The sequence below is a fragment of the Wolbachia endosymbiont (group B) of Dolichovespula media genome (genome assembly GCF_947179505.1).
GTDB lineage: Bacteria > Pseudomonadota > Alphaproteobacteria > Rickettsiales > Anaplasmataceae > Wolbachia.
On sequence record NZ_CAMXBR010000001.1, the window covers coordinates 115343 to 173013 of the forward strand.

Genomic DNA, 57671 nt, shown 5'->3' on the forward strand with positions numbered 1-57671 from the left:
TTTACTTTACTTAGCAGCTAATTTATCATATGTATTTCCATAGGATATCGCTATATTAGAATATGTTACAATTACTAACCTTACTTGCTGTTATCACTTCGATTGTATTTTTTGGTCATCTAGTTCCAATGGAAGTGAAAGCCTTCTTGTATTCAATAAGCCTTAGTATAAAAGAGATCTTACTATTTATAATGCCTTTTATTGTTTTTGCATTAATCTTTAGTAGTGTTAACAATCTTAAGCAGTCGGCTATAAAGTTTATATTGTTACTTATTATAACGATTTTCTTGTCGAATCTAGCTTCAAGTTTAATAGCTTATTCTGTTGGGCATTTCATCACACAAAACACTTATTCAATACAAGATATAACATATGAAGAAACAATTGTTCCTTTATGGTCATTTAGGATACCTGCATTGCTTTCTAATTTTTATGCCCTTGCTTGTGGATTTGTGTTAAGCATATTAGTGTCCACAATATTACCAAAAAAAAGCAAAGAGCTCTCGAACAAAATGTCAGATTTAACTCTCTTTATTTTGAAGACATTTTTGATGCCAATTATTCCAATGTTTGTACTTGGTCTTGCTTTAAAAATGGAACATGATCAGGTTTTACCCATAATATTTAAGGATTACTCAATAATTTTTATTATTATATCATCTGCAACCTACCTTTATGTTTTTCTCTTATATGGAGCAGCAAATTCATTTAAGATCACAAGTTGGATAGCTAGTATAGGCAATATGATACCTTCATTTATTACTTCAATGAGCACAATGTCTAGTAATATAGCTATGCCGCTTACTCTTGAAGGAAGCAAAAAAAATGTAAAGCAGCATGATATAGCATCGTCTGTTGTGCCAATAACTGCTAGCTTTCATTTAGTAGGTGATTGCTTTTTTATTATAATACTATCAATGATAATGACTTTTGGTGGTGCATTGTCTGCAACAGACTATGTGACTTTCCTTCTCTACTTTCTGTTATTTAAATTTGCTATTGTTGCAGTTCCAGCGGGAGGGATTATGGTAATGTTGCCTGTTCTTGAGGAGTATCTTAAATTCTCCCCAGAGATGCTTTCATTAATTACAGCATTGTATATAGTGTTTGACCCAGTAATAACTTCAGCAAATGTTATGGGTAACGGTGCGTTCACTATGATGTTTACAAAGCTCTATGATAAGCTTAAGTGATGTCCATTCTAGCAATTAATACTGTAGGTGCTGGTAGTTCAATAGCAGTAATTGATTACGATGGTAATTGTTTTGTAGAACGCAATTCTGCAAACAATAGTCATGCAGAATCATTTTTTCAAATACTCAATACTTTGTTTGATAAGCATAATTACAGCTACGATAAAATAGACCATTTAGCAGTGATAGTTGGACCAGGAAGTTTTACTGGAATCAGAGTTGGTATATCAACTGCACAAGGTATAAATCTTGCTACAAATAAGCCGTTATATGGGGTTAGTGCGCTGGAAGCTCAAGCATATGCAATATCGCTACTTTGTACAAATAGCAAAAAAAATATTAAAGCTATAATCGAAGATGATCAAAAGTTTTATACGCAGTTATTTGATTTCAATTTGTTACCGCTATCAAATCCTGCTGTAGTAAGTGAACTCCAGCCTGAAACGCACTGCATTACATATATGGATTGCAGTTTACCAAAGTTGGATGCTAGCCATGCAGGGCTATTAGTCCGTTATAGACTAAAAAATAAACAAAAATTAAATGGAGTTGAGGCTCTATATTTAAATGAGCCTCAGTATATGAAATCGTTGCCTATTGCGTAAACACTATTAATTTGGCCAAGTTTGTACATCTGACTTACTATTTCTTCTGCTACTTCTTTTATACTCATATTTGAATTTTCTACCTCTATAGCATTTTGTGGTACAAATAAATCTTCCTCCCTAAATTTAATACTATTTATATTAGTAACCTTCCTATTTTTTCTTTGCTTTTTTGATATAGTACGCTCTTGTAATATCAATGGATTGCACCTAAGTACTATAGGGAGGATTTTTGTGCTCATTTTTTTACTAAGTTCTACTACTGAGTTATATATTCTTATGTTGTAATCATTATTTTTAATTAATTCATCAACAAATATATAATTTTTTGAGTCAATAGGATAGGCTTCTATTGCCTGAAACATAACATGTGTAGTGTTATATATTCTATCTCGAGCTTCTTTGGAAGTTTGATTATATTCAAGTTCACCTACAATTACTGCATTTATCATACTAGATAATACTATTGCTGTAGAAAGTTTACCACTTCCTGGAAGACCAGTGATATATATGAAAAATTTTGTTAGCTGTTTTTTTATGTCAACGTTTATCATATTATTTTTAATATTAAAACCTACAATTATAATAACATAAAAACAAGGCTTTAAAACATATGAAATATTACATAAAAAGTCGTTTTTATAGTTAAAATACTATGTAATCTAGAAATGTAAACTCTAATCACCTAAGGCAAGTTATTTTAACGTAGGTTCACCTTTTAGTTTGTAATAAACTTTTTTTTACGTATAAATCTTTAGAAAATTTTAGTCAAGAGCTATGTTATTAACAAATAGTGAGTTGAAAAGAGACCTAGTTAACGCCTATCAAATTTTATCTTATCTTAAATTAGATGATCATACGTATACTCATCTCTCTGTACGTTCTGAAGATAAAAAATCATTTTATGTTTATCCTTTTGGTATACGTTTTTATGAAGTAGATGAAAGTTCATTGATGAAAGTATCGTTTGATGGGAATATAATTGAAGGCAAAGAATATCAATATAATAAAACTGGCTATGTAATCCATGGCTTCATTTATCAAGCAAGGAAAGATATTCAAGCAATTTTTCATCTACATACACCTTCTATTGTAGCAGTTTCTTCTCTCAAGGATGGATTACTCCCAATAAGTCAGTGGGCGCTGCACTTTTATAATAAGTTATCTTACCATGATTATAATTCCCTGGCACTTGATGATACAGAAGGAAAAAGATTAATAGCTGATTTGAAAGAAAATTTTGTGATGTTAATGCACAATCATGGATCTATAACATGTGGTCAGACTATACAAGAAGCAATGTTTTATACGTATCACTTAGAACAAGCTTGTAAAACTCAATGCCTGACGCTAGCAATGAATAGGGAGTTGTCAATTCCAAGTGAAGAAATTTGCTCAAAAGCCGTAAAGGATCTTCTGTCTTTCGAAAGCAATCTTGGTGAGAGAGATTGGCACGCATGGGTTAGGTTGATTAAAGGTAAGTTATAAAAGTTTCTGACTCTTCGATAGATATTAGATTTCTTGCATAACCAGCCAGTCTGAAATCCAATAATGGTTTCACACGCTGTAACTCTTCAATTCATGTAAGAAGTTTAATGTCTCCATCTCTACTTAAGTTAACACCCTTAACTAAGCAGATACAAGTAAATAACTAGTAAGTTTTTTCAATCCTGCTCCACAGCAAATTTTAATGCTATGTGAGTAGTTATAGTGCTGTTAACAATTAAAATGACAAAAATTAAGATGGTGATTAGTAGTGTATAAATATTCAAGGATAAATTTTCAAATTGAGTTAGCAATTTGAAATATACAAAAGTTGGCATTATCATTGGCAAAACAAGAATTTGCGACACTCCTGATGCTAAGTTATTTCGACCAATCATCAATGCATTTCCAGTAGCTGAAATATTAATGATTATCAGCGTATTAAATAATAAAGACACTCCAACTGCTATTGAATGTTCAATATTATTGCCTAGAATTGCAAAGCTGAACATGAAAGAAATCACTGAAATCGGTAACCCAAATAACAACCAGTGAGCGAAGATTTTATAAGCAACTATCAGCCTAGAAGAGAGTGGCTGTAAAAAGATTTGCTCTAATATTCCATCATGATAATCAGATGTAAATAAATTATTTGTAGAGATCTGCAAAACAAATGTAGCACATATCCATGTTAATGTTAATATGATTTCTTGTTTACTGTTGTTTTCAAGTGTATATGAAGATAAACTTAACATTATAATAAAAATACATACTATATAAGTAAGATTATTATCATTTATTACTAATTTTTTTACCAAACTAATCATACCAGGATTTTAAATGTTTATTATAAATTATAGTGTTTACTTTGAGGGTAGTATAATTTTTTGTGTTTACAAGTTATATAAGTTTTAATATATTTTATTGATAATGCTATGGAAAAATTAATAAAAATAAAGTTACCGGAAGATTACGTTCCTTCAGAAAATGAAGAATATATGAACGTAAAACAACTGGAATACTTTAGCTTAAAGTTACAATCAATACTCTCTGAACTGGAGAAACAAGATCTAGAAGATAGTAGTATTTATTCTGATAGTGAAAATGGAGAATTAATTAAGCGCCGAAAAGATAGAAAAGAAAAAATTAAGGAGGCGTTGGAAAAAATAAAATTAGGCATTTATGGTTACTGCGATGGAACGGGAGAAGAAATAGGAGTCGAAAGACTTAAAGCTAATCCGCTTGCTATGTATTGTATTGAAGAACAAGAGAGAATAGAAAAAGAAAAGAACGTGTATAACATTAATGATTAGAACTTGTCAGGGAATTGATAAACTCAAGCATATTTCTCTCCTTAACATAACTCTACTCATAGCCAGATATATGAAATTTTCAGTGAGTAAATCTTATTCTTTCGATAGTCTTCTATTCCTAAAGCAAAAGTCCTTTCTACAACCCACCTTCTTGGCTGTACTTTAAATCCCTCATTGGTAGTAGCTAAGGCGGTGTGTCTTTGTTGACTTAGAACCTACATGAAGGCCTTTTGACAATCTCAATATCCATACCATATTCTTCCTTTATATGATTTTTTAAATCTTCTCCTTGGTATCCCATCACATTTTTTTAACTATAGTATATTTTTTTCTTACTTTCCTGTATGATACTCTGGAATAGCTTTCTATTCTTGTCCATTCCCTTTGACTTAGGTCTGCTGGATGCTTTTTTCTCATCTTTACCCAGTACTAAAACTTTAGGTATTATAGCCTTTTACTAGTCCCTGGACAAGCTCTAGCTTCGGTAAACTCAGTAGAAGGTTCTTTTGCAAAAAATGCAGCATGTACAGCATTTTTAATAAAAAAACATGCAGCAAGTGCAAATATTGCTGTCGGTACATAGCGCAAAGGAGAAGCTATACTAAAAAGTAGCAGAAGCGACGATTAAGCAACAACAAGTCAGTATTGCTTGATCACGTAGATAACGTCTATCAACTCCACCGTATTCAGCCATCAACCCTTTAACTTTATCATTGCTACCGTATGGCAGAGTAAGCGTTTTAATCAAATTCATTACACCATTATTAGTGAAATATGGAGCACACTCTATAACTCTGGAGCCATTAACCTTCTGATTAGGATCTGCACCATACTTTAGAAGCAACTCTAAATATTTTTCGCGTTTATCGTTGTCACAATTGATTGCTTGATATAATGGACCTCGACCATTTTCATCTAACATATTAGGATTAGCACCATATTTCAAAAGTATTTCCATAGTATGATCATCATCACACAAAAACGCTTCAAACAACGGATTTTTACCATTTCTATCTACCATATTAGGGTCAGCACCATATTGTAACAATAACTCTACAATTCTGCTGTCGTTGAGAACCATATAATAGCATAACGAAGCTTCATTATTATTGAGTAGCCTTATGTTAGGGTCAGCAACATTTTCTAAAAGAAGTCTCAAAATACTATAATCTCTTGAATTTTTGGCTTGCATTAAATCAATAGATAATGGAAAGTAAATACAAATAAGTTCTTCATTGATGTAATCACCAAATCTTCCATCTTTACTGCTTTTGAATTTGGAAAAAAGCTTTTCAAGAAACTTTATATCCTGATTATATAGAGCTCTATATAAGTAAAACCTCAAATCTCCAGGTGAATTAATTTCATTTAAATTTTCGTCAGTTAGATTTTTAACCCCTTCTATATTTTCCTTAGTGAGAAATTCATATGCAGTACCTAGCTTTTTAAATTTCTCCTCATTTTGTTTCTTTACAGCTTCTGAATGTTTATCAGGATGATATTTCAAGGCTAATTTTCTATACGCTGATTTAATTTCTTGTTCACTGGGCACATCGCTTGATTCAAAACCTAATATTTTTAAAGCTTCCTTTCTACTTACAATAAATTCCCCACTGAAATATGTTAAATTAAACGTAACCCAAAATTTCAAAAAGTAAAGCTTTTATGTCAAATTGCATCTATTTCATAACTGTACAAATATTGTAGATCAGGAAACTTCAGTCCTTGATACTGGAATAACATCTCTATACTACTCCGGGCCAATCTAAATATTAAGAAATTTACCATATAAAAAAAAGGCAGAAGAAACCCTATTATCTATTTTTTAAATTTACGTTCTTTATTGTCTCATTTGACGTTCACTAAACAGAATGTAGTCTAAGTACAAACTTGTGAAAGGCTTATGTGTAATGCTTCTCCACATAATCACTAATAATTTCCTTAAATTCTTCAAAAATATTATCACCTTGTAAAGTTTTGAAATATTTGCCGTCTTTGTAGACTGCTGAAACAGGTTTTTCTCCATACCCAGGCAGGCTGATCCCCAGATTTGCATGTTTGCTCTCTCCAGGACCATTTACTATGCATCCCATAACAGCAACTTTCATATACTCTACACCAGGATTATTTTTCTTCCATACCGGCATATGAGTTTTTATGTAGCCATTTACTTCCTTAGTTAATATACGAAAACGATCGCTACTTGTGCGTCCACAACCAGGACATGAACTCACCTGAGGGTTAAAGTAGCGCAAACCTATAGACTGCAGTATTTCCTGACATACTACCACCTCATTAGTGCGTGATTCACCAGGGCGCTGAGTTAAAGAAGCCCGGATAGTGTCTCCAATACCATTTTGCAATAAATAAGTAAGCCCTGCTGTGGTATTTACTACGCCTTTGTTACCCATACCAGCTTCGGTTAAACCCAAATGCAGCGCATAATTGGAAGATTTTGCAAGTGCCGTATAAACTAAAATTAAATCCTGCACTCTACTGACTTTACATGAAATGATTATTTTCTCTGCATTAAGGCCAATCTTTTCAGCTTTTTTTGCACTACCAAGAGCAGACATTACAAGCGTCTTACGTAATATAACATCAGAAGTTTTTGGATTACTAGACAAGGAGTTTTCATCCATTAATTTTTGTGAAAGGTACTTATCAAGACTACCCCAATTTACTCCAATTCTGACAGGAAGATCATGCGTTATTGCATACTCTATAATTTTTTCAAATTTTTCATCACGTTTATCACCAAAGCCTATATTACCTGGATTTATCCTAATTTTACCCAGAATTTTAATGTTGTCTGGATAATCCTGAATCAGCCTGTAGAGCTCATATTGTCCACAGCCTACTAATATCTTACCATCAAAGCCTTCTTTATTTATTTCCTCTACTATATAAGGTATTGTTTTTGCTACTTCCTCTGAGTTCAAAGCAATTCGCACCAACTCTGAACCTGCATGCGCTAGTTCTATTACTTCTTTTGCATATTTCTGAGCACTGCTTTTTATGTTGTCAGAATCTATATGTGCACCAAGTGCCATGGATTGAACAACTATAGGATTATTTCCACCTATCTTCACTTGTCCAACTTTTACAGCATGAGTTTTATGCCTGGAAACCAGCGATGACTCATATGCATCATCACTCAATGTCAGGTCTCTATCTAGCATATTATTAATCGTGACACTATTTTACTGTGTCAACTACACTGCCAAATGAACTTGAACCATTTAAACTATGCTGTGGTGTTCTATTTAGGTCAGTAATAGAATCATGAGAGCACGTTCTTCTTGATGGACTTTCTTTTATAGTAACATTTATAGGGGAAACTTTTTTTTCTCGTGTTGAAGTAACATTTTTCCCTTTTTGTTGTTCACTTTTATGCTGCTTACTTTCATACTGAGAAACTGGCTCTTGATCTATAAATACAGCACCCTTTAAACGTGCAAGATTAATACCATGCTGATTGATCATAGCATCCTCTTCATCTTCAACTATGCAAGCTCCCACGTTGTTTGGCTCATTATCAAGGCTAGCAATTTTTTTTTCTTTTAATTTTTTGATTAGATCTTCTTTATTTATGTTAGCATTAATTTGACCTTGTAACTTTTTTTTCTTAAGGAGCGCCCTACGCTTTTCGTATAATTTATACGACTCAGCAAAATCCTCATCTACATGAAAATTTGCACCACCAGGGTTACCAGGAGGTATGTACCTTTTACTGAGCTTCACTTTAGACTTAGCTTCAGCGTTATGTATAGCAAAGAACCCAAAAATTAATATAAATAAAATCTTAGAAAAGAACTTGAACATACTATAATGAATATCGTACCTTAGAAGATAACAATTAACGAGCTTTAAGTAAATCAGAATCTCTACCAACTTTATAATACAAACATCTTTCTAAAAAATTTACTACCAAAACCTACATAATCTAAAGGAAATTTAAGGTGTTACAAATTTTACGTAACACCCTTTCAAAAAGAGCATTACACTCTTCCTTGCTGTAAGTTATTCTTCAGTTTTTCGGTATCATTCACATTATTAAACTTTCCGCTTGGCATATCTTGAGACAAGTCGTTTTTCTTCTCTTTATCAAGCTTAACTCCCTGATAGATACAGAATGCAACAAAACTAGTTACAGCTATTGCAGCAACAGCACTGACTATGGCACAAGTTAATATTGCTTGTTCTTGTCCCCCTACCATGTCTGCAAATGTTTCTACTTTTTCTTCTAAGCCTGTAAATTTTTCTTGCAAGCCGCTTAAGTGCTCTTGCATAGCTTGAAACTGCTCAGTACCAATCTTGTCTTCTAATGCACCAAAAACTTTTTCAAACTGCTCAACATCTATCTTTTGAGCTTCTTGCCACTCTTTTAATGCACTAAATACCTCTTCAAACTGTTTAGCATCAATATTTTGAGCTTCTTGCCATTTTTTTAATTCACCAAAAACTTTTTCAAACTTCTCAGCATCTATCTTTTGACTTTCTTGCAATTCTGTTATACCTAACCAATTGCGGAAAATTCCTTTTACCATTTTAACCCCCTAGCTAATTAATATATTATAATTTTACATTCCCAATGTTTAAATTATTATTAAATTAACTATCATTATACATTGATCTTAAAATAACTTTCCTTGGTTTAAGTTAGCAATTATTCTACCAATATCTCTCTCTTTCCTGAGTAACTCGGAGCACTGACAATACCTTCTTTCTCCATTCTTTCAACAATATTTGCAGCTCTGTTATAGCCTATTCTAAGTTGCCTTTGAATGTAACTAGTTGAAACCTTTTGATCTCTCTGAATGATGGCCACTGCTTGCTTGTATAGATCGTTCTCTTCATCTTCTGTTTCACCTTCTGATTCCGCGAAAGAATTTTCATCTTCTTGAGTGATTTCCTCCATGTAGTTTGGCTCACCTTGCGTTTTTAGATGATCAGCTATATTTTGCACCTCATCATCACTTACAAATGGACCGTGAACTCGAATAATCTTACCACCAGAGGCCATATAAAGCATATCACCCATACCGAGCAATTGTTCAGCCCCTTGTTCACCAAGTATTGTACGGCTATCTATCTTAGAAGTAACAGCAAAACTAATTCTCGTTGGAAAGTTTGCTTTTATCACACCTGTTATCACATCTACAGATGGGCGTTGTGTTGCCATTATGATGTGTATCCCTGCAGCACGAGCCATCTGAGCTAAACGTTGAATAGAGCATTCTATATCTTTGCCAGCAACAAGCATTAAATCTGCCATTTCATCTACAATCACCACAATATACGGAAATGTCTCCATTTTAATCGGTATTTTTTCAAACAAAGGTTTACCAGTTGTTGAGTTAAAGCCAATCTGTACAACACGTTCCAATTCTATTCCGCTATTCATCGCTTCTGTAATTTTTTGATTATAGTTTATTACATTCCGCACATTTAAATATGACATCATACGATAGCGATTTTCCATCTCTTTCACGCTCCACTTAAGAGCAATAACAGCTTTTTTTGGCTCTGTTACCACTGGTGTTATTAGATGCGGTATTGCATCATATATTGAAAGCTCAAGCATTTTTGGATCGATCATTATCATCTTGCATTCATCAGGACTTAGTCGATAAACAAGCGACAGAATCATCGTGTTAATTGCAACCGACTTACCTGACCCTGTAGTTCCGGCAACAAGCAAGTGGGGCATTTTAGTCAGATCTGCAATAACTGGTTTTCCGCTTATTTCCTTGCCAAGCGCAATTGGAAGATTTAAGTTTGCATTTTGGTATTCTGGCGATTCAAGTAAATCACGCAGCATCACAATCTCTCGCTCCTTGTTTGGCAATTCTATTCCCATGGCATTTTGTCCACGAATTATTGAAATACGTGCAGAAAGTGCACTCATTGAACGTGCAATATCATCTGCAAGACCAATCACTCTTGCAGATTTTGTACCTGCTTGTGGTTCAAGTTTGTATAAAGTCACAACCGGTCCATAACATACACTTATAATTTTTCCTTGCACGCCAAAATCACTCAGCACCTGTTCGAGCAGAGATAAATTCTTATTGCTCTCTAATGCATTCAACTGTTTTCTCTGCATAGATTCTTCCACTTTAGAAAGTAAGTGAATGCTTGGAAACTCAAACTCGCTAGAAGGTGGTTTAAAAATCTCTTCGGTAGCTTTCTTCTGTCTTTCTTTTGGTTGTTGTCTAATGGTTCTATATTTTCCCTCTATTACTAATGGTGCTATTGAATAATCAGTAGTTTTACGTAACCTGAAAAACAGAACCTTTGTAAAAAGGGAAAATATTTTTTTACATAGGAAAAGCAAAGAATAAACCGTTCTCTTCCAACCAATCAATCCTACAATACCTATTGATACTACTACTGTGAATATGTAAAACGGGCAGTGGCTAATTAAAGTATTGCCGACTATTCCACTGTGCATGTACCTAGTAGTGATACCGAGCGAAAGTTGCTCTAATGTAGCACATATTCCTAAATTGATTAATATTAAATAGAGAATTTTCAGCAGCCTTTTTGATATCAAAAAGTAAACTATGGTTGTAGCTATTGTAATACTAGCGAGTCCAAAAAATTGAACTAATATATCAGCTAAATATGAACCTACTATTCCACCTAAATTTGTTACTTCCTCATTTGTAGATGTATTTAAGGATGGATCTTTATAATTATAGCTAAAAACCGATATATATATATACATTAAGAATAACAGGTATATCGCTGATTTTAGCTGTTTTTTTAACATCTACTTAAAGTAATAAGTAATTGTATATTTTACAAAGTGAATTGCTATTATCAATATCATCACGGATAAATCTAATCCATTGAATGGTTGTATATACCTTCTGATAACCTTTAGTGGAGGATAAGTGAGTCTGTTTAAAGTTTGCATTATGCTGCTTACAATCTCATTATACATGTTAACCACATTCAATTTAACCAACAAATCGAGAACAACTGAGCATATTAGAATGAAGCTGTAAAGATCTAGTAGCAGGTTAAGTAAGTATATGATTGGATGCATATTACTAATTTATACTAAAACCTATTATGTGTAGTGATAGATATAAAATCAAGCCCCACAATAATAAATAGGTGCAAACAATAACTGATTAGTCTGTTTATCAACAGAGATGTCCACTATTTGCTGCCTTGGATTCCCTCTACTGTAAAATTCTTCAACTTCCTGCAGCACCAATGTTACATCTCGAAGCAAAATTAATGTGTCACAGCTATGTGGAACTTGCTCTCTAAAATATCCACTGGCTGAATAATACCAGATGGCAAGGTTTATCAAATCAAGCACATCATTTAGTTCTAATTGCGCAATGCCTGTTTTAGAACAAAAACCAACCACTCCAATATTAGCGTCAAAAAATATGTACCTACTATTTTCTCCCTTATATATTAGCATAGCATGCCCATCTTTACTGAGCTTTTCATCTTTATAATAATAACTGCGGCGGCAGCTAAACATTATATAATGCTCTGATTTTGTGTTATCTAATGCATGCTCAAGTTGCTCTTGAGAAATGGAAGCTTGTTTTTTTGTTTTAGGATCAAAGAAAAATTTTTGTTTATTTAGCAAGATGTTGTCAGAGAAAACAAATTTTTTACTCTTTTTAGCATCATAAAAACATAAAATAGGTAAGCACTCCGATAGAACTAGTATCAAATGTAACTGCCGTTCTTTTTCTTCCTTGCCATTAAGGTAATCTATAATATCTTGCTCGGTTATTTCGTTATTTAGTCTATTAAAAAAGCTTAAAAAGTCTTCTCTACTTTCTAGCTTCATAGAAACAATTAAGTTACTTAATGGGTTACATAATCCGTTTCTAGGATTAAAGCCTAGAATTTTTTTATACCATCCACTCAATGTTGGCATATTCCCTATGGCTGTGGAAATATGTGTGCGCCAAGAAGTGCGTAAGGAACAGTTGGTGAAAATCCAACACGGGTAAAGCTTAGCCAGCAACCTGGAACAAACCATTATGCTGCGTAAGGTAACGAGCGTAGTAAAGCTAATGGAATGGACAACATAGGGTGCAACGAAAGTGAAGGTATTGAGTCCCGTAATTCACGCGTCATGGGGGCCGACACTTTACATTTGGTGGAAGGCAACATGGGTAATAACGCTAAGGAAAGATATTACTCACCCCATCGGGATCGAAGGCCGCGTCATGTGTTGAGATGGACCTTACGTGAACTTGGGAGATCCTTTGTATTCCTGTAAGGGTACTCTGGAACAAGTCAATAAAGGCAAGGACTGGAGGAAGATGCAAAGGAAGTCGGACTAACTGATAGTACTCGGAGTGTGGGAAAGCCACATACAAGGGGAAGCGGTTAGCAATATAGTGACTGGTATAGGGATTGCTATACCAATACAACAGAGATTGGAGGAGTATGCAAGGAAAACTAAACCAGATAGCAGTAAGGGCTAAGCAAGATAAGCGAGTAAAATTTACATCGCTAGTTCATTTGATTAATGAAGAGAATCTTGCAGAGTGTTACAAGGAACTAAAACGCAACAAGGCTTGCGGTATAGATCGTGTGACAGTGGAAGCTTATGGAGAAAATCTAGAAGAGAAACTTAGAACGCTAGTGGATAGTATGAAGAGAAAGCAATACCGACCGCAACCAGTGAAAAGGGTATACATACCCAAAATTGGAAGCAAGGAAAAACGCGGTCTCGGAATACCATCAACAGAAGAAAAGTTGGTACAGGTAATGCTAAAGAAGATATTAGAAAATATTTATGAAGCAAACTTTATGGACAGCTCGTATGGATTTCGACCAGGAAGAAATTGTCATCAGGCGATAAACGCTCTAGATAAAGCAGTTATGCACAAACCAATTAACTATATTGTAGAAGTGGATATCAAGAAGTTCTTTGATAATGTTCAACATAAATGGCTAATGAATTGTCTAAGGGAACGAATAGCTGACCCAAATTTATTGTGGTTAATAAAACGATTTCTAAAGGCAGGAATAGTCGAAGTTGGATGTTACAAAGCAACCGATCAAGGCACACCACAAGGTGGTATAGTAAGCCCTGTATTAGCTAATATATACTTACACTATGTGCTGGACTTATGGTTTGAAAAGAAATTTAAGCCAAAAGCCAGAGGATATATACAGCTAATAAGGTTTTGCGACGATTTTGTAGTTGGCTGCGAGAGGGAAGAAGACGCAAAAGAATTTCTAGAATTACTGAAACAAAGACTAAGTAAATTTGGATTGGAAATAGCTGAAAATAAAACAAAAATAGTAAAGTTTGGTAAGAAAGAATGGTATCAAGCAGAAAGAGAGAAACGTAGGACGGCTAGCTTCAACTTTCTAGGATTTACACATTATTGTGGAAAAAGTCGTAATGGTAAACTTATGATGAAGCAGAAAACTTCAAAAATAAGCCTAGCTAGAAAGATTAAAGAAATCAAAGAGTGGTTGAAGATGGTACGAAGTCGTATCTGTCTCAAAGATTGGTGGCAGAAACTTAAAGCCAAACTAACAGGACACTATAGCTACTTCGGAGTTAGCGGAAATTATCGGTGTTTGATTCAATTCAATCGACTGGCAACAAAGTTAGCATTTAAGTGGATAAACCGACGTAGTCAAAAGAAAAGTATCGATTGGGAACAATTTATACACTATTTAAAAGTAAATCCATTACCAAAACCAAAGGTATATGTTTCTTTATACACAGGAGCACTAGTGTGAACGCTGTATTGTGGAGCCGTGTGCGGGAAATCCGCAAGCACGGTTCTTTTGGGGAGACTATGGTTATGAGACCAAATCGCTGATTTCAAGGTCATAAGTCTCTACCAGACCGATTTAATTTGAACATGATACCATCTTCTCTCTTAAATTTTTGTGTATACTCTTCATAAGCCAACTTTACCTGAGTATATGATATTATTTCTGTGTAGTGATATTTCCCTTTGCTGTCTTTATAAATTCCTTTTATATTACAAGCAATGCTATTCTCTATATCTTGCGTGATAACAAAGTCTTCAGTTTCAATAGTTTGGTTTAAAAATTCTGCAATATCTCTTTTTGAGAAAGTTCGATCAAAAGTTTTTCCATTATCATTTTTGAAAAAGACTCTGACCTTGTCTTCCTTAAGAAGATGAATTTTTGATATTTGCGATCCACAAATATCGTTGACGTACTCTTTTATATATGTTGACATTACTGCTACCTAATATTTTAATAATATACTAAGTATGACATAAAATATTAAAATTTTAAAGATTTTTATTAAAATTTAACAAGATATTGTAATCTTTGATTCCACGTGGATAAAAAACTTATTGATAAGTTAACGGAGAGATGTATACAATATAAGTATCTGTTCAGCAGAGTGGCAAAATAAGATAGATAAGACAATCACAGAAATAGACGTTATCATGCCAGTGCTTGATACCTTTGTGTTTGAGGCAAAATCTGCTATAATATTTAACACACTGCTTTCACAAACGAATGTTCATACAATTCTGTGTCTGAGCACTGAGATAACGCCATTACAAAGGAACCAGCATCAGCTACTTGCATAACAAGAAAGAAAGCACTGGTTTAAATATTTGCACATTAGCCATACACCTGAATGGATATCTATATGACAAGATAAGTATTCAGAACCATTTTCCTTATTTTAATTACCCATTACTTAATGAGATCACTTCTTTTAATTGATATTATAAAACTACTTATCGTAAAGTTGATCTATAGATATAATACTACCATTTGATGACTTTTCAGCACATTTCTCACTTTCATATTCTTTATCAGAATCAACGCTAAATACTAAAGTATCTCCTGAAATTTTATCATGAAACTCACTAATAGCAAAAAACGGTACAGTGACTTGTTCTTGTTTTCCACGAAAGCTCAAACTGACACTAAACTTATCCTCAAAAACTTTTAGACTATAAAATTGGTGCTGTAATATAATAAGCATTTGAGTAGGATATGATTCTTTCAAGTAGTCTGGTATGGCAACACCATTAAATCGAGTAAAAAACAGTATCTCTAAGTGAGGAGTAAAAACATTATCTAATATAGTATCTAGAGCCTTTTTGATAACTTGAAATTTAGCATGACTAAGCGACTTCTGATAATCTGTTTTATCCATATAACCCTTACATGTTTGGGGAAACTTCTGTTACCCGGCGTTCCCTAAACCGTGCTTATAGCAATGAAGTTATAGTGCCTAAATTAAGCAGCTAATGCAACATTGTCTTCAGCAGCAAAGTTATCGTTTGCATCTAAATTGTGAACTCTTAGCGGTGGTATCTAACCGAGCAAAGCTACCATCTTTACTATGCATGTCGATCCTTACTCGCCCCCGTATCAATCAAAAAATATGGTGGAGGCGCCGAGTACTGCCCTCGGGTCCAATACACCTATTACAAGGTAATTTTATTGCCATAGTACAAAAAATGCACATCTTTATTATACAGTAGTATTGAATAAATGTCAAGTTGTTGAACGTAAAATCGGTTGTAAGCTAAAAAATTAATATAAAAATTACTTCGCCTATTTATCTAATCTTAGTATAATCAAAGTAGAGGTATTTTTAGAGCTCAAAATCTATCTTCGTCTGCAGACTTTTTTATCAAATAATCAAACTCAGTAAAGAATGTAGCGTATCTTCTTCAGCGCAAATGGGTGCACACATATGCTTAATCTCTGTCGTATGTGCGTTACATTTTTTCTGTTCTTTATTAATAAATATGGGGGATTCTATGCCTAATTCTTAACAAAAAACTACTCAAATGCTTTTGTAGCTATTGAATTTCTGAATTCAAGAAAGCAAGAGACAGTGTGAGAAATGGCACAAGCCGAAAAAAAGATAAGTTGTGGAACAAAAAATGCAGACAACTGTGGAAAATTACCCACTGGAATCCAGACTTTGATTGTCAAATAAAAAATTCACATCTTAAAAGGATCATATACATCAATTTCCTTAGTTTTCACTTTCTCGTTTAATAATCTCAAGATGGGCTGTAAATCATCGTCGATTGATAAGCACAGTACTTCTCTATCAAGAAAACCGGCTAGGTGATTCCTTTTCTCAAGGATTTCTGTTTCTTCCAATAAGTCACATTTATTTAACACTACAATTTCCTCTTTTTCAATAAGATCGCTATTGTAAAGCTTCAGTTCATTATGTGTACAATTATAAGCTGAAATAATGTCATCGCGCGTTACATCAATTAAATGCAGTAAAATTTTGCACCTTTCTATGTGCCTTAAAAATTTGTGTCCGAGCCCAACTCCAAGATGAGCATCAGCGATTATTCCAGGAATATCTGCTATCACAATTTCGCTATAATCCACTTTTGCTACACCTAAATGTGGTCTTATAGTAGTAAATTCATAATCGCCTACTTTCGTATCAGAATTCGAGCAGCGGGTTAAAAATTTAGATTTACCTACATTTGGCATACCAATAATGCCAACATCAGATAGAACTTTTAGCTTCAATATTATATTTCTTTCTTCGCCGGGCTGACCATGGGTAAAATGTCTTGGTGCCCTATTAGTAGCAGATTTAAAGTTAGTATTTCCAAGCCCACCTTTTCCACCTTTCACTACTTGAAATTCCATGTCAGGTTTATCAAGATCTACTATTATTTCCTCACTTTCTTCATCGATTATTTGTGTACCAACTGGAACTTTAAGTATAATATCTTTTCCTGCTGTGCCAGATTTATCTCTACTCGTACCACTTTTTCCACTACTCGCTTTAATATGTCTTCGACAACGAAAATTAAGCAAAGTGTTGAGATTTGCATCACTGATGAAAATTATGTCTCCTCCCCTGCCCCCATTACCACCGTTTGGGCCACCAAATTCAACGAATTTTTCTCGACGAAAACTAGCACAGCCATCGCCACCATCACCTGCTTTTAAATATAATTTAACTTCATCTATGAAATCCATGCCAACCCGCGATAATATTTAGCATTTTCTCCTAATGAACTTTCTATTCTCATTAATTCATTATACTTTGCAAGCCTATCAGAACGCGACAGCGAGCCAGTCTTTATCTGCCCACAATTCGACGCAACTGATATGTGGGATATCGTTGTATCTTCTGTTTCACCTGAGCGGTGAGAAATAATAGCCCTGTAGCCATTTAATTTTGCCATTTCAATAGCAGCAAAAGTTTCCGTAAGTGTTCCTATCTGGTTTGGCTTGATTAGTACAGCATTTGCCATTTTCTCCTCTATTCCTTTACTTATTAGTTCACAATTTGTAACAAATAAATCATCTCCAACCAATTGAACTTTATTCCCAAGTTTTACAGTAAGTAATTTCCAACCTTCATAGTCGTCTTCATTCATTGCATCTTCTATAGAAATTATTGGATATTTGCCTACAAGGTCAAAATAATACTGAACCAATTCCTCTGAAGTGAGTTCTCTGTTTTCAAATTTATAAACTCCATCTTCATAAAAAGTAGATGCAGCAACATCAAGACCCAGTGCAAAGTGATTTTTCATCGAATAACCGGCAGATTCAACAGCCTGAATTATCAAATTAAGAGCTTCTTCAGTGCTTCCAATGTTTGGTGCAAAACCACCTTCATCTCCTACGTTTGTGCTATAACCTTTTTTCTTAAGAATGCTGCGCAAGTTATGAAATACCTCTGCAGATATTCTGATTGCTTCACTGAAAGTTTCAGCACCAACCGGAAGAATCATAAATTCTTGAAAATCGAGTTTATTATCTGCATGTACTCCACCATTAATGACGTTAATTAGCGGAACTGGCATCTGCTCTTCCCCTACTCCCAAATACTTATATAACGGCATTTTAAAGCTGTTTGCTGCTGCTTTTGCAACAGCAAGAGACACACCCAAAGTTGTATTTGCTCCAAGTTTAGATTTATTTTTTGTTCCATCTAGTTCAATTAAAACTTTATCAATTGCACTCTGGTTTGCTGCATCCATGCCAATGATTTTATTTGCTATCACTCCACTTACAGATTGAACAGCTTTCAGCACTCCTTTACCACAATACCTTTTTTCATCTTGATCTCTCAGCTCCAATGCTTCTAGTTTACCGGTCGAAGCCCCAGAAGGGACAGCGGCTCTACCTGTTGCTCCATCACATAGTTCTATTTCTACCTCAATTGTTGGGTAACCCCTGCTATCTAAAATTTCTCTTGCAAATACACTGCTGATCGTCTTTTTCATCATGCTAAACCTCCACTAGATTCACAATTGTGTTCACGTTCGGGAAATGTCACCCCAGCGCTGTAACATTTCAGTGTACGAACATTGTAACCTACAGATAAACAGATAATTTGAGTAACTAGATGGTGTCATTCCAGTGCTTGACACTGGAATCCAGTTTTTATTATACAGCCACTTATTTAAAGTTAAGTCTTCTGGATCCCAGTGTCTGGGCACTGGGATGACACCATTCTTAATGGAAGCTATCCCCATATCGCAATGTCTGTACAGTTGTTTGCCTAGACACTGGAATCCAGTTTTACTACACAATTTTATCATATAAATCACCAATGCTTAAGTTTATTTTACTAGCAGCAGCTTTGCAGTTTCTTTCGCTAGTTTAGCTATATTACTACCAGCACCAATAAATAATACTACATCTCCTGAACTTGTCGAATTACTAATAAAATGTGAAATGAGTAAAGCATCATTCATCATCTTCACATCATTAAACCCATTACTGATCAAGGCTTTTTGTATATCATCAATTCCACAGCCAGGAATAGGCTTATCTTCTGGAGGATGGACAGGAGTGAGAATTACATAATCAAACATCATGAAAATTCGTACGAACTCATCAAAAAAATTACGAATACGAGCAAAACGAAGCGGCTCGATAATTCCTGTTACCTTTCCTTTAGTGGTCAAACGTGCTGCTGCCAGGGTTGCTTGTATTTCATTTGGATGATGAGCATAGTCCTCAATTAACTTAACACCTTTAATATCGGCAATTAAAGAAAATCTCCTTGCTACTCCTTTAAATTCCAAAAGACCTTTTTTAATCTCTTCATCACTAATTCCAAGTTTCACTGCAACTGATATTGCAGCCAGGGCATTGCTAACTTTATGCATTCCTATTGCATTTGATAGCACTACATTCTTTATAATTCTGGTACAAGGTTGAATATCTTCTTTTTGTCTTTCGAGAGCGAGTTCTTTTAATCGAAACACCATATGTACATTATCATCATCAATTTCAATACGCTGAACTAACTTTCTAATTATATTAAATTTAGTCTCCCAATCTACCTCTGATAAATCACACTTTTCCTTCGTTATATGCCCTCTTAACATCTTCACTTCTTCCCATACTACCCCTTCTAGTATATCTGCGAGTATTGATTTGCTGTTACATTCACCAAAACGTTTTCCAGGACAACGATAGTAACTTCTTCCTCCCTTAGCATTACTCATTCCATAATAAACGGATTTGCAACACTGACATATCACTAACCCTTGTAATAAGTATTTTCTTCCACTTTGTTGCATTTTTTCTATTTGTAGCTTTTCTTTTTCCACACTGTATCTCTACGACTTATATATATTTTGCCTATAGTAAAATACGCACATAATGAGCCAAATCAAGGAAAGTGCAAACCAAGTAATTGCGTATTCAAGATGCTTTATTGGCTGTATAGTCAATTTGCCACCAAAATTATCTTGCCACAATATACATTTCTCTAGCTTAATACCTAGATCATTGGAGATTTCTTCTGTACTTAGGGTAAACCATGTATTTGAAGCAATATCATTTTTGATAAACCAATTTTTGCTACCATCACAATACAAAACGCCATCAGCAGCTACTTTTTCAATTTTTGCTTTTTCTTCTTTTTTTTCTCTGACTATTCCTTTATTTATTAACATGTAATGTCCATTGATAAGCAACATAGGAGACAGCACATGATAGCCACGTTGACCTGCGAAAACATATAGTTCTATATCACTTAAAATTCCGTCGATTTTAACGTTTCTGTAGTTAAACTTTGAAAGATTATCACTAGGCAGTAGATGAATAACTGGAAGATCCATATTTTTGATAATATTATTCTTCCAGCTCAATCTAAATAACTGCCATAACCCGAGTGAAAAAAGAAGTAAAAAAGGTATAATGAAAATAAATACTGTTTTTCTTAACACTCTATATTTGTGTTCTCAAGTAATTTTCAATACCCATAAGCTCAATAAGGTCAATCTGTTCTTTGATCCAATGTAAGTGCTCTTCCTCATTTTTCAGTAGTCCTTCTAATAACATTACACTCACGAAATCCTTTTCTTTTTCAGCAACGGAAATTGCCTCTTTGATTCCCTTGATACCTTCTTCTTCTAAGTTAGAATTATCTTCTAAGATTTTCTGCATTGTATCTTTTGTGAACTTTCCTTCATACTTTGAGATTTTATTTGTATCTTGAAAATTTGGCATGCCCTTAAGCAGTAAAATTCTTTCTGCCAGCCTATTTGCATGCTCAAGTTCTTCATTAAGCTCCTTTCTCATCTTTTCTGCAAGTTTATTGATTCCGCTATTTTTAAGAATCGCAGAATGCAAAAGATACTGGCGTACAGAAGTCAGCTCATTTGTAAGTAATTTATTTAAATGTTCTACTATTTCTTTATTCATAACCTTTCTTTAGCTAATATACCAATGTAATCTACATAACAATCAAGGCAACATCAATTCATTTTTCTCACAACAATCGTATCAAATAGCACATCATGAAATGCCTGTTTCCTCTGAGAGAAGCAAGCAACTAAATACCAACTGAAGGTAAGCATCACTATAATCACTTCTAGTGTACTTAAAGCATTTACTGATGTTTGAAAAAGTTTGATAAAGGTGATAATTGAATTATTTAGCATAGGAAGGAAAAACTGAGAGATAGTGCGATCAAATGCTAAGCTCAAACCTATTTTAGAACTATCTAAAGTGATAGTATATATATTCATTAACTGTTGACCAGGAGTTGCTTGAGCTGTTGAAGATATAAAATATGTAAAGTAGCCACAATTTATACACATGTATGACAGGTGCAAAATTAATGGAAAATCCCCTAATGACAACACAATTAGTAAGGTTGGAATTAATAAAATTGCTACATCTATTAAATATGCGCAAAAGCGCCTGTGTACACTAGCGATCTCTGTCATTACCACCTATCTTTCAAATACTTTACTATGAATTCTGTAAGTTTATTAAAATGTTGAAAATATAACAAATCTTCATAACCTCTTATTGATTGTCCGTATACAATAGGTAAGCAATTTGCATTTTGTGCACATAGAATGTCTGTGATGCTGTCACCAACAAAAAACACATTTTCTCTATTTACAGGTAGCGTACTCTCCTCCAGTGCAAACAGCAGTGGAGTTGCAGATGGTTTATCTTCTGCAGTATCACATGAGCCAACTACTCTTTCAAAGTAAGAATCTAGTTTAAAATAGGCAACTTCTTGACGTAAATTAGTATTTTTCTTATTGCTAACTATCGCTAGGTAAATATTGTGGCTTTTCAGTGTCTGCAGCATTTTCTCTACTCCTTCATTCAGAGTAATATTTTGTAACAATGCATTATCTAGGTATTTTTGATATATCTGGTTCGCTTTTTTCCACTGATCACCAAACAAATTGACCATGTAGCTCTTTCTTGATTCATGAGAATTTCTATCAACAACTTTACTGCCAGATCCCATCAAATCTAAAGTATGCTTAATGGCATTAGAAATATTATCTTGAGTATCAACTAAGGTATTATCCCAATCGAATACTACCGCTAATGGGCTATTTTTCATTTTTATATTGTTACGTATTTTAAGCTAATAAGTAAATGATATTTTGATGAAAAAAGCATAAATGAGGTGCTCCTTGTGTCTTAACCATTTTTACATAATTAACTAATATACTGATTTTAGTATAAGCTTTTATTTAGTAGGTATGACACAGCTTAAAGATACACCAGATATTGAGAAGAAATTCAAGGATGTCTTTGCTGGTGCTTTTCCAGAAGGTACGTCGCTGGAAGATAAAGTGAAGATTATCAATGAGTTCCGCCAGGAACTTAAAGCTCACAAAAGGCAAGTAACCAAAGAAAATCTCGAGAAAAGGTTAAAAGATATTTCTGCAGCAGATAATTTTTCACTAGAAGATAAAATCAAGACTATTGCAAAATTAAATCGTAGTCTTAGAGATCGAATGAACCGTGCAGCTAAAAAAGTAGCTAAAGATTTTGAAAAGATCGTCGAATTGAATCGGGAACTTAAAGATGTTTTTCCAGAAAATTCTTCATTGGAAGATAAAGTAAAAATTATTTTTGAATTGCACCGAGAGCTTAAAGCTCAAAAAGGGCGTAAAGATGAAGTGAAGATTATTAAAAAATTGATTCATAATCTTGAAGGTCGAATGGATCGTGCAGCAAAAAAAATAGCTGAAGATTTTAAAAAGATTGCTGGATTTAAACAGAAATTCGAAGGAAAAGACGTTTTTACAAGTAAAAAAGTTGCAGAGTTTGAAAGTAATAAAAAATCTCAAACTACATTAGAAGGCAAAATTTCTGATCAAAATAAACAAGAAAAGACCTCTGTACAAAAAGACAAAATTCGTGACTCAGTTAGTGAGGCAGATACTTCTGAAAAAGTTGCTTCAGAAAATAAAAACTTTGAACAAAAAAAGATTTCTTTTCAAACAGATACAGTAACTAAGTTACAACCTTCAGTAAGCAAAGATCCTATAAAAGATAAACCTAGCGACAAAAAGCCTGAAATTTCGTTAAAACAAGTCTCAGTGGATAGGAATGCTACAGAAAAAAAATCTAATAATAAAAAATCTCAGTTGAGTGAAAAGAAAAATATATCTCAACCGAAAGAAAATCAAAAAGAAGAAGGCTTTTTGGTACGTTTTCTGCAGAAAATATTCAAAAAACTTTTTGGTGAAGATAAAAAGAGTGTAGAGGATATAAAAGGAACTACTCAAAAAAGTACGCCAAATGATGAAGGGCAACAACAAAATAAGCTCCTTTCAAATCAAGACCAAAGCGCAAGTGAAAGTTTAAAGCAAATTGATAATCCATTGTTAACTCCTGTCACGAAAGTAGAAAAAACAAATACAGACCATAAAAGATAATTCGCCTTAGATTTCTTGCATAGTCTGGGGTCCAATTTGTCATCCTATGGCTTGACCATAGCTAAAAATCTAGATTCCAACGTCACACGCTAACTTAAATTATTCATAAAATTTGTTTCGGTAAACCTAATTTGGGTTAGCTATAGAAGGCAAAACAGACACAAATCAGGAAAATAAAAAAAATTATAGATTTTCTATTTTTATTATAAAAATAATTAATTTTTAAATACTTTATATTGATTTTGTCATCAAAGTTCATATAATATTAATATATTAACTTTGATGGTGGTAAAGAAATGCATGGTAGTATAAGCGACGAAGTGGTGAAAAATTTAGACAAGTTCACTTCTTATAGACAAGTAAATAAATTTAAAAAGATATTCAATAATCTTACCACTAACCATAAAATGAATATATAGAGTATGTTAAAGCAAAGCCTCAAGGCTCTAAAGCTATGTACGGCATACTAAATGCACTAGACAAGGAAGAAGCACTTTTAATCTTTAATCAGTTGCTTCAAGAGAATGAAAAGTTTGCTTTCAATACACTCGATTGTATTCATCCCAAATATACTTTATTTAAAATTCTATTTAATCAACTGAATCCCCAGCAAAAAGAAGATTATAAAGTAAATTTAGAGACAAAATCAACTGTCAAAGCTAAGCTTGTCCTAAAGAATTTTTACTTAAGCAATAAAGAGAGTTCAAGCAACTTAAGCACTGAAAACTCCAATGAACCGTTAGTACAAAACAGAGATGATTTGCCAGCAGCACATTTCTCTCTTATATCTCTTCCATCAGAGGAAACAGTTGTTGAACATCCATTTGATACTAGACTAGAACTTTCTTCTGACAAAGAGGATCAATCATGTAGCCAAACAGTAATTCCATTTCTGGGTTTTGCTGAATTCGATAATCAATTCTGCAATACTGTAACAGAAAATTCGACAGTTAGTAGTAGTTTAACGTCGAATTATAATATATCAGATAGCCTAGAAGGTGAGCAATTATCCCCAGAGTATTTAACTATTTGATAAATGGAGTAACTAGTCTGCAATCCTCAATTGTGGATGATTTGCCAGAGTTAAATTTATCTCCTATAACTCCTGAATTCGAGGAAACAGTTGTTGAACATACATTTGATAGTAGACCAGACTTTTCTTATGAAAATGAACCGTTAGTAAACAAAAGAAAAAGAGCTGAAGAGAATCAATTATATAGCCAAATAATTCGTTCAATAACTGGAAAACAGCGATCACAAGACTTGTGTTTTACAGCGTATAATAGTCTTACAGAATGTGAATTAGAAGAAATATGCACAGTGGAGCCACCAGCAAAGCGCCAATGCATATCAGTACCTTCATTTGAGGGTTTTGCTGAATTCGATAATCAATTCTGCAATATAGTACCAGAAGATTCAATAGTTAATGATAGTGCAGTGCCAGAAGAACATACTAGCCTGGAAGGTAAGCTAACTTTCCTAGACTCTCAAATAAATGGCGGAGAGCCATTAACTAGTCTGCAATCCTCAAATGTGAATCCATTGCCAGAGTTCAGTTTCTCTCTAAGCTCTGTTACACTAGATGAAATGGTTAAGAGATATGGCTTTAATCACAATGACCACGCTCTAAGTGATTTAGAAGAGGTATATGTAAAGCAACCAGCAAAGTTCCATACATATTACCACAATAACTAGGGACAAAAAAAAGGTGGTAGTTTAACCTACCATCTCCTCTGGTTTCACTATCCTTTCAAACTCCTCCTCAGTGAGCAGTTGAAGTTTTGCTGCTGCTTCTTTTAGAGTGATATTTTCTTTATAAGCAAGCTTCGCTATTTTTGCTGCATTGTCATATCCTATATGCGTATTTAATATAGTAACTAGCATTAACGACTGATTTAGTAAATCCTTTATTCTTTCTTCGTTTGCTCTAATATCAACTACGCATTTCTCTGCAAAATTTAAACTTGCATCAGCTAAAAGTCTTATAGACTGCAAAACATTGTAAATTATCACCGGCTTAAACACGTTCAATTCAAAGTGACCATTTGAGCCACCAATTGTCACGGCAACATGATTTCCCATAACTTGAGCACATACCATAGTCACCGCTTCGCATTGAGTTGGATTCACCTTACCCGGCATGATTGAAGAGCCAGGCTCATTTTCTGGTAACATTATTTCTCCAATTCCGCATCTTGGACCAGAACCAAGTAGCCTTATATCATTTGCAATTTTCATCAAGCTTACTGCTACTGTATTGAGTGCTCCACTGAGCTCAACTAAAGCATCATTTGCTGCTAGTGCTTCAAACTTATTTTTTGCTGAAATAAATGGAAAATTAGTGATTTTTGCCACTTCTTTAGCAAAATCCTCAGCAAAACCCTTTTTAGTATTGATTCCCGTGCCAACCGCGGTGCCACCTTGTGCAAGTTCATATACATTGATCAGAGTTGACTTTACTCTCTCTATTCCCTTTTTAATCTGAACTGCATAGCCAGAAAATTCCTGCCCAAGTGTTAGAGGAGTTGCATCTTGCAGATGAGTACGCCCTACTTTTATTATATCTTTAAATTCATGAACCTTATTATTTAGCGCTTTATATAATTCTTCAAGATTGGGAATAAGCAAGCGGTTTATTTGCTCTGTTACTGCTATATGCATTGCTGTTGGAAAAGTGTCATTTGATGACTGACCACAGTTTACATGATCATTTGGATGCACTGGAGACTTACTACCTAAATCACCGCCCAAAATTTCTATTGCACGATTGCTGATCACTTCATTCATATTCATGTTAGTCTGAGTTCCAGACCCGGTTTGCCAAACAACAAGTGGAAATTGATTATTAAATTTACCGTCTATTATTTCCTTTGCAGCTGAGCAGATTGCATCCCCTACTCTATTATCTATGCTACCCTGCTTCATGTTAACACGTGCTGCTGCAAGTTTTACTATTGCTAGCGCTTTAATCAGAAACTCTGGCATTTTCTCTGTACCAATTTTGAAATTTTCCAAAGAACGCTGAGTCTGCGCTCCCCAGTAATGTTCACTTGGTACTTTTACTTCTCCTAAGCTATCTGATTCTATTCTAACTTTTTTATCCATATTTCCTCATTCTAGTGTTTGACATTACCTACATATATGATTAGTTAAATCAAATTGTATTTCAGTGTCAAGTTGAGACATTTTTAGTGAAGACCTTAGAAAACTTTCAAGCCATATCTTTTGCTTCTATTATTTTTTTATTGTTATTAAGGCAATCATGCAACCTTAATCAATAAACCTACTTTCACTCTCTATAAGGCTATTCTACTTAGAGCTTGAATAGTGAAAACATCTTTAAGCGCAGAAGCTATACCTTTGTTTGCTTTCTCTTTTTTTACTTCTACAATCATATAACCCAACATTGCACCTAACGCTAGACTAACGGTCGCTGATGCTGCACAAACTGTAATCACTGCTCCCGCAGAATATGATATTGTCATACCGGCAACATAACCTATTGCACCACTCACGCCAATGCAGACGTATTTCTTCCGCAGTTCTTTTTGTATGTAACCTTTCAGATATTCTTTTACATCTAAATGCCCGTTTCTAGTAGCATAATTCAGAGCAGTGTTTTCATAGCCATCTTTCACATTAACATTTGCTTTTGCTGTTTCTATCAGGTACTTTACTACCTCTAAATAGCCACTTCCAGCAGCCCACATTAGAGCAGTTCTTCCATAGTGATCTGTTGAATTAATATCTTCTTTCTGTTTTTCTATCAGGTATCTTACTGTTTCTAATTGACCATTTTTGGCAGCTGAAAATAATCCTGCATGATTGTTAATCATTTGTGCAAATGATAATGTTTTTAGTTTAGGGGATTGTAACTCTTGAGTATTAAAGTTTAATTGTGCTGGAACAATTTCTACTTCAAGCTCTACATGTTCTCTTGTGAAACGATCAAGTAGGCTTTTTACCTGATCAATTGTTTGAATTCTTACCTTATAATACCGCAATAAAGAATTGATTATTTCCCTGTTGTTAAGAAAAAATATCACTAATTCTATTTTACCTGTTAAATCTTTAGCATAAATTGAGTATTCTATATTTAATCTATCTTGTGAAATATTTTGTATTGTCTCACTCCCTGTCCAAATTCTTACCTGGTCATCAATGCCCTTACTTACAAGAAAATTATATAATTCACTATCTTCTTCCTTCATTTTATTGAGCTCATCCTTACAGTTATACCAATAAGATGATAACTCTGGTATACAAGTAGGAAGAGGCAAGCGAGGTATTGACATATCAAGATTAGCTATTAAATGATATCTAGTTAGAAGCTTTGCTACCTCCTTATGGCCATTTACAATAGCATATGTTAGGGCAGAGAATTGACCTTTACGTTTTTTCACATTTAAATCAGCTCCATTTGCTATTAGAAGTTGTACTACCTCAAGATGACCATGGGCAGCAGCATGAATTAGAGCAGTTATGTTTCCCGGAGATTCTGCATTAACATTTGCTCCCTCTTCTATCAAGTATTGTAATATCTCTAGTTGACCATTTTCAGCAGCCCATATTAAAGCAGTTCTCCCATAATCATCATCTATTGTATTAATAATTGCTCCACCCTGTATAGCTTGCTGAACAAAATCTAGCTGTCCTTTTTTAGCAGCATCAATTAGCTGCGCATTTAGCTGTTTTTGTGATGGCATATACCCCTCCTAAAAAAATATACAATTTAAAGCTATTTTAGCCACTATTCAAGTTTTAATGGCTAAAATTGATTGAATCACTTTTTAGTGTTTTTTTATGGTTGTTTGAATCTAGCAAAGATGAGTCTATATCACAATCTAGTAATTCTCCTACTGCACTTAGTAAACCAGCTGTACAACCAGCTATTTTGATCTGGATGAGAGGAGATATAATTTATAACCACTCCCCTATCCTTTCTAGTTGTTTGTAGCTGTTAAATCTCAGGAATTTATCAAAATAAGGAGAGGCAATGAAGGGAGTAGTATCTCTTAAATAATTAGATAAGAAATCTGGTAGAATATTCTGAAATTCATGCATTTTTTGTCTATAATCTTTCAAAGCAATAACCTTTATTTTATCATAATCAAGTTTCCAATAAGCAAGCTCCGAGACTTCTTTTTTTGTTGTGTATTCCACTGCTAAAGCTTGTAAAATTAATTGCGGGAAAAATCCTGACATAACTTCCTCATTGGAAGGTGGTGAACCAAGTTTATAGTCTATAATTGCTACTTGCCCACCTGGTAGATACTCAACTCTATCACATCTTGCTGTCAGTGAAATTTCTTCTGTCATTCGAGTATCTGACCAGCTCTTATTACACAATTGTCTGGTGTGTTCATTTGCAATCAAATTTTCTGGATCCAAGTAGTCAAGCACTGGGATGACACCCTTCTTCTTAGTGGAAGTTGTACAGCATCCGCGCAGTTGTGTGTCACGCGCTGGAATATGAAATATCGGATAGGAAAAGCTCTTCTCCAACTCAACTTGATTGTTTCCAGTCCTATCAAACTCAACAAAAGATTGAATTATCCTCTGCAACCTTACCCACCACATATTTGAAAAGTGGAATCGATTAGACGAGAATATTTCTCGTGTAATACTCATCAGCGACTTTTCGTTGCGTAAATATCTTGCAAAAATATTGTGTACCATAGTGCCAAACTCCAATATCGATGGCTTAAAATTTAAGTCTTTCAACTGTCTAAGGTTCAGTATGTATTCAACATAAAATGAATAAGGGTTACGAATCAGTTTTTCTACCGCACTGCAAGACATCACTTGCATTTTTTCTTCTCTGACTTTGGCTTGAGGTTTTGGCATAGGCTGAGTACATGGAACAATGCACTCAGGTGTATTTAATATTCTTAGCCAATTGCGATAAGGATATTTTGGTTCTTGTAACAGAACCTCCAAACGGCGCAATAGAATTGATTTTCTATCACTCACTAGCCTCGTAATATAAACCTTGCCGGCACCAAATAAATTGCGCAAAGTATACAAAAAGTACCCTTGCTCTTCTTGCACAGAAGGAAGGTTAAATTTTTCTCTATTCAGTGCACTCAAAAACGGATTCTGAAAATTTGGTATATCATTAAATCCAGCAAGTATTACAACTTTATTTTGATATAAGCTAAATTTATCAAAGTTATTTTCTGGAGAAAAAAACTTCCTTTTTAAAAATAATATCAGGATTTGACTATATAACTCTAAGGAACACTCAATTGCTATACCGTCACATGCATTTAAGAAATCACGAGTAAAATTACCTATTTCACCATTTAGCTCTAGAAAATTCACATTAGAAAGCACATTAACACACTGTAAATGAGCTGCTGCTATATCAGAAATAGGATAATTTATAAGATTAAGTAAAAGATTAAATATAGTTTCTAATCTACTGATAATAATTAATATATCTTCTTTATATCTTAGCTTTTTACAAGTACTAATAGCGTTGATAATATCCTTAAGACCACTTATATCAAAGCTACGCAATACTTCTATCTCAAACTCAGATAAAATACGAGTGTACTTTTCTTGAGCGTAACCAAAAGTCACTAGCCTATGTTTAAGAAGAGAAAGCAATGCTACACCGTTCCATTTTGAGTTCAAAATCTCAATACTATAAAGCAGAAGCGTCACATAAGAATAGTTTTTCGATATGGGGCACACCATACGAACTGCAAGTAATTTATCAAAAACAAACAAAGAAACGTTTTCATAACCTTCATTCTCCATAATTAGTGACGTCACCTGTGCTTCTTCCTCTCTGGAATCACAAGTGATGACTTCAATATTGCCAATATATCCATTACTAACTTTACTTAGATCGGCAGTTGTATCAAAGACATAATCTAGTTCAGGACTGCCTGTCATCCCAGCCCTCTGATTTTTAGTGTACGAACATTGTAATTTGCAGGTAATTTGAGTAGTAGATGATGTCATTCCAGTGCTTGACACTGGAATCCAGTTTCTATTGTACAGCCACCTGGTGCACTCATTTAAAGTTAAGTTTTCTGGATCCGAGTGTCTGGGTACTGGAATGACATCAGAACACGCTTCTGGCAGAAAACTTACATCCTCTCTGCCTATACTTAAATAATCGAGCAGATCTTTCAGGCAATATTGATAATGTTTTTTATCAAGTGATTGCCAATCTTTCTCTTTAATTTTCAAATTCAGATTAGGTAAAATTATCTTTCCAAATGGCAGGTCGTATACAGCTTTAATCAACAACTTATAAATCTCCTCCTTTCCAATTCCAATAAAGATCATATGCTGATCTTTCTTCAGGGAGGCTATCATATTGTTTATGTAGTCACTCTTATGCTTTAGTATATCTACTACTCCTAAACTTTTTAAAGTATTACTCCAAGTTTTGATAAGTAAGTTTATGAAATTCTCCATTTTCTTCGAATGCTCATCAAGCTGATAACAATCCGCTATTTGGGTATATTGAAGTAATGACGGCAAACTGTAAACTAGATCGATTGGAAAACTATCATTGTGTTTTTTATTCCACTCCAATATAAATTGAATGAGTAGCAGCGTTCTCTTTGTCGGGTTAATAACTTTAACTCTATCAAGATTTAATATTAAATCTTCTTCATCAATGTTTTCTAGTGAAACTATCTCTGGCAAAATTATAGTTCTGTAATTCTTGAATGCACTCAGCAATGCTATCACATCCCTCTTGCAGGGAAGTATGATCTTTATCTCGGGAATTTTTTCTCTTTCATATTCAGAAAATATGTGCTGAACCAGAACATCAAAAAGGGACTCATTCACATTAACAGTAAAAACTCTTCCCACTAACAGTAACAATTAATACAACACTTTTATTGTATAGAAATTATTTAAAATATAAATGTGCTCGCAGTTTCTTATGCTATGATATATTAAAGTCTTTTACAATATTACATGGCAAACATCAGAATAGAAGTTTTTAATAAATGTGAACAAGTTGGCCGCAGAAGGGTAGTTAATGTTTACTTGATTTACATAAGCAAAGAATTACCATCAAAATTACATGAAGAAATTTGTGGGCTATTTTATAATAAAGTCATACAAGACTGCCGTTATTATTCCTACAATGAAAACCTTGAAAAAGTTCAATATAACTTCATAGAATCACAAGCAAAATGGGGCTTGGAGATAAGCTTTTTACCTGGCATGACCGATAACGTAGGAAACACGGCAAAACAAATTGTTAGAGAATATCTAATGAGCAAAGGCCACATTGATGAAAGTGTTTCTATCAAGGCAAGAAGTTCAAAATTGATTCTAAGTCAAGGAGGTTTTCCAACCGAAGATGACATAAAACAGGAATTCAATCCTATTACTGAATATTGCACACTTGTCTATAAAGAAAACGGCAATTGCCATTGGAAGTATTACAGTAAACCAAATACCCCACCTGGTGTCATTACAGCGCGTGACCAGGAAAAAAAAGAATGGATTCCAGTGTCAAGCACTGGGATGACACCAGGTAATAGTGGAGCAAAATCTGTCAAACTCAATGTAAGTGACCAAGAGCTTGAAAAAATCAGCAGAGATGGAATCGATGGTAATGGCACGTTAGGGCTCTCGCTGGCAGCAATGAAAGCTATAAAGGATTACTTTGAAAAACTCGGTAGAAATCCATATGATATTGAACTTGAGTCTCTGGCACAGACTTGGTCTGAACATTGTAAACACAATATTTTTTGCTCCCCTATTGATGAAATAAAAGATGGTCTATATGCTCATTATATTAAGCGTGCAACGCGTGAGATAAATTCTAACATATGCGTGTCAGTTTTCTCCGACAACGCAGGAGGAATAATTTTTGATGACGATTACTTGATTGTAGATAAAGTTGAAACTCACAATAGTCCTTCAGCTCTCGATCCGTTCGGTGGAGCAATGACTGGAGTGCTTGGAGTTAATCGAGATATAGTCGGTTTTGGCAAAGGTGCAGAACCTATAATGAATACTTATTACTTTTGCTTTGCCAAAGAATCAAAAGGCAAACTTTATAGAGATAAAGAGCGTACTGATAAAATCTTACCACCAAAATATATAATGAAAGAAGTGATTCACGGTGTTAATGTTGCTGGTAATTGCTCCGGTATTCCAACGCAACTTGGATCGGTATACTTTGACGATAGATTCTGTGGAAAGCCATTAGTTTTTGTTGGAAGCATCGGAATTATTCCACGGAATATAAATAATGCACCTTCACACATAAAAGAACCCAAAAACGGTGATAAAATCGTAATTATTGGTGGAAGAGTTGGAAGGGACGGAATTCACGGTGCAACTTTTTCTTCAGAGGCATTGTCGGGAAATAGCCCTTCAACAATTGTGCAAATTGGTGATCCTATAACACAAAAAAAATTATCCAACGCCGTCGTAAAAGCAAGAGATCTTGGTCTTTATAATGCAATAACGGATAATGGAGCAGGCGGTCTATCATCGTCCATTGGTGAAATGGGAAAAGACGGATTTGAAGTTGATTTGAGCAAGGTTCTCCTTAAAAACGATGGTATGGCTCCGTGGGAAATATGGATATCAGAATCACAAGAGAGAATGACCTTAGCAGTGCCAGAAGAAAATCTTCCTGCGTTTAAGCAAATCATGAAAACACATGATGTGGAGGTCTGTGTAATTGGAGAATTCAACAAAAGTGGCAAAGCCGTTGTTAAATGTCCCCCAGGGGCAGTAATAATGGACATCGAAACTGAATTTCTGCATGATGGTAATCCTAAAATGCATTTACAGACAAATCCATGGTCTGGAAAATCTAACCCATACGCTGTCATTCCAGAATTCTCTCCTGTTATCCCAGTGCTTGACACTGGAACCCAGCAGGCTTTTTCTGCAAATAAATCTAAAACTTTATGTAAAAATACGTGCGATGGCAGAGTTGAGCTTGAGATAGATTCCAGTGTCAAGCACTGGAATGACACCTTTGCACTAAAAGAAATGCTAAGCAGACCAAACATACGCAGCAAAGAGTTTATAGTGGTGCAATATGACCATGAGGTTCAAGGATCGTCAATACTGAAACCACTGCAAGGCAAGGGAAGAGTGTGCAGTGAAGCTGTTGTCTCGAGGCCAGTCCTTTCTTCAAACAAAGGTGTTGTAAAATCGCAGGGATTTGGCTCAAGTTATGGAGAAATTGACACTTATCACATGGCAGCATGTGCGATTGACACTGCAATACGTAACTACGTAGCTGCAGGAGGAAATATAAATCATCTAGCGTTGCTCGACAATTTTTGCTGGTGTGATGCTTATAATCCAGAAAGGCTGTGGCAACTAAAGAGAGCTGCAGAGGCTTGTTACAACTTTGCAACTGCATTTAAAACGCCATTTATATCCGGAAAAGATAGTATGTTTAACGACTTTAAGGGATATGATGAAAATGGCGAGAAAGTGATGATATCTGCACCACCTTCACTACTCATTTCAGCAATTGGAGTTATAGACAATATTGAAAATGCGGTATCGCTTGATGTGAAAATGCCAGGGGACTTGATATATGTGCTTGGTACAACCCACGATGAGCTTGGTAAATCTGAATATCAGTTATATAGTGGAATAGATAATAACAACGTGCCAAAAGTTCATGCAAAGAGCGCTAGGAAGTTGTATGAACGTTACAACCAGGCAATAAAAGATGGCATAATTGTCTCTGCAATTGCACCAAACTTAGGCGGCTTAATTATTGCTCTGGCAAAATCGCTAATTGCAGGAGACCTTGGTGCTGAAATTGATCTTTCACTAGTACCAATAGGAAAAACACAAAATACAGACATAATAAACAAGATAATAATGTTTTCTGAATCGCAAAGTAGAATATTAGTAACCATTGCCCCGCAAAATCAGCGGAAGTTTGAAGAATTGTTTAAAGGTATAGTTTTTTCATGTATTGGAAAAGTGACAAAGGAGAAAGCTCTCAATATAAAGGATATTATAAGAATAGATTTGAAAGACTTAGGTACTAGTTTAAATAACTTTTGATTACGCTAGACAAATTTTTCATTATGTGTAATGTCTGATTAAAGTAAATGCATGTTATTAAATTTAGGTAGGTGATTATGTCCATTTTATCAATACTCTTGCTTATCAGTCTTTCTTTACTTAACACTTCAAATAAATTAATGATATGTGCTACCTTATTTGTGGGAGCTACTTTAGTTGTAAACTCAATGGTTGAGTTTCATGGTAGAAGCAAAGCTACTTACAGCTTAATAGTGTGTACAGTGATATGCTGTCTTTTTAAATTGCAAAATTTTAGTTTTATGATACTGGTTCTATATACTGCAATTTTAATCTCTCTTCTCTCAAGCATAGTTGTTTTTGAAGAACTAAAGTCGAAATTGAATTTTCATATGGCAAATTTCATCACTTTAATTATAGCATCGGTCATTGATAGTACGATTATTTGTGTTGGACTACTATACAAAATTTCTGCAGGTAAATGCTTATCAATATATATTAAAGATTTAATTTTCAAGTTTTCCTATGCATCGATATTGAGTATCTGCTTGTTTATAGGAATGTATTTATTCTCCTTGGCAAGCAAGAAGTATTTTAAGGTTTCTGCATAACCCGTCTTCTGATATAGCCAAAATAGTTTAGATTTAACTATAACCGTCATTCCGCTATTTGTTAGCAGTTTGGCAGTATAATGTGAAAAGCTCTTATTCGGATAGCGGTTCTAAAATCAAAGTAATTGGAAACTGTTAACTTAAGTTATCCTTTAAGAGAGCTAGTACAATTTCTTACAGGTTTCATACATGATAAGAGTTTTATTTTTAGCTAAACCAATTGAAATAAGCTATAAAATCTGTTAAAGTCAACTTTGTGCAAGCACCCTTAGCTCAGTTGGATTAGAGCATTTGACTACGGATCAAAAGGTCGGGCGTTCAAGTCGCTCAGGGTGCACCATATTTTATAGGAAATAGAGGTCATGCTTGAAATTCATATGTGTAATACCTATCTTTAAAGGTAAAATACTGAGCTATTATATATGAACAAAAAAGACTATTATGATCTGCTAGAAGTGAGCAGAAATGCTAGTACTGACGAGATAAAAAAAGCATATAAAAAACTAGCATTAAAATATCATCCTGACAGAAATCCTGGTAATAAGGAAGCAGAGGAAAAATTTAAAGAAGTAACAGCTGCATATGAAGTTCTATCTGACTCTGAAAAAAGAGCAGGTTATGATCGTTATGGTCACGATGGTGCTTCTGGTGGATTTGATTTCAGCCAAGCTGGAGGGGATTTTAGCGATATATTTAACGATTTTTTTGGTGGAGGATTCGGCGGCAGTACAAGTAGGTCAAGAACAAAAAGAAGTACAACAGGAGTATCTGGATCAGATCTGCGCTACGATCTTAAAATTACCTTAGAAGATGCATTTAAAGGAATACAAGCACCTATACATTATGTGACAAATATAAAATGTAATACATGCCAAGGCACAGGTAGCGAAGGAGCAATCAAACCAGTTCAGTGCAACACATGCCAGGGAAGCGGTAGAATTAGAACTCAACAGGGCTTTTTTACCATTGAAAGAACGTGTACTACATGCTATGGGGAAGGAGAAATAATACAAAATAAATGTAAGAAATGCGGTGGAAGTGGGCGTAAAAGAGATGAAGTAAATATCTCCGTTTCAATTCCAAAAGGCATAGAAGAAGGAGCTAAGGTAAGGGTCAGTGGTAAAGGAGAAGCTGGAGCAAGAGGTGGAAAAAGCGGAGATTTATACGTATGTGTGAAAATAGCTACTCATCAGATCTTCACTCGCAATAGAGCAGATTTACACTGTAAAGTGCCTATAAGAATGACACTAGCAGTACTTGGTGGTGAAATCGATATTCAATCAATTGATGGAGCTAAAATAAAAGTAAAGGTCCCTGAAGGCACTCAAACTGGTACCAAACTACGTTGTAGGGAAAAGGGTATGCCATATATGAACTCACATGCTCGTGGTGATTTATACGTACAGGTAATAGTTGAGACTTTAAATCCAAAGAATTTAACCCAAAAGCAGATTGAGCTATTAAAAGCGCTTGAGGAAGAGGAACATGAAAGTGTAGAGCAGAAATCTGAAGGATTCTTTGGAAAAGTAAAAAAAAAATGAGAAATTTGCTAAATGATATAAAGAGGTAGCTGTCTACACTTAATTCTTTTTACCAATTTGAAAGCCTTCTCTTTTAGTGAAAAGATTTTTTAAAGTTATGCAAAAGTGATAAATTCCTTTATTTAAGGTCGAAGTTTTGCTATCCTCGCATTTTAATAATTTAAAATTAATGAACATAAACAAAAATGAGTTTTTATTTCTTCCTCTTGGAGGAGTAGGAAGAATTGGGATGAACGTTAGCCTATATCATTATCAAGGCAAGTGGATTATGATCGACCTTGGTATCGGTTTTGCAGATGAAACTATGCCAGGTGTTGAGCTACTCATTGCTGATGTAGATTTTATTGCTCAAAGAAAAAAAGATTTGCTTGGAATAATAATTACACATGCACATGAAGATCACTGTGGTGCAGTGCCTCATCTGTGGGAAGATTTGCAATGTCCCATATATACAACAAAGTTTACAGTTAATTTTCTCAAGGAGAAACTAAAGGAGTTTCGATTGGAAGGTGTGGTACCTGTGAAAGAGGTAGACATAAATGGCAGCATAAATTTGGGTCCTTTTACCGTTGAGTTTATAAATGTAACTCACTCAATTCCTGAGGCAAATTCAATATTAATTAGCACTGAAGCAGGTAGTGCACTTCATACTGGGGACTGGAAATTTGATCCAAAACCTGTTGTTGGATTAATTTCTAATATAGAGCGTTTAAAAGAAATTGGCGATAAAGGTGATCTACTTGCAGCAATTTGTGATTCAACAAACATACTGAGCAAACACGACCCTGAATCAGAAAGTGAAATTTATGATAATATTTACAATATAATAAAGCGGTCTAAAAAATTGATTGCTGTATCGCTATTTGCCTCAAATGTGGCGCGAATTGAGACTATCGCTAAAGCTGCACAAGCACTAAATAGAAAAGTGGTTTTACTTGGCAGATCTTTATGGAGAATAGTGAAAGTTGCTCAGGATAGTGGTTATTTAACTGATTCTCCTGAGTTTCTAGAAGCAAAGGAGGCAGTAAATTTTCCAAGGGAAAAGCTGGTGCTACTTTGCACAGGTTGTCAAGGTGAGCCACTGGCAGCAACCTCAAGGCTTGCTAATAAGAGTCATCAAGCATTTAAAATGCAGCAAGGTGATACCATAATCTTTTCATCAAAAATCATTCCTGGCAATGAAACTCGTGCACATAACATGCTCAATGCCTTTATTGAGATGGGAGTGGAAGTTATTACTGAAAAAACAGAGAATGTTCATGCTTCCGGACATCCAGTAAAAGCAGAGCTAAGGGAAATGTATTCTTTGATAAAACCTAAGATAGCTATTCCAGTTCATGGTGAGTATATTCATACGGATGCACATGTAAAGTTCGCTAAAGAGTGCGGTGTGAAAAAAGCAATAATGATTGCACCAGGTGATATTGTTAATTTGGAAAATGGAGAAAAAGTTAGTTCAATTGATGTTGACTACTTTGGTATTGATGGTACGTTGCTACGCCATCCAGAATGCAGCGTTATAAAGATGCGTGAGAGAATGAGAGATGCTGGGGTTATTGTAGTAACAGCAATTGTGAATAAGAAAAACAAATTGCTCGCTAAGCCAAAAATATTTGCACCTGGTGTTTTCGAAGCGCAAGAAGATGCAGCCATTATGCAAAAGATCATAGAGAAGGTTGAGTCAGCATTTAGTCCACAACCGATAAAAAAAATAAGAAATAAGATTGAAAGTTCAATATTTAGTATCTTAAAGGAATATTTACTAAAAAGACCTATAGTTGAAGTCCAAATAGAACAGGTATAGAAATATACCTCTTTTTATTAACCATTATTTGAGTAAGAAGTTAACAATGTATTCTTTGATGTTATTTCAGCATGCAATACTGGAATCCGTAAAAAAAAATCAGTGTCAGATCACACAACTATACAAACATTGTGATTTGAATCTACCAGAAGGGTGCCATCTCAACGCCCAGGCAAACATTGTAGTTTTAGAGCAATCTCCACCAGTAGAGTGTCATCCCAGTGCTCTGACACTGGAATCCATTTTTTCATGCAACCTTGTCAAAGACGTTTATTTTAGAATAAAACAGCTACTTTTATGCTTGCCACCTCAGTGCACTTACTTGCAGTCAAATTTCTGGATTCCAGTGTCAAGTACTGCAGAAATTGATTTACTCTACTGTCATGCAGTTTAACTTCAAAAGTAAGCTATTTGCTGAGATGACAGGAGGTAATGCAAGAAATCTAATGAAGCTATTCGTTCAACTGGTGTTATTTATTTCGTTATTTATTCCTTATTCCACAAAAGCTGTTTTATATGTTGATATAAAAAAAAGCAATATTGGTAATATTGATCTTGTTGTATCTAAATGTGCATGCAAGACAGAAGTGGAAAGTGAGCTAAGTGAAAGCATCACAAAAGTAATTGAAACAAATCTATCTAATTGTGGCTTATTTAATGTGAAACGTAACACGAAAGTTGAGTCTTGGAAAAGCGATACTGTAGTCACAGTAAGTTTAAGTGAAGTATCAAACAGAAATTTAGAGCTATCTTTTCGTTTATCTGACAGCTTTACAAACAGAGAATTACTTACTCAGTCGGTTGTTTTTCTAGTAAAAGACTGGAGGAAAATTAGTCATCTTGTTTCAGATGTGATACACGATAGATTAATTGGTGAGAAAGGGCATTTCAATACAAAAATTACATATATCGCTGAAGAAAAAGATAGCAATTACAAATCCGTCCGTAAAATTGCTGTGATGAATCAAGATGGCAGTAATATAAAGTACTTAACAAATGGTGAGGAATTTGTGTCAACACCAAGATTTTCACCAAATGGAAAGGGTATTGTTTATATCTCATACACAAATGGTAAAAGTTATATAATATTAAAAAATTTAAAAGATAACACTGAATCAATAATCAGCGCATTTGAAGGAGTTATTTCTGCACCAAGATTTTCTCCTGATGGTAAATCTCTTTTTATTTCCCACTCATTGAGTGGTGAAACAAATATATTATCTCTAGACTTAAGCAGTAAACGAACAAAAAAAATTACTAAAGGTTCAGCTATAAGTACTTCTCCCTCTTTGTCTCCAGATCAAAAGTACATGGTTTTTAGTTCTGATATAAGTGGAAGTCAGCAACTATATATCATAGATTTCACTAAAAAAAGCAAAAAACCCAAGAGAATTAGTTTTGGAAATGGAAGATATGCTACACCTGTTTGGTCGCCAAAAGGAGATCTGATAGCTTTTACAAAAATTCAGTCAGGAAAATTTTACATAGGAGTTATGAAGCCAGATGGCAAAGAAGAGCGCTTGCTTTCAGAGGGACATAAAATTGAATCTCCGGCATGGCTACCAAATGGCAGAGAAATTATCTTTACTAACGCAGAATCACCAAGCAACTCTAAATTATATTTAGTAGATTTAGTAAAGAAAAATCAAAAAATGTTTTTTACTCCAACGAATGCTTCTTTACCAGATTGGTCTTATTTTTGAAAGTAGATCTATAAAATCGGTATAAATCTTGCTTTATCTTAATCGTTTATAACCTTCGGTACTACGAAATACCCATGCTCCGATTTTGTATTGGATAATATTTCTTCTTTAATGTTTTGAGAATTTATAATACCATCGCGTACATGGACATCCTTATCTATAGTTCCATAACGCATAGGAGAAACACCTTCAGTATTAACTTTCAACAAAGTATCATGTATCCAATCCAGCATTGTCAGTTCTTTTGAGTAGTATTGAATCTCATCATCGGATAACTTAATCCTCACAAGCTGTGCAGTTTTAAGCATTTCTTCCTTAGTAATTATTATTTTTCTCTTATTTGCAAATTCTATTAACGAAGTGATAACATCTTCTGTTGATCTAGCTGGCACTTTTACCTCCTTGCATAAAGCAAATTAAAATATTTGCAATTGAAACAACCTCTATCTTATCATTTTTTTCAAATTTGTGAAATACGGTGTCCGTAATTACTAATTTATCCAGAGAAGAGGAAGAGATTTTCTCAACTGCATTTCCTGAAAGTATTCCATGTGTAATGCACGAAACTACAGACTTTGCTCCTCGGTTTTTTAAAGCAAGAGCTGCATTACATAATGTTCCGCCAGAGTCAACTATATCATCAACAATGACGCAATTTTTGTTTGCAACTTCTCCGATTACATTCATTACCTCAGATGTACCTGCTTTTTCTCTATATTTATCTACTACAACAATATCATTATCCAACTTGTGTTTTTCCTCTAAAATCTTTGCAAAAGCACGAGCTCTGCCAATTGCTCCAACATCAGGCGCAACTATTGCCAAGTTTTCCTTGTATATAGAGTTAACAAATACTTCAAAACAGCTTAGATTAGTAACTGGTATATCAAAAAAACCTTCAATTTGACTTGAATGCAAATCAATAGCAGCAACACTGTTTGCACCAGCTGTTTGAATAAGATTTGCAGTTAATTTAGCACTTAAAGCAGATTGCATATTATTGTTTTTAATAACCCTATCCTGCCTACTGTATCCGTAATAAGGAATAATAGCTGTTATTCTCTTGGCTCCAGATCTCTTTGCTGCATCAATTGTAAGCAGAAGCTCCATAAGGTTATCATTTACAGGGGAAGAAATAGATTGTACTACGTATACTTCTTGATCACGTAGATCATTTGCTACTTCTACATTTACCTCACCATCGGCAAATCTTGACACCTGATTGGGGAATAGCTGAGCATTTAGCCCACTTGCTATTGAATCTCCTAATCGTTTACTAGCGCTACCTATTATTACCTTCATATATACCAATTAAGTTTTGAAAATTATACAGAAACCATGGAACGATTAAAACTTTATTCTTGCCGCCAAGTGGATCATAGAAACGAAAAAGTTACTCGAAACATTTCACCAGCTTTCTTATCATGCAACTCGTTTTCACAAAGGTACGTACTATTTTTCTACTTAAAAATAAAGTAAATTTTTTGTGATGCTAAGCATTTTCTATAATTTTTCATTAGATTTATTAAAAATTTGACAATTATTAAAATATAGGCTAAAATATCTATATATTTAATGGAGAAATGAAATGGATTTTAGTCAATTTGTTCAAGACGACTTTCTTGATTTGTACTCGAAAACAATAAACATAAGTGAATTAGTAAGCTTTTTACAGAGCAATCTTAGTATTACAAAGCTTAGTTTAAAAAGCTGTTATATTGGTGATGAAGGAGCAAAAGCTTTAGCTAATGGTAATCTTACAACCTTACTTCACTTTATGTAACTTTGAACAACATTGGTGATAAAGGAGCAAAAGCTTTAGCTGATCTTAAAAAAATTAATGTTAAAGGTATAGAAAATTTTAGAATAATAGATAGTTTTATAAATAGATTCACACAAAGTAACTCTTCAATAGAAATTTTTGATCCAGCTAAATCGGAAAGTAAAACAACACTTGATGATATTATAATTCCAGAAAGCTTTAAAAAGGAGCTAAACAAGATTCTTGGTATTATTCCAGAAAGAAATAAAGCATTACTTCAAAAGACAGGTTACAAACCAGAAAAAGGCTATCTTTTTTATGGTCCACCCGGAAATGGTAAAACCAAAATTGCTCGTGCAATTGCATGTCAAGCTAATGCAAAGTTTATTAGTGTTTCTGCATCTGAATTTCTGAAATCGTATGTTGGTGAAGGTGAAAAGTACGTAAGAGAAATTTTTAAAAAGGCAAGAGCAAATGCTCCTTGTATAATTTTTATAGATGAAATTGATTGTATTGCTACAAAACGTGGTAGCGGTGGTAGTTCTGGTCATGCTCAATCATGCGACAGCCTTGTGAATCAGTTTTTAACCGAGCTCGATGGTTTCAACCCACTAAAAGGTGTAACAGTAATTGCTGCAACTAATCGTAGAGATGTTTTAGACAAAGCGTTTATTAGGCCAGGCCGTCTCTATAATCATATTGAAATTCCTTTACCAGATAAGGCCCAGCGTAAGGATATATTGGACTTATATATAAAAACATTTAAAGATATTGAAGAGTTGGAAGTTAAAGTAAATACTGAAAAACTTGCAGATAAAACTGATGGTTTCTCGGGAGCTGAGTTAGAATATTGTAAGTTGAAAATGTGATATAAAAGAGGATAAGAGGGAAAGATAGCCCTACTCACTATAGGAATAGGACTATCATGGGCGTGTGCGACCGGAAGAATATTGGTACTACAACCGTTTAAATCAAGGTACACTAGCCCATCTCTCGATACGTTTGAATAGTTGCTTGGAACATATATATGCACCCGTTTACAATCTTAAATTAACTAAAACTATCGAGGTTTGTTATGGTTACATCTTATCAAAATTTTATTGGCATTGATATCGGAAAATTTAAAAATGTCGTTGCAATTCACAAACAGAAGAACGCTGTCAAATTTGACAATGATTCTGATGTTTGGCAACAATTATTTCAAAAGTTTTCAGATATTCTACCTAATTCTTTAGTAACTTTGGAAAACACAGGAAAATATGAGCTTGGTTTGTCACATTTTCTTATTGACAAGAATATTGCAGTACATCGAGCTAATACTCGTAAAGTAAAAAGCTTTATCTTGTCTCACGGAACTGTAGCAAAGTCTGATAAATCAGATGCGAGGGCTCTTGCTCAATATGGATTTGAACGCCATAGAACTCTCTCTCTATTTGTACCTACAATCAAAAGAACAATCAACCCTGGTTGCACTTTGTCAACGTCGTGATGACATTACGCAAATGAGAGCTCAGGAAAAGTGTAGACTGGAAGCTCCTGAAAATGACCATATAAAGGAAAGTTGCCAGAAGACCATTGAATTTTTCAATAATCAAATAAACGAACTCAATGACACTATACAAAAAATTATTGATGAAAGCCATGAGCTACAACAACGTCAAAAAATCCTTAAAACAGTTCCTGGAATAGGCAAAAAGTTATCACAAGATTTTTTGTGTTTAATGCCAGAGCTTGGCTACTTAAGTAGAAAAGAAGTAGCAAGTCTTGCCGGAGTAGCACCTCATCCTAGGGAAAGTGGTAAAACTGTTGGTTACCGAAGGATTATAGGAGGTAGAAGTAATGTTCGTTCAAAGCTCTTTACATCTGCCATGTCTGCTGCAAGGTCCAAATCTGCACTTGGCACCTTTTATTCTAAGCTTGTTGAAAGTGGTAAGAAGAAGATGGTAGCTATAACAGCTCTAATGCGTAAAATTATAGTAATTGCTAATGCAAGGCTTAAAGAGGCAATTAATTTGAATGTTTAAAATTTACATAGCAGTAATTGAAATGAATATTGTGCGTCCACACAAACTTAAAGTGCTTGTTCACATAGATTAAATGGAAATTGTTGCAGTAGCTGTTTGATATAGAATTCTGTTTCTATGACAAACGGGTTTTTATTATCTATATGGTTGGGTAAAGTTGCAAAATTATACAAATGAAAAATTAAAAAAAACATAGTTGATTTAATAAATAACACAGCATGGGATATTATATATTCTTCTAAAATTGAAGGAAAAATCACTATTAACACGAATCACTTCATTAAGGCAATTAAGAAGAAGAAATCTCAAGGGCCTGAAAGTGAGCAAGTTAATGGTGGTCTAGAATTACTTAATAGTCCTAAACCCAATTGTAGCAGTGATGTTAATATTGATAATGCAGATAATGTAGAAAGTCATAGCTCTGCAAATAGTAGTTCAGATGTTGTAGTTACTCAACAGTTGGCTAAAGTGACTAAATTACTTAATGGTATACAAACTAAAATTAATGCGCTACAGAAAGAACGTGAGGAAAGATTTGAAGAACTTGACTCTAGGAACAGTGACTTAGAACAGGGCCTAGATTCTGTAAGGAAAGACTTAATTAAAGTAACTCAATGTACTAAAGAATACACTCAATTAAAGGATAATCTAAAGACTATCAATGAAAAAAGTACTCAACTACAGAGTGAATTAGAGAGTATGGTAACAACCGAACTCAAGAAACATGAAAGCACATTAGAGAATCGTGTTAAAGATCTACAAAAACAATTTGAAGGTAAAAATAAAGAGCTAAATAGTAAATATGAAAAATTCTTAGGAGCAAGCAACAATAGTAAAAGGCAAGGTAGTTACGCCTCTATTTCTTTTGTATTGTCTGGAGCATCTGCTGTTGGTGCAAGTTTGACAATGTTTCATTTAGCAATGTGTCTTTCATTCACTGTAGCCGCATTAATTTTTCTTGCAGCAGGATGTTACTGTTTGTATAAGGCAAATACAACACTTAGTAATGTTGAAATTGATCAAACTCAAACTATACTGAGTTTTTAACTGCTTAAATGTTTTTTAAGGTTTTAAATCTGTACCTGTTTGGCAAGTTAAAAAGTCCTTGCTGGTGCTGTAGCTTAAATTGAAGAAAATGGCGGAAGTGTAGAGTGAGGTAGTTTTTGATCAAAAATTTAAGATATTTTTAAAAAAACCACCTTTCTTGACGCGTATGAACACTCCCAAATTTTTTATAGGTTTGACTTCACCTGATTTACAAATAGAAATTGGTTGAGTGTTTGCCATTTATTCTTATAAACAGCATTTTGCTTTTTTTAGCACGTAGTAATTCTTGAATTCTATGATATTATTTTTGTAACATTGTTATATATATCATAATAACGGCACTGGCTGAGTGCATTAAGTAACTTTATGCGCAGTGGAATGATAAAAAGCGTTTTCACAAACACATTTTACTACATAATCAGCGCTAATATTAAAATGCTTATAAAGAGCTTCATAAGGTGCTGATTCTCCAAAATTTTTCATGCCAATAAATATACCGTTTGAACCTATATATTTATGCCAACCCACTTCACTTCCAGCTTCAATTGCAACTTTAATACTGTCATTATTTAATACTACCCCTTTATATTCATCACTTTGCTCGTCAAAAAGCCTCCAACACGGCATAGAAATGACCCTTGTACCTACACCTTTTTCCTGTAATTTTTCTCTTGCCCCAACTGCAATTTCAACTTCAGATCCGGTAGCAAATATCGTCACTTCTAGCTTCCCTGAATATTCGCATAGTATATATGCACCAAATTTTGATAGGTTGGCCAATTGGTCAGTATAAGAGTGCATGTAATTAATATTTTGCCTTGAAAGCGCAAATAGTGCAGGTGACTCTTTTTTTTCAAGTGCAATGCTAATGCACTCTAAAGTTTCAATTGCATCAGCTGGCCTAAAAACATATAAATTTGGTATAACTCGCAAAGAGGCTAAATGCTCTACTGGCTGGTGAGTTGGACCATCTTCTCCTACTCCAATTGAGTCATGAGTCATTACATATATAACCTGCTGTTTCATCAAGGCTGAAAGACGTATAGCAGGGCGGCAGTAGTCGGAAAATACTAAAAAAGTTCCACCATAAGGAATAATCCCACCATGAAGAGCCATACCATTCATACAAGCTGCCATAGCGTGCTCTCTCACTCCATAGTGTACATAAGAGCCACTATAATTATTACTATCTATTGCCTGCATGTGCTTATATTTAGTACAATTTGAACCGGTAAGATCAGCAGAGCCACCAATTAGTTCTGGCATAGACTTAGTTAATAGTTCCATTACTCTGCCGAAAGAAGATCGAGTAGTTTCGTTTGGCATGAGCTCACATATTTGTTTCCTCAGGTTAGCCAAATCACTCTCGATGTTATTCGGCAAACGTTTCTCAAGTCTTCTTTGTAGTTCTTCATTGATCAAGGATGTATAGTTTTGTTTTGCCCTCTTAACTGTTTCCATCCAAGCGTTTTTCACATCTTCTGGTACATAAAATGGTTCATAGTTCCAATTCAATTTTTCTCTCATCTGTTTTACATCTTCCTCTGTAAAGGCACCACTATGAGCAGAAGATGTGCCAGCACGGCTTGAAAATTTTCCGATAATAGTTTTGCAACAGATTAGTGTAGGTTTATCAGACTTTTGCGCCTGCTCTATTGCAAGGGATATAGCATCAAAGTCATGCCCATCGATTTTGTCAACATTCCATCCATACGCTGAAAAACGCTTTTCTACATCATCAGAGCAAGAGAGGCTAGTAGAGCCGTCTATAGAGATGTCATTGTCGTCAAAAAGTGCTATCAGCTTATTTAATTTAAGATGCCCAGCAAGGGACGCTGCTTCATGGCTTATACCTTCCATAAGACAACCATCTCCTAGCATTACGTAAGTGTAGTGACTGATTTCAAACTGCTTTGCAAGAATCGATTCAGCAAGTGCCATGCCAACAGCAGTGGCAAATCCCTGACCAAGCGGGCCTGTTGTTGCTTCTATACCAAAAGTTAAGCCAAATTCTGGGTGACCTGGAGTTTTTGATGTAAGTTGCCTGAAGTTTTTTAGTTCATCTATACTAATGTAGCCTGTCAGATATAATATAGAGTATTGCAACATTGAACCGTGACCATTTGATAGGACGAAACGATCTCTACTGATCCATTGAGAATCATCAGGGTTATGGTTTAGATATTTAGCAAATAATACAGTGGCAACATCTGCCATGCCAAGTGGCATACCTGGATGTCCAGAATTTGCTTTTTGTACTGCATCAATTGATAAAAAGCGGACAGCATTTGCCATGGATTTTAATAGTAGATGATTCATGTATTAATAGGAAAACTTAAAAGTGAAGTATACTATATCATAGTGGCAAAAACAAGTTGACACTTAATGTTAAAATCATTAATAATTTATAGTTAGATTGTGAGAATTTTTGTATGACAACTGTTATCAATAGAAAGTATAGAATCAGTCGCAGGCTTGGTGTAAACTTATGGGGTAGAGCAAAAGATTCGGTCAATAAAAGAAAATACCCTCCAGGTCAGCATGGTATTCTTGGATTTAAGAAGTTATCTGACTTTGGTAAGCAGTTTGCTGCACATAAAAAATTTAAGTTCTACTATGCAATTTCAAGCAAACAGCTTAGACGTACATTTTTAGATGCTTACAAAAGAAAAGGTTATACGGCTGATAATTTTATTGGTGCCTTAGAATCAAGGTTAAGTTCTGTTTTATATCACTCTGGCTTTGTGCCAACAATTTACTCGGCAAAACAGCTTATATCTCATAAACATGTTACAGTTAATGATAAGGTGGTTAACATATCAAGTTATAGAGTGAAGCCTGGTGATATAGTAAAAATAAGGGAAAGAGCAGCAAAAATTCCTATATTAATAGAGGCTGAACAAAAACAAGAACGTAAGGCTCCAGATTATTTAGAGGCAGATAGCAAAGCACTTTCAGTGAAGTATTTGAGAGCGCCTCAATATTCCGAAGTCCCATATTCAGCAGACATGGAAGTCAATTTAGTAGTAGAATTTTACTCTAGATAAATAAAGCCCGTGTGGCGGAATCGGTAGACGCAGCGGACTTAAAATCCGTGGGTTTTGCGACCTTGGGAGTTCAAGTCTCCCCATGGGCACCAGTTTAATTTATTAAAAAAGTATGAAATGGCTTGATATAGAAGATATTGCAGAAGCTCTAGAAGAGAAATTTCCAAATGAAGATATAATTAGTATTAGATTCACTGAACTTAAAAGAAAAGTCTTGGATTTAGAAGAGTTTGATGATGATGAAAAGTATTGTAATGAAAAAATATTAGAGGCCATTCAAGCAGCTTGGATTGCAGAAAGATCTTAAAAAACAGATAGCTATAAGAAAATTACGGCATACAGTAAAAAGATAATCTTCTTGGAAATACTATACTTTACTCGAATTTTACTTAGCTTCATAATAATTTAACAAATTAAAATTAAAAATGATTACAAGGTAGGAAACACAAAATTCTGGCAAATGCTAGATATACAAATACTGCTTTTTATGTGTGAGGCCGAGGGTCATGAAAACAATAAGTTAGTTTTTTGTATAAGAAAGTTGTAATATAATTTAATTTTAAGCACTGGAAAGATGTTTAAATATAGCGGGCCAAAGAAATTAAAATCTATAATAGAAAACTATGCATTAAAATGCATGAAAAATAAGATCAGCAAAAATGAAATACGTCTTATTTTAAACTGGAAAAGTATAGTTGGAGAGGAATTAGCAGAATGTACAAAACCACAAAAGATCTCATACGCACAAAACGTAAACTCTGGTGTGCTGTATCTGTTAGTAACAAATGGCAGTAAAGCATTAGAAATGCAGCATATGGTTTCTCTTGTAATAGAAAAAATTACAGTGTTTTTTGGCTATAAGGCAGTATATGGTATAAAAATCAAGCAAGGGAGTTGACTATTTAACTATATCAGGTTAACCTAGTTACATAGGATAAATTGGTATATTGAAGTGAGTAGAATTTGTGAGTTAACAAATAGAAAAAAGTCTTTTGGTAATAAGGTATCGCATTCAAATCGTAAAACAAAGCGTACCTTTCTCTTAAATTTACATAAAGTTACATTGACGAGTAATATATTAGACAAAAAGTTTAGCTTTCGTATAGCAACAAGAACTTTAAGAACTATAGACTATAAAGGTGATCTTGATGCTTTCTTGCTCAATACAAAAACAATTAAACTAAGTAAAGAAGCACAAAAGATAAAAAGAAGATTAAAGAAAGTTTTAGCAAAACAAGAGGTAGAATTAGCTGTTTCAGATGCATAGTAAGCCTATATGGCTCAGAGCAAAAGCTCCAGCTGGTAAAATATTCAATGAAACCTTAAACACTGTTAAGCTACATAACTTACATACAGTATGCGAAGAAGCTGCGTGTCCAAATATTGGTGAATGTTGGAATAAACGTCATGCTACTGTGATGATTCTCGGTTCTGTTTGTACTCGTGCTTGTGCGTTTTGCAACGTTGCAACTGGCATTCCTGATAAGCTCGATCCTCATGAACCAGAAAATTTAGCAAAAGCAATAAAAAAGTTAAATTTAAAGCACGTTGTCATTACCTCTGTTGACCGTGACGATTTACCAGATGGTGGTGCAAATCAGTTTATAAGGTGTATAGAAGAAATTAGAAAGATAACTTCGGAAACAACAATAGAGATCCTCACTCCTGATTTTTTAAATAAGAAAGGAGCGTTTGAAGCAATAGCTATTGCATCACCTGATGTTTATAACCACAACATCGAAACAGTACCAAGGCTGTATGCAAAAATAAGACCAAGAGCTCGTTATTTTCATTCACTATATTTGCTAAAGATGGTGAAACAGATTAATCCTAAACTTTTTACGAAGTCAGGGCTTATGGTTGGTCTTGGAGAAACAAAAGAAGAAATCTTTCAGGTTATGGATGATTTACGTAGCGCCGAAGTTGACTTCATTACAATTGGTCAATATTTGCAACCAACTCCAAAGCATGTAAAGGTTGATAGATATGTTACCCCAGAAGAGTTTGAGCATTATAAATATATTGCTTATTCCAAAGGCTTTTTGGTAGTTGCATCAAGCCCATTAACGCGGTCATCGTACCACGCTGAAGAAGATTTTAACAGACTTGCTGCTGCTAAAACTTCAACCTAATTTAACCTATCTGTTCAAGGAAATGTGCAAGCCATTGCTCCCTTTCTTTTCATTCAAGTAGCCTCTTATCCTTCCAGTAGCCCATCGGTGTTATTTCAGTAACACCTGTTATTCGAGTAGCCTAACACTGAAATCAAGAGGACTGACCAGGCAATCAGAACTGGTCACGCGCTGGAATGACACCGTCATAAATTACTAAGCCTTCATACCAGTGCTTTGTCATCTCAGTGTTCTCTTTACTCTTGTCATCCCAGTACTTGATACTGGGATCCAGAACAGGCAATCAGAACTGGTCACGCGCTGGAATGACATCATTGTTTTTTGCATGAAAAGACTGAATGATAGCTACTTTCATGATACCCACTTATTAGTTTCGTCTAATTTATTTTACCACTCTGCTGAACGGATACATTCTAACTGAGAGCAAAGCACACTTACATCATTTAATACCTTCAATGGCTCCCCTAGACTATGTTCCACTTTTATCTCAAATTTAAATCCCAAATTTCCAAAAAATTCTTGAAAATACTCAATAGTAATGTCACACAAACTTCTACCACTTGCTTTATGATTTTTCAGCTCTTTCGGAATATTAATAAGCACTTTACCATCTTCATATGTTACATTTCTACCCTTACAGTTCAGTTTAAATTCTACTGAACTGTAAAAACCTGGTGTTTTGATATCATTAGCAAGATCACTGCTAAGTACCCTTATACATTCCATGCTAAAACTGAGTTTTAGACAATTGGAACTATGACAATCCATACTATAAGTTATTATTATATCAGAATCTAACACAAGCAAGCCAAGTGGAAAAAGAGCCTTTAATAAATGCAGAAACAAAAAATGATTATATCCTTCTTGATGATAACTAGTTATCAATTCTTCTATAATAGGGTCATTTGGAACTGTTGCACCAACACGTATAAACATTTCCATAAAGACTACTTTAAGAAACAAACAATAGTTTCTTTTTCCTTTTTCATTCCCTAAAATGAGATCTTTATGTTTTGAATATAGCTCCTCGATAAGCTCATTAGGCACTTCTTTCTCATTAATAGTAAGGTTGTGTGATCTACCAAGGTCAATATATGTTTTGTAACTAAAGTTCCAATTATCTGATTTTATTGATATAGACTTTAAATCAGCATATTTGAGCTTTTTTACTTCAGATTTTAATGCATTAACTATTTTTTTTGACATATCACAATCTTATATTATATACGTATTACGTACTTTTCATCATAAGTAAAGGTTTTCTGTAAAACTTGATTTACTTTTTATTATACTCACCTTATTAAAAAAAGCAGAGATTTCAATATCTTATTTTAAATTCTTCAAGTTTAGATTCTTATCTTGGAATGTATTTATATCACTTAATGCTCCAAGTGGCTTATCCAGACTATGCTCAAATTTTTCCTCACAAAAGTGAAATCCAAATTTTTCGCAAAATTTCTGAAAATACTCAATAATAACATCAAACAAATTCTTATCATTTGCTTTGTAGTTTTTCAGCTCCTTAGGAATATAGTAAGAGACACCTTACCTTCTTCATACTTCACATTTTAGTTTAAACTCCACTGAGTTTTGTAAATCACATACTAAAATTTTATTATCGTTATATATGCCATCATTTACGCTAAAACTGAACTTCAGACAATTTCGATCTTCACAACTTATATAGGTCCTTTCTCTGTAAGAAGGAACTAAATAGTGGAATGAATACATGCACAATCCAAAAGAATGAAGTGCTTGACTTTGAGAAGAAATGAATTGCTTGTACCCAGACCTGTTATAATAAGTTATCAATTCTTCCATAATAGAGTCATTTGGAACTGCTGCACCGGCGTGTTCCGTGAAGATTTGCTTAAGAAACAGACGATAACTCCCTTTTTTGTCCTTTGTAATGAGATTTTCATGTTTTAAATATAAATTTTAATGAAATCATTAGTTATTGCCTTCCCATTAATAACAAGGTCACAAACAAATTCATATTCACTATTGAAGTCCATATCCAAATCCTTATATGTTCTATAATCAGAACTTTCTGTAGACTTCAAATCAGCATATCTCCTCTCCCTCTCCTTATCTTTCAGTGCATTAACTATTTTTTTTGACATATTATTCCCTCTATCACATAGATTAATACTAGTATTATATTTTATTGACTGTCAATTATTTAGAACCTTTGCTTTAAAGGACTTTCTATTTTCAATATAGAAAAGTCCTTTAATAACTGTTATGTAAGCGATAGCTTTTCCATTGCTACCCTGTCTACTTCTGCTCCTTCCAGCTTGTTATCTACTCGTTCACGGTATAGATCTTTTCCTTTCATCCAGGATAAATCACTTTCTGCTAGAGTCATTCTATAGTTACCATTGTTCTCTCCAAAAGCAAATGACTTCCATTTGCTTTCTTCTTGACCAATTAATTTATCATGCACTATCCTCACAACATTTCGTTGACCTAAATTTGCTCCAAATTGGGTAAGGAAGGGAAAAAAAGCTTGTTCATATAACGTCGCTATTCTACCATTGCTTAAATCTTCTACACACCTTTCTGAATACTCTTTCTGATTCTTCACTTCTTTGATAATCCTTTTTATTTCATCTTTCTCTTCTTCCTTTTTCATCTCTTCCTCTTTTTCAAGCATACTGATGCAATCACCTAGTTTAATTATAGCTGAAGGTAAATACTCTACTAATTTACCGCACATTTCTTTTTGACTTAGTATTTCACTTTTATACTTAGATAAGATATCAACTGCTATGCTTAAATCATTTATCGCAATTAAGTCATTATTTAACTGTGTATAAACGATTTTTCCACTATCGTTAATACCTACAACAATCGGTCCCAACAATATCCCCTCAGAAATTGTTATATCCTTCCCTATATGAGTGGGAATGGGTTTTAAAGAATCAAAGTCTATATATTGCACCTTTCTCTCCTGTCATTTTTTCTGAAAGAGCAAGAGCAATTAATCTAAAAGTATCTATTTCAATAGCAAAATACATCCTTTGCTCCTCCGACATATTATACATATTTTTGAAGAAATCCTTTATGCTAATGTCTTTACCATCTATTTTCCATCCTGTATCTATTTCGCTCCAGTCCATTGATGCAAGTCTATAACATGTACTCCTTCAATTCCTTTCAGCTCATGTTTTAAACTATCTATTTGATTTTCTTCAAATCCAGGACCATTTATAACCAGATATATGTCTCTCTCCTCTTTATTTGTTAATTTATGATTTTTAATTATTTCTAAATAATTCAGGGTACTATTTTTACCATTCGGTAAAGATGCACCATGCACTCTTGGCACCCATGTTAGTATTATTGGTGCTTTATTTGATAATTTTTTTACATTACCGATCATTATTTTACCTTACTATATTGCTATATTAATATTATAGTGGATTTTTTAATAAAGTGTAAATCAATATACCTGTTGGTTAGCTGAAGTTCTTGATCAATAGTTTCGCTTTCGTATTATCCAATGAGTCACCGTAGGTGACTGCTTTGAGATAAAACTTTTTACCCCTTTGTACTTTGAAAGAAATTATTGAATGATCAAGCAGAACGAATTTTTCACCTGCAGTGTGTTCATATTTCTTAGTGCCTTTTTGACCTCTAATTAGGTCACTCAATTTGTATTTATTCTTATCTATAAGCTTTGCACTTTGTAATTTTATTACCTCTTTGCCAATCAGTGCTAACGCAGTTGCATCTAGCTCACCAAAACGCAGCACTACTGTAATCTCCTCATTGCTAGATTCCATAACATATCCGTAAGTAGATTGTGTATTTGCGCTTGCGATAGGCTTATAATCTTTATCATCATACGAAATAAAGAGCGTTGCTCCTTTCCAACTTTCCTCTTCACTAATTAAAGTAAAGCTTGAGATATTATCTTTAATATACGGTAAATCTATCATTTCTACGATAGATTTACTGATGTGAGAAGGAGGGTATTCTTTAAGCATAAGTGATCTTGTTGAAGGAAAGGAGAGCTTGTATATAGAGGGATCATAACTAACTCCCATTACTTGAATGGACATGCTTTCAAACTTTGTTTTTATAATTCTCATCGTATGTCTTTTCTCGCCATCTGAAATTGCTATGACATCACTTGGTAAAAGCCATGCATATTTTATCGGGAGCTTAAAGTTGTATACATTTCTCTCTTACCACGAAGAATAAAGTAAAACTTCAGCTATATTTTGCGCCTCCCCTTCCTCCATAATGAGAGGTATTTCAACTGTTGCAGCATTGCCCTGCTTTGGCAGTTCAGCATATTTCACATCAATTGGATAGCCAAAATTGCGGTTAAAATAGACAACATTGACTTTACTATTTAAATCTAGCTGACTAATATTAACAAGTTTTGCAACGTTATTGGTAACCATCTCGCCAATTGGTATTTCAGTTGTCACTCCCCTGCCCTTTTGAATAAATTTCAGTTTTGAGTTCTGTTCAACCACATCAAAAAAATAGCACCTTCGCAGCATTTTAATAATTGAGCGTACGGGTTGCTGATCATTTATTACATACCCAGATAGTAATCCTTTAACATCACTTGTATCAAACTGATCGCCTTTGAGACCTACCTTTTGCAACAGATCAGACAAAACATCGGAAACATTAAGTTGTGAAATTTTTCCCTGAATCCAGTGCCCGGTCTGCCAGTTATGGCAGTCAGCCCACATATCACACAAGTTGGGAAAATAAGGAAATGGCCTTGCATCCCACGCCCAGAGGAACATTTTCTCCACCATTTCTGAGCTTTGCCACTTTTTTAATGTTCCTTCGATTGCAGTTTTCTGCGAAAGAAAGCTCACCTCTCCGTTTGAGTATCGTGGATATTTACTCTCTATACTACCTTTATCAACAAACACATTGGGCTCATTAGTGCAGCCGTTCATACTGGGAAATCCATATTCGGTAAACCATATTTTCTTCATTTTTGGTTGCCATTTTGTTTTACTACCACCTGGATTTACATGAACTTCACTCCACCATTTCTCGATATTTTTCCACGCATATTTGCTGTTATTATACTTTATTTTCTCAGGATCACTTTTTGAGTAATCGTAAAAATAATCATACCCTACCCCACTGCTCCAACCACCCGTTACATCTTTCGCAGAATAGCCAAAAGGAGGTTCTTCGCCATCGGTGAGTGGAAAATAAGCATCTATGCCAATAACATCGATGAACTGTGAAGACCATAGTTCATCCATATTATACCAACCATCATATGAATGATACTCACTCCAATCGGCAGCGTAAGTTACGTTTACTTCTTTTCCAAGCTGAAATTTTACTTGCTTTGCAACTTTAACTAGCTCTGCTACTGCAGGATAGTGACCCTCTACATCTTTCACTCTGGTGAGCTGCGCAAATTCAGACCCGATTATAAACCCTTCCACTTTAGTTTGTTTGGCAATGCTCGTGTAATGCTCTATGAATTTGCTATACTGATTCTCAAAAAAATCACTTATATCCTGAGGAGTACCGCTCAATTTTCCTCGCCACTCTTTGTTTTTTGTGTCAAGCAAGAGCATTGGATAGAGCATCACCTTATAACCTCTGCTATGCAGCTCTTCTATATATCTTATTAGTGCTGCATCGCTAACTGTACCACCATATCTTGGATTGCCATGATTATCTTTTGAAATGAGCTGGGCATTATCCCTGGTTATATTTCCTACTTGCCAATCATCAGGCACTATAGCAGAATCGTCTTGAAATTCAACTGCAGGATATATTTTACAATCTTTGATATTCAAACTGCTTGCAAACCAATTAACCACTACCGATGCCCATTCAACATTTGGTAAACTTTCCTTCAATTGGTCCAAAGAAAGCATAGCATCGCTCTTTTTTGTGTGATTATTGTGATTTACTCTTTGTGCCGGTCCATAGGGAATATATTGACTACTGCTTATTTTTTCTCGTGCAATTTTCTTCTGTATTTTCGTATCATACACAAACTCCCCTGAACCTGGTATGATATTGATATTTTTAATGTTTTCTGCTACTGAGAATCCACTGAGCTTCAGTGCAGTTTGCACTTCAAATGTAAACACCGGAACACGATTACTATAGTCTGCCAAAGGAAAATTTTTGATGACTATGTAAGATATTCCTCTATAACCCCAGTTATGGATTAGAAAACAGATAAAAGTAGAATTAATAAAGAGGGAAATAGGGTAAACTCAAGTATTTTAGCAATAATTTAAGAGGTTACCCATGAAGAAAGATATTACAGAACTTTACTGCTGCGTCGAGGATTTTTGTCGTGTAGTAGATGAAAATTTTGCAAATAAGTTCTTATCAAATGGCAAAAAACCAACCAGAGTACCAGAAATAGCGCACTCAGAAATGCTAACCATAATCCTGTTATACCACCAATCGCCATGTAAAAACTTCAAGGCTTTTTATCTTTGTTACCTTAAGTTACTCTATAGATCAGAATTTTCAAAGATGCCTTCATATCACAGATTTATTGCCTTAAAGCCGAGAGTTTTACGGTATTTAGCATTACTTCTTCAATGGTTCTGCGAACAAGCGAAAATGACAGGTACTTCCTACATTGACACTTCTACGATTGCCATTTGCCACAAGAAAAGGATCTCTAGGAACAAAGTTTTTGATGGTTTAGCAGAAATTGGTAAGAGCACGTATGGTTGGTTTTTTGGCTTTAAATTGCACTTGGTGATTAACGAAATTGGAGAAATTCAATCACTTACTCTAACCAAAGGTAACGTTGATGACAGAAAACCTGTGCCAACTATAACTAAAAGACTGACAGGACTTTTGTTCGGAGATAAAGGCTATATCAAAAAGGAGCTCTTTGAGGAACTCTTCGATAGAGGTTTAAAGCTTGTCACTAAAGTGAAAAAAGGCATGAAAAACGCACTAATCTCACTAAAAGAGAAGGCTTTATTGAGAAAAAGGTCGATTATTGAGACAGTCTTTGGTTGTTTAAAAAATAAATTTGAGCTTGAAAATACACGGCACAGATCGCCAATAAATTTTCTGGTACATATTTTTCTACATTAATTTCATATTCCATGCAGTCAAAAAAGCCTTCTATTTCTAAGCCTTACTGTGTTGGTTAATCCATAACTGGGGTTATAAGCTGTACATTCTTCTCACCTTCAATTGATAACATAAACGGATCAGGGTTTTGGTCTTCTCTGCCGTGGTA

General features: G+C 34.4%; 45 protein-coding genes, 2 tRNA genes, 1 other RNA gene and 7 pseudogenes. 25 read left to right on the top strand and 30 right to left on the bottom strand.

The window, feature by feature from the left end:
* The first annotated feature begins 62 nt into the window (after positions 1 to 62).
* Both OM967_RS00570 and tsaB read left to right on the top strand, forming a co-directional pair.
* On the top strand, positions 63 to 1193 hold the full coding sequence (locus tag OM967_RS00570; RefSeq protein ID WP_264337343.1) for a dicarboxylate/amino acid:cation symporter: 1131 nt from the start codon (positions 63 to 65) through the stop codon (positions 1191 to 1193).
* Complete coding sequence (gene tsaB, locus OM967_RS00575) at positions 1193 to 1798, top strand: tRNA (adenosine(37)-N6)-threonylcarbamoyltransferase complex dimerization subunit type 1 TsaB (RefSeq protein WP_007302675.1); 606 nt, start codon at positions 1193 to 1195, stop codon at positions 1796 to 1798. The genes OM967_RS00570 and tsaB overlap by 1 nt, the downstream gene beginning before the upstream one ends.
* Here tsaB and OM967_RS00580 read toward each other — a convergent pair.
* Entirely contained in the window at positions 1768 to 2352 is a 585-nt protein-coding gene (locus OM967_RS00580; protein WP_264337344.1) for an AAA family ATPase, read from the bottom strand. The genes tsaB and OM967_RS00580 overlap by 31 nt on opposite strands.
* A 223-nt stretch (positions 2353 to 2575) precedes the next feature.
* Between OM967_RS00580 and OM967_RS00585 the strand changes: the two genes are divergently transcribed.
* Positions 2576 to 3286: a class II aldolase/adducin family protein gene (locus tag OM967_RS00585; protein WP_250120391.1), complete on the top strand. Its 711-nt coding sequence runs from the start codon at positions 2576 to 2578 to the stop codon at positions 3284 to 3286.
* 176 nt (positions 3287 to 3462) lie between these two features.
* Here OM967_RS00585 and OM967_RS00590 read toward each other — a convergent pair whose 3' ends face one another.
* A complete protein-coding gene (locus tag OM967_RS00590) occupies positions 3463 to 4110 on the bottom strand; it encodes a heme exporter protein CcmB (RefSeq protein ID WP_211908024.1) in 648 nt (215 codons plus the stop codon).
* 108 nt (positions 4111 to 4218) lie between these two features.
* On the opposite strand from OM967_RS00590, the gene OM967_RS00595 reads away from it, so the two are divergent.
* Positions 4219 to 4596 carry a TraR/DksA family transcriptional regulator gene (locus OM967_RS00595; RefSeq protein ID WP_007302671.1) on the top strand — a complete coding sequence of 126 codons (378 nt, stop codon included), beginning with the start codon at positions 4219 to 4221 and terminating at the stop codon, positions 4594 to 4596.
* A gap of 6 nt (positions 4597 to 4602) precedes the next feature.
* Here OM967_RS00595 and OM967_RS00600 read toward each other — a convergent pair.
* From OM967_RS00600 to OM967_RS00635, 8 genes and pseudogenes are all read right to left on the bottom strand, one after another.
* Positions 4603 to 4929, bottom strand: a pseudogene (locus OM967_RS00600) (IS5-like element ISWpi1 family transposase); the annotation flags it as partial.
* Between the two features lie 268 nt (positions 4930 to 5197).
* Positions 5198 to 6247: an ankyrin repeat domain-containing protein gene (locus tag OM967_RS00605; RefSeq protein WP_370107311.1), complete on the bottom strand. Its 1050-nt coding sequence runs from the start codon at positions 6245 to 6247 to the stop codon at positions 5198 to 5200.
* A 250-nt stretch (positions 6248 to 6497) separates the two neighbouring features.
* Positions 6498 to 7778, bottom strand: coding sequence for a flavodoxin-dependent (E)-4-hydroxy-3-methylbut-2-enyl-diphosphate synthase (gene ispG / locus OM967_RS00610; RefSeq protein ID WP_264337345.1), 1281 nt, complete (start codon positions 7776 to 7778; stop codon positions 6498 to 6500).
* 16 nt (positions 7779 to 7794) lie between these two features.
* Positions 7795 to 8421 (bottom strand): TRP75-related protein, encoded by a 627-nt coding sequence (locus OM967_RS00615; protein ID WP_211908020.1) that lies wholly within the window; start codon positions 8419 to 8421, stop codon positions 7795 to 7797.
* A 176-nt stretch (positions 8422 to 8597) separates the two neighbouring features.
* Positions 8598 to 9146: a hypothetical protein gene (locus OM967_RS00620; RefSeq protein WP_250120393.1), complete on the bottom strand. Its 549-nt coding sequence runs from the start codon at positions 9144 to 9146 to the stop codon at positions 8598 to 8600.
* A gap of 119 nt (positions 9147 to 9265) precedes the next feature.
* Positions 9266 to 11374, bottom strand: a complete 2109-nt coding sequence (locus OM967_RS00625; protein WP_264337346.1) for an FtsK/SpoIIIE family DNA translocase — start codon at positions 11372 to 11374, stop codon at positions 9266 to 9268.
* Complete coding sequence (locus OM967_RS00630; RefSeq protein WP_250120395.1) at positions 11375 to 11653, bottom strand: YggT family protein; 279 nt, start codon at positions 11651 to 11653, stop codon at positions 11375 to 11377.
* A gap of 48 nt (positions 11654 to 11701) precedes the next feature.
* A complete protein-coding gene (locus OM967_RS00635; protein ID WP_264337347.1) occupies positions 11702 to 12514 on the bottom strand; it encodes a hypothetical protein in 813 nt (270 codons plus the stop codon).
* Positions 12515 to 13032: 518 nt separating this feature from the next.
* Between OM967_RS00635 and ltrA the strand changes: the two genes are divergently transcribed.
* Entirely contained in the window at positions 13033 to 14346 is a 1314-nt protein-coding gene (gene ltrA / locus OM967_RS00640; RefSeq protein ID WP_264337348.1) for a group II intron reverse transcriptase/maturase, read from the top strand.
* Positions 14347 to 14437: 91 nt separating this feature from the next.
* On the opposite strand, the gene OM967_RS00645 is transcribed toward ltrA, so the two are convergent.
* The 10 genes from OM967_RS00645 to OM967_RS00695 form a co-directional block, all read right to left on the bottom strand.
* Positions 14438 to 14818 carry a hypothetical protein gene (locus OM967_RS00645; RefSeq protein WP_264337349.1) on the bottom strand — a complete coding sequence of 127 codons (381 nt, stop codon included), beginning with the start codon at positions 14816 to 14818 and terminating at the stop codon, positions 14438 to 14440.
* Positions 14819 to 15331: 513 nt separating this feature from the next.
* Positions 15332 to 15760 (bottom strand): ClpXP protease specificity-enhancing factor SspB, encoded by a 429-nt coding sequence (locus OM967_RS00650; RefSeq protein WP_250120397.1) that lies wholly within the window; start codon positions 15758 to 15760, stop codon positions 15332 to 15334.
* 16 nt (positions 15761 to 15776) lie between these two features.
* Positions 15777 to 16112: a transfer-messenger RNA gene (gene ssrA, locus OM967_RS00655) on the bottom strand.
* A 448-nt stretch (positions 16113 to 16560) separates the two neighbouring features.
* Positions 16561 to 17574: an Obg family GTPase CgtA gene (gene cgtA / locus OM967_RS00660; RefSeq protein WP_211908008.1), complete on the bottom strand. Its 1014-nt coding sequence runs from the start codon at positions 17572 to 17574 to the stop codon at positions 16561 to 16563.
* Positions 17562 to 18836: a phosphopyruvate hydratase gene (gene eno, locus OM967_RS00665; protein ID WP_211908007.1), complete on the bottom strand. Its 1275-nt coding sequence runs from the start codon at positions 18834 to 18836 to the stop codon at positions 17562 to 17564. Before eno ends, cgtA begins: the two co-directional genes overlap by 13 nt.
* 336 nt (positions 18837 to 19172) lie before the next feature.
* The gene (locus OM967_RS00675) at positions 19173 to 20171 is read right to left on the bottom strand and encodes a glutamate ligase domain-containing protein (protein WP_211908005.1); all 999 of its coding nucleotides are present in this window, start codon (positions 20169 to 20171) and stop codon (positions 19173 to 19175) included.
* A 9-nt stretch (positions 20172 to 20180) separates the two neighbouring features.
* Positions 20181 to 20792 carry an SURF1 family protein gene (locus OM967_RS00680; protein WP_052264983.1) on the bottom strand — a complete coding sequence of 204 codons (612 nt, stop codon included), beginning with the start codon at positions 20790 to 20792 and terminating at the stop codon, positions 20181 to 20183.
* Between the two features lies 1 nt (position 20793).
* Positions 20794 to 21270 carry a bacterioferritin gene (bfr, locus tag OM967_RS00685; RefSeq protein WP_010406741.1) on the bottom strand — a complete coding sequence of 159 codons (477 nt, stop codon included), beginning with the start codon at positions 21268 to 21270 and terminating at the stop codon, positions 20794 to 20796.
* A 53-nt stretch (positions 21271 to 21323) separates the two neighbouring features.
* Positions 21324 to 21797, bottom strand: a complete 474-nt coding sequence (locus OM967_RS00690) for an RDD family protein (protein ID WP_064085312.1) — start codon at positions 21795 to 21797, stop codon at positions 21324 to 21326.
* Positions 21797 to 22438: an HAD family hydrolase gene (locus OM967_RS00695; protein ID WP_211908004.1), complete on the bottom strand. Its 642-nt coding sequence runs from the start codon at positions 22436 to 22438 to the stop codon at positions 21797 to 21799. The genes OM967_RS00690 and OM967_RS00695 overlap by 1 nt, the downstream gene beginning before the upstream one ends.
* A 142-nt stretch (positions 22439 to 22580) precedes the next feature.
* Between OM967_RS00695 and OM967_RS00700 the strand changes: the two genes are divergently transcribed.
* From OM967_RS00700 to OM967_RS00710, 3 genes are all read left to right on the top strand, one after another.
* Positions 22581 to 23765, top strand: coding sequence for a hypothetical protein (locus tag OM967_RS00700; protein ID WP_264337350.1), 1185 nt, complete (start codon positions 22581 to 22583; stop codon positions 23763 to 23765).
* 454 nt (positions 23766 to 24219) lie between these two features.
* Positions 24220 to 24798, top strand: a complete 579-nt coding sequence (locus OM967_RS00705) for a hypothetical protein (protein ID WP_264337351.1) — start codon at positions 24220 to 24222, stop codon at positions 24796 to 24798.
* Positions 24799 to 24830: 32 nt separating this feature from the next.
* The gene (locus tag OM967_RS00710; protein ID WP_246433160.1) at positions 24831 to 25460 is read left to right on the top strand and encodes a hypothetical protein; all 630 of its coding nucleotides are present in this window, start codon (positions 24831 to 24833) and stop codon (positions 25458 to 25460) included.
* 21 nt (positions 25461 to 25481) lie between these two features.
* Here the strand turns inward: OM967_RS00710 and fumC are convergent, their stop codons facing one another.
* The 3 genes from fumC to OM967_RS00725 form a co-directional block, all read right to left on the bottom strand.
* On the bottom strand, positions 25482 to 26870 hold the full coding sequence (fumC, locus tag OM967_RS00715; protein WP_211908003.1) for a class II fumarate hydratase: 1389 nt from the start codon (positions 26868 to 26870) through the stop codon (positions 25482 to 25484).
* 191 nt (positions 26871 to 27061) lie between these two features.
* Positions 27062 to 28471: an ankyrin repeat domain-containing protein gene (locus OM967_RS00720; RefSeq protein ID WP_264337353.1), complete on the bottom strand. Its 1410-nt coding sequence runs from the start codon at positions 28469 to 28471 to the stop codon at positions 27062 to 27064.
* A gap of 214 nt (positions 28472 to 28685) precedes the next feature.
* A complete protein-coding gene (locus OM967_RS00725) occupies positions 28686 to 31604 on the bottom strand; it encodes a PD-(D/E)XK nuclease family protein (RefSeq protein ID WP_264337354.1) in 2919 nt (972 codons plus the stop codon).
* Positions 31605 to 31712: 108 nt separating this feature from the next.
* Between OM967_RS00725 and OM967_RS00730 the strand changes: the two genes are divergently transcribed.
* The 6 genes from OM967_RS00730 to OM967_RS00755 all read left to right on the top strand — a co-directional run bounded on the left by OM967_RS00730 (position 31713) and on the right by OM967_RS00755 (position 40437).
* On the top strand, positions 31713 to 34799 hold the full coding sequence (locus OM967_RS00730) for a phosphoribosylformylglycinamidine synthase subunit PurL (RefSeq protein WP_264337355.1): 3087 nt from the start codon (positions 31713 to 31715) through the stop codon (positions 34797 to 34799).
* Between the two features lie 281 nt (positions 34800 to 35080).
* Positions 35081 to 35389: a hypothetical protein gene (locus OM967_RS00735; protein WP_264337356.1), complete on the top strand. Its 309-nt coding sequence runs from the start codon at positions 35081 to 35083 to the stop codon at positions 35387 to 35389.
* Between the two features lie 262 nt (positions 35390 to 35651).
* Positions 35652 to 35729 (top strand) — tRNA-Arg (locus OM967_RS00740).
* A gap of 82 nt (positions 35730 to 35811) precedes the next feature.
* Entirely contained in the window at positions 35812 to 36930 is a 1119-nt protein-coding gene (gene dnaJ / locus OM967_RS00745) for a molecular chaperone DnaJ (RefSeq protein ID WP_006012700.1), read from the top strand.
* Positions 36931 to 37099: 169 nt separating this feature from the next.
* Positions 37100 to 38734 carry a ribonuclease J gene (locus OM967_RS00750; protein WP_211907995.1) on the top strand — a complete coding sequence of 545 codons (1635 nt, stop codon included), beginning with the start codon at positions 37100 to 37102 and terminating at the stop codon, positions 38732 to 38734.
* A gap of 446 nt (positions 38735 to 39180) precedes the next feature.
* Positions 39181 to 40437, top strand: coding sequence for a Tol-Pal system protein TolB (locus tag OM967_RS00755; RefSeq protein ID WP_264337413.1), 1257 nt, complete (start codon positions 39181 to 39183; stop codon positions 40435 to 40437).
* 38 nt (positions 40438 to 40475) lie between these two features.
* On the opposite strand, the gene gatC is transcribed toward OM967_RS00755, so the two are convergent.
* Both gatC and OM967_RS00765 read right to left on the bottom strand, forming a co-directional pair.
* The gene (gatC, locus tag OM967_RS00760; RefSeq protein WP_264337357.1) at positions 40476 to 40829 is read right to left on the bottom strand and encodes an Asp-tRNA(Asn)/Glu-tRNA(Gln) amidotransferase subunit GatC; all 354 of its coding nucleotides are present in this window, start codon (positions 40827 to 40829) and stop codon (positions 40476 to 40478) included.
* Positions 40819 to 41739, bottom strand: coding sequence for a ribose-phosphate diphosphokinase (locus OM967_RS00765; RefSeq protein WP_211907993.1), 921 nt, complete (start codon positions 41737 to 41739; stop codon positions 40819 to 40821). The genes gatC and OM967_RS00765 overlap by 11 nt, the downstream gene beginning before the upstream one ends.
* 286 nt (positions 41740 to 42025) lie before the next feature.
* Here OM967_RS00765 and OM967_RS00770 point away from each other — a divergent pair, with 286 nt between their 5' ends.
* The 4 genes and pseudogenes from OM967_RS00770 to OM967_RS00785 all read left to right on the top strand — a co-directional run.
* Positions 42026 to 42220, top strand: a complete 195-nt coding sequence (locus OM967_RS00770; protein ID WP_246433159.1) for a leucine-rich repeat domain-containing protein — start codon at positions 42026 to 42028, stop codon at positions 42218 to 42220.
* A 2-nt stretch (positions 42221 to 42222) separates the two neighbouring features.
* Positions 42223 to 43068, top strand: coding sequence for an ATP-binding protein (locus tag OM967_RS00775; protein ID WP_246433158.1), 846 nt, complete (start codon positions 42223 to 42225; stop codon positions 43066 to 43068).
* Positions 43069 to 43274: 206 nt separating this feature from the next.
* Positions 43275 to 44223, top strand: a pseudogene (locus OM967_RS00780) (IS110 family RNA-guided transposase).
* 201 nt (positions 44224 to 44424) lie between these two features.
* Positions 44425 to 45270, top strand: a pseudogene (locus tag OM967_RS00785) (TomO hydrophobic C-terminal domain-containing protein); the annotation flags it as partial.
* A 354-nt stretch (positions 45271 to 45624) separates the two neighbouring features.
* Here the strand turns inward: OM967_RS00785 and tkt are convergent.
* Complete coding sequence (gene tkt / locus OM967_RS00790) at positions 45625 to 47589, bottom strand: transketolase (RefSeq protein WP_264337358.1); 1965 nt, start codon at positions 47587 to 47589, stop codon at positions 45625 to 45627.
* 113 nt (positions 47590 to 47702) lie between these two features.
* Between tkt and rpsD the strand changes: the two genes are divergently transcribed.
* From rpsD to lipA, 6 genes are all read left to right on the top strand, one after another.
* Complete coding sequence (gene rpsD, locus OM967_RS00795; RefSeq protein WP_006012690.1) at positions 47703 to 48317, top strand: 30S ribosomal protein S4; 615 nt, start codon at positions 47703 to 47705, stop codon at positions 48315 to 48317.
* A gap of 5 nt (positions 48318 to 48322) precedes the next feature.
* Positions 48323 to 48409: transfer RNA gene (locus tag OM967_RS00800), tRNA-Leu, on the top strand.
* A gap of 20 nt (positions 48410 to 48429) precedes the next feature.
* The gene (gene iscX / locus OM967_RS00805) at positions 48430 to 48624 is read left to right on the top strand and encodes a Fe-S cluster assembly protein IscX (protein ID WP_007302643.1); all 195 of its coding nucleotides are present in this window, start codon (positions 48430 to 48432) and stop codon (positions 48622 to 48624) included.
* A gap of 267 nt (positions 48625 to 48891) precedes the next feature.
* The gene (locus OM967_RS00810) at positions 48892 to 49215 is read left to right on the top strand and encodes a DUF721 domain-containing protein (protein WP_143689050.1); all 324 of its coding nucleotides are present in this window, start codon (positions 48892 to 48894) and stop codon (positions 49213 to 49215) included.
* A gap of 54 nt (positions 49216 to 49269) precedes the next feature.
* Positions 49270 to 49584: a 50S ribosomal protein L28 gene (gene rpmB / locus OM967_RS00815; protein ID WP_015588578.1), complete on the top strand. Its 315-nt coding sequence runs from the start codon at positions 49270 to 49272 to the stop codon at positions 49582 to 49584.
* Positions 49577 to 50449, top strand: a complete 873-nt coding sequence (lipA, locus tag OM967_RS00820; RefSeq protein WP_250120402.1) for a lipoyl synthase — start codon at positions 49577 to 49579, stop codon at positions 50447 to 50449. The genes rpmB and lipA overlap by 8 nt, the downstream gene beginning before the upstream one ends.
* Positions 50450 to 50836: 387 nt before the next feature.
* On the opposite strand, the gene OM967_RS00825 is transcribed toward lipA, so the two are convergent.
* From OM967_RS00825 to OM967_RS00855, 4 genes and pseudogenes are all read right to left on the bottom strand, one after another.
* The gene (locus tag OM967_RS00825; protein WP_264337359.1) at positions 50837 to 51655 is read right to left on the bottom strand and encodes a hypothetical protein; all 819 of its coding nucleotides are present in this window, start codon (positions 51653 to 51655) and stop codon (positions 50837 to 50839) included.
* A gap of 120 nt (positions 51656 to 51775) precedes the next feature.
* A pseudogene (locus OM967_RS08085) lies at positions 51776 to 52572 on the bottom strand (hypothetical protein).
* Positions 52573 to 52691: 119 nt separating this feature from the next.
* A pseudogene (locus tag OM967_RS08090) lies at positions 52692 to 53834 on the bottom strand (hypothetical protein).
* Between the two features lie 76 nt (positions 53835 to 53910).
* Positions 53911 to 56613: pseudogene (locus OM967_RS00855) on the bottom strand (glycoside hydrolase/phage tail family protein); the annotation flags it as partial.
* Positions 56614 to 56710: 97 nt separating this feature from the next.
* On the opposite strand from OM967_RS00855, the pseudogene OM967_RS00860 reads away from it, so the two are divergent.
* Positions 56711 to 57582: pseudogene (locus OM967_RS00860) on the top strand (IS982 family transposase).
* Positions 57583 to 57671 lie beyond the last annotated feature (89 nt).

Coding starts and splice junctions, on each gene's coding strand:
- OM967_RS00630 (WP_250120395.1), bottom strand. CDS start 11,653: ATGCATCCAATCATATACTTACTTAACCTGCTACTAGATCTTTACAGC.
- fumC (WP_211908003.1), bottom strand. CDS start 26,870: ATGGATAAAAAAGTTAGAATAGAATCAGATAGCTTAGGAGAAGTAAAA.
- OM967_RS00695 (WP_211908004.1), bottom strand. CDS start 22,438: ATGAAAAATAGCCCATTAGCGGTAGTATTCGATTGGGATAATACCTTA.
- OM967_RS00690 (WP_064085312.1), bottom strand. CDS start 21,797: ATGACAGAGATCGCTAGTGTACACAGGCGCTTTTGCGCATATTTAATA.
- tsaB (WP_007302675.1), top strand. CDS start 1,193: ATGTCCATTCTAGCAATTAATACTGTAGGTGCTGGTAGTTCAATAGCA.
- iscX (WP_007302643.1), top strand. CDS start 48,430: ATGAAATGGCTTGATATAGAAGATATTGCAGAAGCTCTAGAAGAGAAA.
- dnaJ (WP_006012700.1), top strand. CDS start 35,812: ATGAACAAAAAAGACTATTATGATCTGCTAGAAGTGAGCAGAAATGCT.
- ispG (WP_264337345.1), bottom strand. CDS start 7,778: ATGCTAGATAGAGACCTGACATTGAGTGATGATGCATATGAGTCATCG.
- lipA (WP_250120402.1), top strand. CDS start 49,577: ATGCATAGTAAGCCTATATGGCTCAGAGCAAAAGCTCCAGCTGGTAAA.
- bfr (WP_010406741.1), bottom strand. CDS start 21,270: ATGAATAAAGAAATAGTAGAACATTTAAATAAATTACTTACAAATGAG.
- OM967_RS00580 (WP_264337344.1), bottom strand. CDS start 2,352: ATGATAAACGTTGACATAAAAAAACAGCTAACAAAATTTTTCATATAT.
- OM967_RS00625 (WP_264337346.1), bottom strand. CDS start 11,374: ATGTTAAAAAAACAGCTAAAATCAGCGATATACCTGTTATTCTTAATG.
- tkt (WP_264337358.1), bottom strand. CDS start 47,589: ATGAATCATCTACTATTAAAATCCATGGCAAATGCTGTCCGCTTTTTA.
- OM967_RS00570 (WP_264337343.1), top strand. CDS start 63: ATGTTACAATTACTAACCTTACTTGCTGTTATCACTTCGATTGTATTT.
- cgtA (WP_211908008.1), bottom strand. CDS start 17,574: ATGGATTTCATAGATGAAGTTAAATTATATTTAAAAGCAGGTGATGGT.
- eno (WP_211908007.1), bottom strand. CDS start 18,836: ATGATGAAAAAGACGATCAGCAGTGTATTTGCAAGAGAAATTTTAGAT.
- OM967_RS00720 (WP_264337353.1), bottom strand. CDS start 28,471: ATGCCATCACAAAAACAGCTAAATGCGCAGCTAATTGATGCTGCTAAA.
- OM967_RS00765 (WP_211907993.1), bottom strand. CDS start 41,739: ATGAAGGTAATAATAGGTAGCGCTAGTAAACGATTAGGAGATTCAATA.
- OM967_RS00585 (WP_250120391.1), top strand. CDS start 2,576: ATGTTATTAACAAATAGTGAGTTGAAAAGAGACCTAGTTAACGCCTAT.
- OM967_RS00810 (WP_143689050.1), top strand. CDS start 48,892: ATGTTTAAATATAGCGGGCCAAAGAAATTAAAATCTATAATAGAAAAC.
- OM967_RS00635 (WP_264337347.1), bottom strand. CDS start 12,514: ATGCCAACATTGAGTGGATGGTATAAAAAAATTCTAGGCTTTAATCCT.
- OM967_RS00730 (WP_264337355.1), top strand. CDS start 31,713: ATGGCAAACATCAGAATAGAAGTTTTTAATAAATGTGAACAAGTTGGC.
- OM967_RS00705 (WP_264337351.1), top strand. CDS start 24,220: ATGTACGGCATACTAAATGCACTAGACAAGGAAGAAGCACTTTTAATC.
- OM967_RS00825 (WP_264337359.1), bottom strand. CDS start 51,655: ATGTCAAAAAAAATAGTTAATGCATTAAAATCTGAAGTAAAAAAGCTC.
- OM967_RS00590 (WP_211908024.1), bottom strand. CDS start 4,110: ATGATTAGTTTGGTAAAAAAATTAGTAATAAATGATAATAATCTTACT.
- OM967_RS00645 (WP_264337349.1), bottom strand. CDS start 14,818: ATGTCAACATATATAAAAGAGTACGTCAACGATATTTGTGGATCGCAA.
- rpsD (WP_006012690.1), top strand. CDS start 47,703: ATGACAACTGTTATCAATAGAAAGTATAGAATCAGTCGCAGGCTTGGT.
- OM967_RS00700 (WP_264337350.1), top strand. CDS start 22,581: ATGACACAGCTTAAAGATACACCAGATATTGAGAAGAAATTCAAGGAT.
- OM967_RS00755 (WP_264337413.1), top strand. CDS start 39,181: ATGAAGCTATTCGTTCAACTGGTGTTATTTATTTCGTTATTTATTCCT.
- ltrA (WP_264337348.1), top strand. CDS start 13,033: ATGCAAGGAAAACTAAACCAGATAGCAGTAAGGGCTAAGCAAGATAAG.
- OM967_RS00650 (WP_250120397.1), bottom strand. CDS start 15,760: ATGGATAAAACAGATTATCAGAAGTCGCTTAGTCATGCTAAATTTCAA.
- OM967_RS00735 (WP_264337356.1), top strand. CDS start 35,081: ATGATACTGGTTCTATATACTGCAATTTTAATCTCTCTTCTCTCAAGC.
- OM967_RS00770 (WP_246433159.1), top strand. CDS start 42,026: ATGGATTTTAGTCAATTTGTTCAAGACGACTTTCTTGATTTGTACTCG.
- OM967_RS00595 (WP_007302671.1), top strand. CDS start 4,219: ATGGAAAAATTAATAAAAATAAAGTTACCGGAAGATTACGTTCCTTCA.
- OM967_RS00750 (WP_211907995.1), top strand. CDS start 37,100: ATGAACATAAACAAAAATGAGTTTTTATTTCTTCCTCTTGGAGGAGTA.
- OM967_RS00620 (WP_250120393.1), bottom strand. CDS start 9,146: ATGGTAAAAGGAATTTTCCGCAATTGGTTAGGTATAACAGAATTGCAA.
- OM967_RS00615 (WP_211908020.1), bottom strand. CDS start 8,421: ATGTTCAAGTTCTTTTCTAAGATTTTATTTATATTAATTTTTGGGTTC.